At 72.2% G+C, this 57671-nt stretch carries 49 protein-coding genes, 5 tRNA genes and 2 pseudogenes (1 of these 56 running past the window's edge); 35 read left to right on the top strand and 21 right to left on the bottom strand.

Annotation, left to right across the window (positions count from 1 at the left end):
• Window positions 1–132: 132 nt before the first annotated feature.
• The 8 genes and pseudogenes from VKA29_RS28260 to VKA29_RS28295 all read right to left on the bottom strand — a co-directional run bounded on the left by VKA29_RS28260 (window position 133) and on the right by VKA29_RS28295 (window position 10888).
• Window positions 133–714, bottom strand: a complete 582-nt coding sequence (locus VKA29_RS28260; RefSeq protein WP_029183992.1) for a GTP-binding protein — start codon at window positions 712–714, stop codon at window positions 133–135.
• Window positions 695–1258: a DUF742 domain-containing protein gene (locus VKA29_RS28265; protein ID WP_324788832.1), complete on the bottom strand. Its 564-nt coding sequence runs from the start codon at window positions 1256–1258 to the stop codon at window positions 695–697. Before VKA29_RS28265 ends, VKA29_RS28260 begins: the two co-directional genes overlap by 20 nt.
• A 94-nt stretch (window positions 1259–1352) precedes the next feature.
• Window positions 1353–1766 (bottom strand): roadblock/LC7 domain-containing protein, encoded by a 414-nt coding sequence (locus VKA29_RS28270; RefSeq protein WP_004983065.1) that lies wholly within the window; start codon window positions 1764–1766, stop codon window positions 1353–1355.
• 10 nt (window positions 1767–1776) lie between these two features.
• Window positions 1777–5076 carry a nitrate- and nitrite sensing domain-containing protein gene (locus VKA29_RS28275; RefSeq protein WP_324788833.1) on the bottom strand — a complete coding sequence of 1100 codons (3300 nt, stop codon included), beginning with the start codon at window positions 5074–5076 and terminating at the stop codon, window positions 1777–1779.
• A gap of 377 nt (window positions 5077–5453) precedes the next feature.
• A complete protein-coding gene (locus VKA29_RS28280; protein ID WP_115905688.1) occupies window positions 5454–6029 on the bottom strand; it encodes a GTP-binding protein in 576 nt (191 codons plus the stop codon).
• Window positions 6010–6405 (bottom strand): DUF742 domain-containing protein, encoded by a 396-nt coding sequence (locus tag VKA29_RS28285; RefSeq protein WP_108015325.1) that lies wholly within the window; start codon window positions 6403–6405, stop codon window positions 6010–6012. The genes VKA29_RS28280 and VKA29_RS28285 overlap by 20 nt, the downstream gene beginning before the upstream one ends.
• 110 nt (window positions 6406–6515) lie before the next feature.
• A complete protein-coding gene (locus VKA29_RS28290) occupies window positions 6516–6929 on the bottom strand; it encodes a roadblock/LC7 domain-containing protein (RefSeq protein WP_003973453.1) in 414 nt (137 codons plus the stop codon).
• Window positions 6930–6938: 9 nt separating this feature from the next.
• Window positions 6939–10888, bottom strand: a pseudogene (locus tag VKA29_RS28295) (nitrate- and nitrite sensing domain-containing protein).
• A 603-nt stretch (window positions 10889–11491) separates the two neighbouring features.
• Here VKA29_RS28295 and VKA29_RS28300 point away from each other — a divergent pair.
• The 9 genes and pseudogenes from VKA29_RS28300 to VKA29_RS28340 all read left to right on the top strand — a co-directional run bounded on the left by VKA29_RS28300 (window position 11492) and on the right by VKA29_RS28340 (window position 15597).
• Window positions 11492–11677 (top strand): hypothetical protein, encoded by a 186-nt coding sequence (locus VKA29_RS28300; RefSeq protein WP_324788834.1) that lies wholly within the window; start codon window positions 11492–11494, stop codon window positions 11675–11677.
• 185 nt (window positions 11678–11862) lie between these two features.
• Window positions 11863–12639 carry a fumarylacetoacetate hydrolase family protein gene (locus VKA29_RS28305; RefSeq protein WP_324788835.1) on the top strand — a complete coding sequence of 259 codons (777 nt, stop codon included), beginning with the start codon at window positions 11863–11865 and terminating at the stop codon, window positions 12637–12639.
• A complete protein-coding gene (gene gltX / locus VKA29_RS28310; protein WP_324788836.1) occupies window positions 12632–14155 on the top strand; it encodes a glutamate--tRNA ligase in 1524 nt (507 codons plus the stop codon). The genes VKA29_RS28305 and gltX overlap by 8 nt, the downstream gene beginning before the upstream one ends.
• Before the next feature lie 142 nt (window positions 14156–14297).
• Window positions 14298–15028, top strand: a pseudogene (locus VKA29_RS28315) (HAD family hydrolase).
• 91 nt (window positions 15029–15119) lie between these two features.
• A tRNA-Gln gene (locus tag VKA29_RS28320) sits at window positions 15120–15191 on the top strand.
• A 39-nt stretch (window positions 15192–15230) separates the two neighbouring features.
• A tRNA-Glu gene (locus VKA29_RS28325) sits at window positions 15231–15303 on the top strand.
• 28 nt (window positions 15304–15331) lie between these two features.
• Window positions 15332–15404, top strand: a tRNA-Glu gene (locus VKA29_RS28330).
• Window positions 15405–15424: 20 nt separating this feature from the next.
• Window positions 15425–15496 (top strand) — tRNA-Gln (locus tag VKA29_RS28335).
• A gap of 28 nt (window positions 15497–15524) precedes the next feature.
• Window positions 15525–15597: transfer RNA gene (locus VKA29_RS28340), tRNA-Glu, on the top strand.
• Window positions 15598–15655: 58 nt separating this feature from the next.
• Here the strand turns inward: VKA29_RS28340 and VKA29_RS28345 are convergent.
• A complete protein-coding gene (locus tag VKA29_RS28345) occupies window positions 15656–16300 on the bottom strand; it encodes a MerR family transcriptional regulator (RefSeq protein ID WP_324788837.1) in 645 nt (214 codons plus the stop codon).
• 90 nt (window positions 16301–16390) lie between these two features.
• Between VKA29_RS28345 and VKA29_RS28350 the strand changes: the two genes are divergently transcribed.
• Entirely contained in the window at window positions 16391–16903 is a 513-nt protein-coding gene (locus tag VKA29_RS28350; protein WP_324788838.1) for a DUF4188 domain-containing protein, read from the top strand.
• A gap of 128 nt (window positions 16904–17031) precedes the next feature.
• On the opposite strand, the gene ndgR is transcribed toward VKA29_RS28350, so the two are convergent.
• Window positions 17032–17748: an IclR family transcriptional regulator NdgR gene (gene ndgR / locus VKA29_RS28355; RefSeq protein WP_015036427.1), complete on the bottom strand. Its 717-nt coding sequence runs from the start codon at window positions 17746–17748 to the stop codon at window positions 17032–17034.
• Between the two features lie 188 nt (window positions 17749–17936).
• On the opposite strand from ndgR, the gene leuC reads away from it, so the two are divergent.
• The 4 genes from leuC (at window position 17937) to VKA29_RS28375 (ending at window position 21211) form a co-directional block, all read left to right on the top strand.
• Window positions 17937–19370 (top strand): 3-isopropylmalate dehydratase large subunit, encoded by a 1434-nt coding sequence (gene leuC, locus VKA29_RS28360; RefSeq protein ID WP_324788839.1) that lies wholly within the window; start codon window positions 17937–17939, stop codon window positions 19368–19370.
• A 6-nt stretch (window positions 19371–19376) separates the two neighbouring features.
• Complete coding sequence (gene leuD / locus VKA29_RS28365; protein WP_324788840.1) at window positions 19377–19970, top strand: 3-isopropylmalate dehydratase small subunit; 594 nt, start codon at window positions 19377–19379, stop codon at window positions 19968–19970.
• Window positions 19971–20233: 263 nt separating this feature from the next.
• On the top strand, window positions 20234–20464 hold the full coding sequence (locus tag VKA29_RS28370) for a hypothetical protein (protein ID WP_324788841.1): 231 nt from the start codon (window positions 20234–20236) through the stop codon (window positions 20462–20464).
• A gap of 138 nt (window positions 20465–20602) precedes the next feature.
• Entirely contained in the window at window positions 20603–21211 is a 609-nt protein-coding gene (locus tag VKA29_RS28375; protein ID WP_324788842.1) for an HU family DNA-binding protein, read from the top strand.
• A gap of 81 nt (window positions 21212–21292) precedes the next feature.
• On the opposite strand, the gene VKA29_RS28380 is transcribed toward VKA29_RS28375, so the two are convergent.
• Complete coding sequence (locus tag VKA29_RS28380; RefSeq protein WP_324788843.1) at window positions 21293–21496, bottom strand: hypothetical protein; 204 nt, start codon at window positions 21494–21496, stop codon at window positions 21293–21295.
• Between the two features lie 9 nt (window positions 21497–21505).
• Window positions 21506–22144: a 2-phospho-L-lactate guanylyltransferase gene (cofC, locus tag VKA29_RS28385; RefSeq protein WP_324788844.1), complete on the bottom strand. Its 639-nt coding sequence runs from the start codon at window positions 22142–22144 to the stop codon at window positions 21506–21508.
• A 221-nt stretch (window positions 22145–22365) separates the two neighbouring features.
• Here cofC and VKA29_RS28390 point away from each other — a divergent pair, with 221 nt between their 5' ends.
• The 3 genes from VKA29_RS28390 (at window position 22366) to VKA29_RS28400 (ending at window position 25447) form a co-directional block, all read left to right on the top strand.
• Window positions 22366–23145: a lysophospholipid acyltransferase family protein gene (locus VKA29_RS28390; protein ID WP_324788845.1), complete on the top strand. Its 780-nt coding sequence runs from the start codon at window positions 22366–22368 to the stop codon at window positions 23143–23145.
• Window positions 23142–24152, top strand: a complete 1011-nt coding sequence (locus VKA29_RS28395; RefSeq protein ID WP_324788846.1) for an NAD(P)H-dependent glycerol-3-phosphate dehydrogenase — start codon at window positions 23142–23144, stop codon at window positions 24150–24152. The genes VKA29_RS28390 and VKA29_RS28395 overlap by 4 nt, the downstream gene beginning before the upstream one ends.
• 137 nt (window positions 24153–24289) lie before the next feature.
• Window positions 24290–25447 (top strand): D-alanine--D-alanine ligase family protein, encoded by a 1158-nt coding sequence (locus VKA29_RS28400; protein WP_324788847.1) that lies wholly within the window; start codon window positions 24290–24292, stop codon window positions 25445–25447.
• A gap of 135 nt (window positions 25448–25582) precedes the next feature.
• On the opposite strand, the gene VKA29_RS28405 is transcribed toward VKA29_RS28400, so the two are convergent.
• Window positions 25583–26065, bottom strand: coding sequence for a DUF3515 domain-containing protein (locus VKA29_RS28405; protein ID WP_324788848.1), 483 nt, complete (start codon window positions 26063–26065; stop codon window positions 25583–25585).
• A 20-nt stretch (window positions 26066–26085) separates the two neighbouring features.
• A complete protein-coding gene (locus VKA29_RS28410) occupies window positions 26086–26319 on the bottom strand; it encodes an Lrp/AsnC family transcriptional regulator (protein ID WP_324788849.1) in 234 nt (77 codons plus the stop codon).
• A gap of 206 nt (window positions 26320–26525) precedes the next feature.
• Between VKA29_RS28410 and VKA29_RS28415 the strand changes: the two genes are divergently transcribed.
• Together VKA29_RS28415 and thiD are read left to right on the top strand one after the other, a co-directional pair.
• On the top strand, window positions 26526–27491 hold the full coding sequence (locus VKA29_RS28415; protein ID WP_324788850.1) for a thiamine-phosphate kinase: 966 nt from the start codon (window positions 26526–26528) through the stop codon (window positions 27489–27491).
• Window positions 27488–28288: a bifunctional hydroxymethylpyrimidine kinase/phosphomethylpyrimidine kinase gene (thiD, locus tag VKA29_RS28420; RefSeq protein WP_324788851.1), complete on the top strand. Its 801-nt coding sequence runs from the start codon at window positions 27488–27490 to the stop codon at window positions 28286–28288. The genes VKA29_RS28415 and thiD overlap by 4 nt, the downstream gene beginning before the upstream one ends.
• 101 nt (window positions 28289–28389) lie before the next feature.
• Here thiD and rpmB read toward each other — a convergent pair whose 3' ends face one another.
• The gene (gene rpmB / locus VKA29_RS28425) at window positions 28390–28575 is read right to left on the bottom strand and encodes a 50S ribosomal protein L28 (RefSeq protein ID WP_003993230.1); all 186 of its coding nucleotides are present in this window, start codon (window positions 28573–28575) and stop codon (window positions 28390–28392) included.
• A gap of 266 nt (window positions 28576–28841) precedes the next feature.
• On the opposite strand from rpmB, the gene VKA29_RS28430 reads away from it, so the two are divergent.
• Window positions 28842–30569, top strand: a complete 1728-nt coding sequence (locus VKA29_RS28430) for a DAK2 domain-containing protein (protein WP_324788944.1) — start codon at window positions 28842–28844, stop codon at window positions 30567–30569.
• A gap of 108 nt (window positions 30570–30677) precedes the next feature.
• On the opposite strand, the gene VKA29_RS28435 is transcribed toward VKA29_RS28430, so the two are convergent.
• Both VKA29_RS28435 and VKA29_RS28440 read right to left on the bottom strand, forming a co-directional pair.
• Entirely contained in the window at window positions 30678–33734 is a 3057-nt protein-coding gene (locus VKA29_RS28435; RefSeq protein WP_324788852.1) for a tetratricopeptide repeat protein, read from the bottom strand.
• Entirely contained in the window at window positions 33731–35581 is a 1851-nt protein-coding gene (locus VKA29_RS28440; RefSeq protein ID WP_324788945.1) for an HSP90 family protein, read from the bottom strand. The genes VKA29_RS28435 and VKA29_RS28440 overlap by 4 nt, the downstream gene beginning before the upstream one ends.
• A 164-nt stretch (window positions 35582–35745) precedes the next feature.
• Between VKA29_RS28440 and recG the strand changes: the two genes are divergently transcribed.
• The 8 genes from recG (at window position 35746) to mutM (ending at window position 43174) form a co-directional block, all read left to right on the top strand.
• Complete coding sequence (gene recG, locus VKA29_RS28445) at window positions 35746–37974, top strand: ATP-dependent DNA helicase RecG (protein WP_324788853.1); 2229 nt, start codon at window positions 35746–35748, stop codon at window positions 37972–37974.
• Between the two features lie 144 nt (window positions 37975–38118).
• Window positions 38119–38706, top strand: a complete 588-nt coding sequence (gene rsmD, locus VKA29_RS28450) for a 16S rRNA (guanine(966)-N(2))-methyltransferase RsmD (RefSeq protein ID WP_324788854.1) — start codon at window positions 38119–38121, stop codon at window positions 38704–38706.
• A 26-nt stretch (window positions 38707–38732) separates the two neighbouring features.
• On the top strand, window positions 38733–39212 hold the full coding sequence (coaD, locus tag VKA29_RS28455) for a pantetheine-phosphate adenylyltransferase (RefSeq protein ID WP_324788946.1): 480 nt from the start codon (window positions 38733–38735) through the stop codon (window positions 39210–39212).
• Window positions 39213–39270: 58 nt separating this feature from the next.
• Window positions 39271–40386, top strand: coding sequence for an ATP synthase F0 subunit B (locus VKA29_RS28460; protein ID WP_324788855.1), 1116 nt, complete (start codon window positions 39271–39273; stop codon window positions 40384–40386).
• A 129-nt stretch (window positions 40387–40515) separates the two neighbouring features.
• The gene (locus tag VKA29_RS28465) at window positions 40516–41172 is read left to right on the top strand and encodes a YceD family protein (protein WP_324788856.1); all 657 of its coding nucleotides are present in this window, start codon (window positions 40516–40518) and stop codon (window positions 41170–41172) included.
• 2 nt (window positions 41173–41174) lie between these two features.
• Window positions 41175–41348 (top strand): 50S ribosomal protein L32, encoded by a 174-nt coding sequence (gene rpmF, locus VKA29_RS28470; RefSeq protein ID WP_007493396.1) that lies wholly within the window; start codon window positions 41175–41177, stop codon window positions 41346–41348.
• A gap of 7 nt (window positions 41349–41355) precedes the next feature.
• On the top strand, window positions 41356–42225 hold the full coding sequence (rnc, locus tag VKA29_RS28475) for a ribonuclease III (protein WP_324788857.1): 870 nt from the start codon (window positions 41356–41358) through the stop codon (window positions 42223–42225).
• Window positions 42226–42313: 88 nt separating this feature from the next.
• The gene (gene mutM, locus VKA29_RS28480) at window positions 42314–43174 is read left to right on the top strand and encodes a bifunctional DNA-formamidopyrimidine glycosylase/DNA-(apurinic or apyrimidinic site) lyase (protein WP_324788858.1); all 861 of its coding nucleotides are present in this window, start codon (window positions 42314–42316) and stop codon (window positions 43172–43174) included.
• Here the strand turns inward: mutM and VKA29_RS28485 are convergent.
• Window positions 43147–43548: a helix-turn-helix domain-containing protein gene (locus VKA29_RS28485; RefSeq protein ID WP_324788859.1), complete on the bottom strand. Its 402-nt coding sequence runs from the start codon at window positions 43546–43548 to the stop codon at window positions 43147–43149. The two genes, mutM and VKA29_RS28485, sit on opposite strands and share 28 nt — an antisense overlap.
• A gap of 191 nt (window positions 43549–43739) precedes the next feature.
• Complete coding sequence (locus tag VKA29_RS28490; RefSeq protein WP_324788860.1) at window positions 43740–44897, bottom strand: CAP domain-containing protein; 1158 nt, start codon at window positions 44895–44897, stop codon at window positions 43740–43742.
• Between the two features lie 169 nt (window positions 44898–45066).
• On the opposite strand from VKA29_RS28490, the gene VKA29_RS28495 reads away from it, so the two are divergent.
• From VKA29_RS28495 to VKA29_RS28510, 4 genes are all read left to right on the top strand, one after another.
• Window positions 45067–45348, top strand: coding sequence for an acylphosphatase (locus VKA29_RS28495; RefSeq protein WP_324788861.1), 282 nt, complete (start codon window positions 45067–45069; stop codon window positions 45346–45348).
• A gap of 380 nt (window positions 45349–45728) precedes the next feature.
• Window positions 45729–45932 (top strand): hypothetical protein, encoded by a 204-nt coding sequence (locus VKA29_RS28500; protein ID WP_055623302.1) that lies wholly within the window; start codon window positions 45729–45731, stop codon window positions 45930–45932.
• A 236-nt stretch (window positions 45933–46168) separates the two neighbouring features.
• Window positions 46169–49735 carry a chromosome segregation protein SMC gene (gene smc, locus VKA29_RS28505; RefSeq protein WP_324788862.1) on the top strand — a complete coding sequence of 1189 codons (3567 nt, stop codon included), beginning with the start codon at window positions 46169–46171 and terminating at the stop codon, window positions 49733–49735.
• Between the two features lie 225 nt (window positions 49736–49960).
• Window positions 49961–51379, top strand: a complete 1419-nt coding sequence (locus tag VKA29_RS28510; protein WP_324788863.1) for a sugar porter family MFS transporter — start codon at window positions 49961–49963, stop codon at window positions 51377–51379.
• A 97-nt stretch (window positions 51380–51476) separates the two neighbouring features.
• Here VKA29_RS28510 and VKA29_RS28515 read toward each other — a convergent pair whose 3' ends face one another.
• Window positions 51477–52448: an LLM class flavin-dependent oxidoreductase gene (locus VKA29_RS28515; RefSeq protein ID WP_324788864.1), complete on the bottom strand. Its 972-nt coding sequence runs from the start codon at window positions 52446–52448 to the stop codon at window positions 51477–51479.
• A 144-nt stretch (window positions 52449–52592) separates the two neighbouring features.
• On the opposite strand from VKA29_RS28515, the gene ftsY reads away from it, so the two are divergent.
• A complete protein-coding gene (gene ftsY, locus VKA29_RS28520) occupies window positions 52593–53798 on the top strand; it encodes a signal recognition particle-docking protein FtsY (protein ID WP_324788865.1) in 1206 nt (401 codons plus the stop codon).
• A gap of 96 nt (window positions 53799–53894) precedes the next feature.
• Here the strand turns inward: ftsY and VKA29_RS28525 are convergent, their stop codons facing one another.
• A complete protein-coding gene (locus tag VKA29_RS28525) occupies window positions 53895–54551 on the bottom strand; it encodes a bifunctional DNA primase/polymerase (protein ID WP_324788866.1) in 657 nt (218 codons plus the stop codon).
• Between the two features lie 445 nt (window positions 54552–54996).
• On the opposite strand from VKA29_RS28525, the gene VKA29_RS28530 reads away from it, so the two are divergent.
• Window positions 54997–56499 carry a hypothetical protein gene (locus tag VKA29_RS28530; protein WP_324788867.1) on the top strand — a complete coding sequence of 501 codons (1503 nt, stop codon included), beginning with the start codon at window positions 54997–54999 and terminating at the stop codon, window positions 56497–56499.
• Between the two features lie 313 nt (window positions 56500–56812).
• Window positions 56813–57671, top strand: the 5' portion of a protein-coding gene (locus VKA29_RS28535; RefSeq protein ID WP_324788868.1) for an ammonium transporter. The gene runs 473 nt beyond the window's last position; only the first 859 of its 1332 coding nucleotides appear in the window; the start codon lies at window positions 56813–56815; its stop codon lies beyond the right edge, outside the window.

Below are 57671 nucleotides of genomic sequence, written 5' to 3' on the forward strand. Positions count from 1 at the left end.
CGGGGGCGAGTAGGCCTCCGGGTCGAAGACGCGGCCGCGTCCGCCGCGTCGGGCGGGGTCGACGAACACGGCGTCCCTGCCGCGGACGGCTCCCGGCCGTCCGCGGCAGCCCGGTGGCCGCACGGTCCGCCGCTACCGCAGGCGGGCCATCAGCGCGTGCTCCACGAGAGTGATCAGCGCCGACTTGGCGTCCGCGCGGTGGCGGGCGTCGGTGGTGATGATCGGGGTGTCGGGGCCGATCTGCAGGGCCTCCCGGACCTCGTCCGGCGAGTACGGCTGGTTGCCGTCGAAGCCGTTGAGCGCGATGACGAAGGGGAGACCCGAGTTCTCGAAGTAGTCGACGGCCGGGAAGCAGTCGGCGAGACGGCGGGTGTCCACCAGGACGATCGCGCCGATCGCGCCGCGCACCAGGTCGTCCCACATGAACCAGAAGCGGTCCTGGCCGGGCGTGCCGAACAGGTACAGGATCAGGTCCTGGTCCAGGGTGATGCGTCCGAAGTCCATGGCGACCGTCGTGGTCGTCTTGTCCCCGGTGTGGGTGAGGTCGTCGATGCCCGCCGAAGCGGACGTCATGACGGCCTCTGTGCGCAGCGGGTTGATCTCCGAGACGGCGCCGACGAACGTGGTCTTGCCCACGCCGAAGCCGCCCGCCACCACGATCTTCGCGGAGGTGGTGGAGCGGGAAGGACCGCCGCTAGAGCTTGCGAAGTCCACTGAGCACCCTTTCGAGCAGTGTCACGTCTGGCTGGCCGCCGGCGCTCTCGTCGCCGCCGGGCTGATGGATGGCGACCAGGCCCGCCTCCGCCAAGTCGGCGACGAGGATCCTGGCCACGCCGAGAGGGATCGTCAGGAGCGCCGAGATCTCGGCGACCGACTTGATCTCCCGGCAGAGGTTGCAGATCCGCTGATGCTCGGGCAACTGGCCCTGCATCTGGTGCGGCTGCGCGGTGGTGTGCACCAGCGCCTCGATGGCGAGCTGGTAGCGCGGGCGCGTCCGGCCGCCGGTCATGGCGTACGGACGCACCAACGGGTTGGAGGCCCCGCCGGCCGGAGCGGGCTCGGGGGAGCGCCGATGCGGCTGCACGGGCTGGATGCGCGGCGCGGGCGGCTGGTCGTACGGAGACGGGCCGGGACCCTGCGGGGCGTACGGCGCGGAGGGGAAGTCGTAACGGTTCGGGTTCTGGGAACCGTCGTTCTGGCCCTGGGCAGGACCGTACGACCAGTTGCCCGCATGCGAACCGCCTGGGGGTGTTGCCACTTTCTCCTCCTCCGACTGTGCCGGGCACCCGTCCGTGTGGAGCCGCGTCCCGAAACCTTACGGCCACGGGACGCCAAAACGCACGGTCTGTCTGTTAGTTGAGCAGGCTCCCCTGGAGCTCCGCACGGAGATCCGGCGTCAGAACCGTTCCTGCACGGTCCACCAGGAGGGCCATCTCGTACCCGATGAGACCGATGTCCGCCTCCGGATGCGCGAGAACGGCGAGCGACGAACCGTCGGAAATGGACATGATGAAGAGGAATCCCCGCTCCATCTCCACAACCGTCTGGTTCACGCTGCCGCCCTCGAAGATCCGGGAGGCGCCTGCCGTCAGAGACGTCAGACCGGAGGCGACGGCCGCGAGCTGGTCGGCGCGGTCGCGGGGGAAGCCTTCGGACATCGCCAGAAGGAGTCCGTCGGCGGAGACCACCACCGTGTGGGACACCCCCGGGGTGTTGTCCACGAAGTTGGTGATCAACCAGTTCAGGTTCTGTGCCGCCTGGCTCATCGGGCTCACACTAACGCTCCTGGTTGTAGGTGCTGTCAGGACCGAAGCCCTGGCCGTTCGTTTCACTGCCTGCCCCGGCGTTGCGTCCGCGCTGGACGCCCCGACGCAGGTTGCTCAGCCTGCCCCGGACGTCTTCCGGGGCACGGGAGACCTGTGGGCCTCCCTGGGGGGTGCTCTCGGCGGCTCCCTCGACCAGGTTGGCCTTGGGTACCCGCCGCGGCAGGCCGGAGGAGGTGACCCCGCCCGCCTTGGGCTTCTTCAGCTGCGCCGCCTGCTGCCAGCGCTCGTCGTTCGCCGAGCGCCAGAAGCCGCCGTCGCCGTCGCTCCGGGAAGCCGGGTCGGAAGCCGGCGCATCCGTGTTCACGGGCCGCGCGCCGTTCGAACCTGCCGCGGTGGATCCGCGGCGGGGAAGCCCGGCGTCGGTCAGCTCGTGGACGGCGGAGGGGGCCGGTCCCGGACGGTCGAAGCCTACGCGGTCGGCCTCGCTCACGTCAGCGGCCTGCGCAGATTCCGTTTCCGGAGCGTACTGGTCCGGGTAGCCGTTCCGGTAGTCGTCCTGCTGCGGCCAGTCATCCTGGTGGCGCCGCTCTTCGAACGCCGGGAAGGACCCGGGGGCGGCCGGGTGGGCGGTGGCGTGCTCGTCCCGGCGGGGCTCCGCATAAGCGGCGTCGGGGTAGCCGCCGTTCACCGGGAAGCCGTCGGAGAAGCTCTCGTTCTGCGGCAGTTGGCCGTTCGGCGCGTAGTACTGCTCGCCGTACGGCGCCTGGCGCTGCTCCTCGTACGCCATCGGCTGCTCGTACGTCGCCTGCTGCGGCTGCTCGTACGGTGCCTGCTGCGGCTGTTCGTACGTCGCCTGCTGCTCCGCGTAGCCCTGGCCGTTGCCGTAGGCGGGCTGCGCGTCGAAGGCGTCGGCGTACGCCTGGGCCCGGTCGGCCTCCTGGTCGCCCGGCTGGCCCTGCGTCTGGGCCTCCAGCGCCGCCCGGCGCTCCTCGCGCATCAGCGAGCGGCCGACCGGGTCCAGCTCCCGGATGTCGTCCGGGACCTCCGCGTAGCGGCTGTCGTCGAAGCCGAGTTCGGCGGCCGTGCGCAGCGGCTGCTGGCTGAAGTCCTCGCCGCCCTGGAAGTTCTGCTCCGGGATGATCTGCGAGACGGTGAACTCGTTCACGGCCGGCTGCTGTTCGCCGCCGCCGCCGTGGGTGATCGCGTCGGGCAGCATGACCAGCGAGGTGGTGCCGGCCTGCTCGCCGGAGGGGCGCAGCTGGACGCGGATGCCGTGCCGGTCGGAGAGCCGGCCGACCACGAACAGGCCCATGCGCTGGGAGATCGCGGCGTCCACGGTCGGCGGGTTGGCCAGCTTGTGGTTGATGTCCGCGAAGTCCTCGGCGGTCAGGCCGATGCCCTTGTCGTGGATCTCGATCATGACGCGGCCGTCGGGCAGCCGGGTCGCGGTGACGCGGACCTTGGTCTGCGGCGAGGAGAACGTGGTGGCGTTCTCCAGCAGCTCGGCCAGCAGGTGCACGAGGTCGGTGACGGCGCGGCCGTGGATCTCGGCCTCCGGGACGCCGGACAGCTCGATGCGCTCGTACTGCTCCACCTCCGAGGACGCGGCGCGCAGCACGTCGACCAGCGGCACCGGCTGGTCCCAGCGGCGGCCGGGCTCCTCGCCCGCGAGGACCAGGAGGTTCTCGCCGTTGCGGCGCATGCGGGTGGCCAGGTGGTCCAGCTTGAAGAGGTTCTCCAGCTGGTCGGGGTCGGCCTCGTTGTTCTCCAGGTCGGTGATCAGGGTCAGCTGGCCCTCGATCAGCGACTGGTTGCGGCGCGAGAGGTTGGTGAAGATCGCGTTGATGTTGCCCCGCAGCAGGGCCTGCTCGGCGGCGAGCCGGACGGCCTCGCGGTGGACCTGGTCGAAGGCGCGGGCGACCTCGCCGATCTCGTCGCGGGTGGTGATCGGGATCGGCTGGACGCGGGTGTCCACCCGGCCCGGGTCGGTGCGCGAGAGCTGGTCGACCAGCATCGGCAGCCGCTGCTCGGCGATGCCGAACGCGGCGTTGCGCAGCTGGCGCATCGAGCGGCTCATCTGGCGGGCGACCGCGCCGGCCAGGATGAACGCCAGCAGCAGGGCCACCACGACGACGGCACCGGTGATGAGGGCGTCCCGGTTGGCGGTGGCGGCGATGTCCGAGGCCTCGTTCACGGCCTTGTCGGCCATGTCCGCCTCGATCTGGCGGTACCCGTTGAACTTGAGTGTGTTGACCGCCCACCAGTTCTCCGCCGTGATGCCCTGCCGGGCGAGCGCGGCACGCTCGGTGGCGTCGGTGCTCTGCAGCGTGGCCAGGGCGGTGACCATGGCCGTGGACCCGGAGGGCGGCGGCACATAGGTCTTGCCCTGGGCCTTCGCCTGCTCGGCGGCCTGCTTGGCCATCGCCGCGCCGTCCGCCTTCATCCTGGCCTGGGCGTCGACGAGGTTCTGGGCGTCCCGCGCGGTACCGCCGCCCTTGTACTCCTCGATGGCGATGCGCTCGAGGTAGGCGTACGAGGACAGCGCGACGCGCTGCTTGGCCAGGTCCTGCGGCTGGGGGCCGGGGTTGATCAGCAGGTGCATGCCGATCGCGCGCTCCAGCGACAGCGCGGACTTGGTGAGCGAGATCGCGTAGACGGTACGGCCGTAGGAGGTGATGTTGCCGGTGCCCAGGCCCAGCTCGTTGGCGAACTCCAACAGCGGGTGCGCGACCTTGAGGTAGCCCTCCTCGGTCTGCACGCCCCTGAGCTTGGAGGTGTACGCCACGGCGCGCAGCGACTGCAGGCCGGGCTCCTCGGCACGGAACAGCCTCAGACGGCGCTGCAGGCCCGCCTTCTGCGGCATGTTCTGGGCGGCCTCGTCGAAGGCGTCGGCGGCCTTGTCGGTGGCGGCGCGGGCCTCGGTGACGGTCGCCTTGTCCTTGGGGGTCTGCGCCTTGCCCTTCAGCAGGGGGGCCGCGGTGATGTCGCGCTCGTTGTAGAGGGCGTCGGCGTAGGAGAGGGAGGCGCGTACCAGGCGGGCGGTGGCCTGGGCGTCCTCGGCGTCCTGCCAGGTGTCGATCGAGCTCTTGACCTGGAAGCCGCCCATGACGAGGCCGACCAGCACGGGTATGAGCAGGATGGCGTTCAGCCGGGTCGGCACCCGCCAGTTGCGGGGAGCGAGGCGGCCGCCGTTCGCGGTGGGCGTGGCCGCCGGTTCCGAACCGGGCACAGGGGCGGGCGCCGCTCCGCGCGGCGGCGGGGTGAAGTTGCCCCGCGCCGACGGCTCGGGACCGTTCTTGCTTCGCCTCACTCGACCAACAACCTCTCGGCGGTCGGCACCTACGTTGTGCCGCAGTTTCTCAGAGCCCGTTCCTCATCGACTGATGAGTACGTCATTGACTATTGGGCAGTTCAGGCATTCCAGCATGTCGACCTGCGGTCTTCCAAACAGTGGAACGAACCGGTTCGCTCCGATGTAAGTCACAGATAAAACGGTCATAAAGAGCGAGCCCCGTCAAATGACGGGGCCGAGGTGGACACAGCGGCACCGATCGACCGCGACGCGTGGCCGCATCTCCCGATTCCTCTGTCAAACCGTTATGAACACCGGGGCCGACCGTGTCAAAGGCCACAGCCGGCTCCGGTGTTCCTACGACAACTGCGGTAAGCGGCTGCCATTTTGAGGTACTACCGCAGGCGAGCCATCAGGGCGTGCTCGACCAGTGTGATCAGCGCGCTCTTTGCATCCGCACGGTGTCGCGCGTCGGTCGTGATGATCGGGGTGTCCGGCCCGATCTGCAGCGCCTCGCGCACCTCCTCCGGGGCGTAGGGCTGGTGTCCGTCGAAGCCGTTGAGCGCGACGACGAACGGCAGCCCGCTGTTCTCGAAGTAGTCGACGGCCGGGAAGCAGTCGGCCAGACGCCGGGTGTCCACGAGCACCACCGCGCCGATCGCGCCGCGCACCAGGTCGTCCCACATGAACCAGAAGCGGTCCTGGCCGGGCGTGCCGAACAGGTACAGGATCAGGTCCTGGTCGAGCGTGATGCGGCCGAAGTCCATGGCCACCGTGGTGGTGGTCTTGTCCCCGGTGTGCGTCAGGTCGTCGATGCCCGCCGAAGCGGACGTCATGACGGCCTCCGTGCGCAGCGGGTTGATCTCCGAGACGGCGCCGACGAAGGTCGTCTTGCCGACGCCGAAGCCACCCGCCACCACGATCTTGGCGGACGTGGTGGCCCGGCTCGGTTCAGAGCTTGCGAAGTCCACTGAGCACCCTTTCGAGCAGTGTCACGTCGGGCGCACCGGTCGTCTCGTCGCCACCAGGCTGGTGAACGGCGACGAGACCGGCCTCGGCCAGATCAGCGACGAGAATCCGTGCCACGCCCAGCGGCATGGCCAGCAACGCCGACACCTCGGCGACCGACTTCACCTCACGGCACAGGTGGCAGATGCGCTGGTGCTCCGGGAGCAGCCCCATGAGCGCTGCCGGGTCGGCCGTGGTGCTGATCAGCGCCTCGATGGCGAGCTGATAACGCGGCCGGGTCCGGCCGCCGGTCATCGCATAGGGACGTACCAGCGGCTGGTCGCCCTCATCCTCGTACGGCTCCGCGTACGGATCATGAGAGGCGGTGGGCGGGGTCATGAATCCTCCGGGCGGGACAGCAAGTCGGTCGGGCTAGCCGTCTGACGGGGCCGGTGGGGGGATCGTGGCGGCCGGACGGTGATCTGGTGAACGGGGTGGTTCTGGGCCGATCAGTGCAGCAGACTGCCCTGTAGTTCGGCGCGCAGGTCCGGCGTCAGGACCGCACCTGCACGGTCGACGAGCAGGGCCATCTCATAGCCGACCAGGCCGATGTCGCACTCGGGGTGTGCGAGCACGGCCAGGGACGAACCGTCCGAGACGGACATCAGGAACAGGAACCCGCGTTCCATCTCGACGACCGTCTGTGCCACGTTGCCGCCCTCGAAGATCCGGGACGCCCCGGCGGTCAGCGAGGTGAGCCCGGACGCGACGGCCGCGAGCTGGTCGGCGCGGTCGCGGGGGAAGCCTTCGGACATCGCCAGAAGGAGTCCGTCGGCGGACACGACGACGGTGTGGGACACCCCGGGGGTGTTGTCCACGAAGTTGGTGATCAACCAGTTGAGGTTCTGTGCCGCCTGGCTCATCTGGCTCAACTAACGCTCCTGCTGGTGAGTGGGGCTCGGGAAACTGCCGGTCTGGCCGGTGCCGGCCTGGCGACCCTGCGCGATGCCCCGACGGAGGTTGGTCAGCCGGCCGCGTACGTCGTCAGGCGAACGCGAGACCTGCGGACCGCTTTGGTGCTGTTGCTGCTGAGCCGTGCCCGGGACGAGGTTCGCCCGGGGTACCCGGCGGGGCAGGCCTGAGGTGGTGACGCCGCCCGCGGCCGGCTGCCGTACCCGCTCGGCCTGCCGGACGAGGTCGTCGTTCGGCGAGGTGCGCCAGGCCGCGGTTCCGGGACGCTGGGGGGCCGCCGGGGCCTGCGGCTGCTGCGCGGGCTGGGCGGGCTCGCCCTGTGCCTGCCGGCCGCCGCGGAACCAGTTGGTCTCCAGCGTGTCGTAGAGCGGGGTGCGGCCGTCGCCCGGTCCGGCCGGCGGGAGCGCCTCGGGCTGCTGCGGACGCGAAGGCACCGGCGTGCGCGGGGCACCGAAGTCGGCGCCGCCACGGCCCCCGCCCACCTGCGGCCGCTCGAACTGCCCGGTGCCGCCCTGCTCGGGCCGGCCGGGCAGCGCGTGCTGTCCGGTGGAGGAGCCGTCGTAGCCCGGCCGCTGGAACTGGCCGGTGGAGCCGTCGTCGTAGCCCTGCGGTATCGCGAACTGGCCCGTGTTGGCGGGGTTGTTCGGGTTGTGCTGGTTGTTCTGGCCGTGCTGGGCGGCCGGGGTGCCGAAGACGTCCGAGCGGACGAACTGGCCTGTGTTCTGCTGCGAGTTCACCGCGGGTGCCGGAGGAGTGAAGTCCTGGCGGGGGAACTGGCCGGTGTCCTGCGGGCCGTCGAGTGCGGGGGCGCCGAAGTCCTGGCGGGGGAACTGGCCGGTGTCCTGCGGGCCGTCTGGCCGGTGTCCTGCGGGCCGTCGAGTGCGGGGGCGCCGAAGTCCTGGCGGGGGAACTGGCCGGTGTCCTGCGGGCCGTCGAGTGCGGGGGCGCCGAAGTCCTGGCGGGGGAACTGGCCGGTGTCCTGCGGGCCACTGGGCGCCGGGGCGCCGAAGTCAGGGCGGGGAAACTCGGAAGTGGAGCCGGGGCCCTGCCGGTCGTCGATCCGCGGCATGCGGGAGGTCTGGGCAGGGTCCTGCTCGTCGTGTCCGCGCGGGGCGTCGAGCGAGGCGCGCTCCACCGGAGGCTGCGCGTTCTCGTCGCTCCAGCTGGGCACCCGGGGCTGCTGCTGGTCGCCGCCGGGCAGCTCGGCGCGCGGGCTGGCGCCGCGGCCGGGCAGCTGGGCCCGGCGCCCGTGGCGCCGTCCGCCCTGCCGCTCGGGGCCGCCCCGGCCCGCGTCCCCGGCGTCCGGCAACTGCGGAGGCACGGGGCCGCGACCGCCGCCGAAGGCGTCCTGGCCGCTGCCCGCCGCCTGCAGGCCCTGCGGCGCACCCGGCGCCTGGCCGCCGAACCCGGCGCCCGCGCCGGCGGCCGGAGCCGGCCGGCCCTGCGGGGGAACCCCGGGGCCCTGCGGTCCACGCGGTCCGCCCGGCGCACCGGGACGACCGCCCGCACCCGGCAGCGCGGCCCGCGGTCCCTGGCCGGCGCCGAGGCGGCCGCCACCGGCCGCACCGGCACCCAGGGCACCGCCACCGGCCGGACCGGCGCCCAGCGCACCGCCGCCGAAACCGCCACCGTTCTGCGCGGCGGCCTGCCGGCGTGCCGCGGCGGCACCCGCGGCCGCCTGCGCGGCGGCCGGACCGCCGCTCGGCGCGGGGGCGCCGGGCTTGCCGCCGGGAGCGGGCTTCTTGGCGCCCTGCGCCACGTCGACCGGCAGCATGACCAGCGCGGTCGTACCGCCGGAGTCGGACGGGCGCAGCTGGATGCGGATGCCGTGGCGCTGCGAGAGGCGGCCGACCACGAACAGGCCCATGCGGCGGGAGACGGAGACGTCCACGGTGGGCGGCGAGGCGAGCCGCTCGTTGATCGCCGCCAGGTCCTCGGGGGAGAGGCCGATGCCGGTGTCGTGGATCTCGATCAGCACGCGGCCGTCGGGCAGCGCGTGACCGGTGACCTTGACCTTGGTCTGCGGGGAGGAGAAGGAGGTCGCGTTCTCCAGCAGCTCGGCGAGCAGGTGCACGAGGTCGTTGACGACCCGGCCGGCCACTTCGGTGGTGGGCACGGAGGCGAGCTCGATGCGCTCGTACTGCTCCACCTCGGACGCGGCGGCGCGGAGCACGTCGACCAGCGGGACCGGGCGGGTCCAGCGGCGGCCGGGCTCCTCACCGGCGAGGACGAGGAGGTTCTCACCGTTACGGCGCATGCGCGTCGCGAGGTGGTCGAGCTTGAACAGCGAGGACAGCTGGTCCGGGTCGGCCTCGCGGGACTCCAGTTCGGAGATCAGCGACAGCTGGCGCTGGATCAGACCCTGGGAGCGGCGCGAGAGGTTGGTGAACATCGCGTTGACGTTGCCCCGCAGCAGGGCCTGCTCGGCGGCGAGGCGGACCGCCTCGCGGTGCACGTCGTCGAAGGCCGCGGCCACCTGGCCGATCTCGTCCCGGGAGTGCACACCGACCGACTCGACGGAGGTGTCGACGTCCTGCGGGTCGGCCTCGGACAGCTGCTTGACCAGCTCGGGCAGGCGTTCCTGGGCGACCTTGGTGGCGGTCTCCTGCAGCCGGCGCAGCGAGCGGATCATGGACCGGGCCACGACGAAGGCACCGACCAGCGAGACACCGAGCACCAGCAGGATCAGCGCACCGGAGATGATCGCTTCCTGCTCGGAGGCGCTGCGCAGCTCGCGCGCCTTCTGCTCCATGTCCTCGAGCAGCGTGTGCTCGATCTTCGACATCTGCTCGATCTTGGTCGAGCTGTCGTCCACCCAGTCCTGGTAGGACCGCTTCTGCAGGTCGGACAGGCCGTCCTTGCTCGCCAGCGCCCGGCTGGCGTAGGTGTCGGTGGCCTTGATCGACGCGTTGTTCTCCTCGATGGGCTTGAGGAGCGCGGCCGCCCTCTCGGTGCCGTAGAGGCTCTTGAAGGTGCGCAGTTCGGAGGTCTGGCTGGCCAGCGCGGACTGCGCGTAGAGGCGGTCGTTCTCCGACAGGTCGCCGACGGTGTTGTTGTTGGCCGGCAGTGCCGCGGCGAGGACCGCGCGCTGCACCGACGCGTACTCCTTGGCGGAGGAGAAGGCCGCCAGGGCGCGGGTGCGCTGGATCATCTCGGGGTTGCTGGTGGCCTCCGCCATGTCCTGGGAGAGGTCCAGCAGGTTGGTGATGAGGCGGTGGTAGGACTCGACGGTCTGCGTCGAGTTGTCCTGGGCCCCGTAGGCGGAGTTGCGTATCTTCGCCAGGTCGCCCAGGTCGCGGACGAGGCCGACCAGGGTCTCGCGGACGCCGAGCAGCTGGCCGTTCGCCGTGCTGGAGGTGTCGATCTCCTCCGCGGCGTCCTTGAAGTTGGTCACGGACCGGTCCGTCTTGTCCCGGTAGCCCTTGACCGTGTACGCACTGGCCTTGGAGCCGTGCGCGAGGGGGCCGGCTGACTGGTCGCGCTCGTCCTGGAGCGCGGCGGCCAGTTCGGTGGCCTGCTTGGTCATGTCCGTCAGCAGCTTCATGTTGTCGAGCTGCTGGATGTCGTCCATGTTGTCGCTGATGCGCAGGGCGCCCAGCGAGGTGGCCGCCACCACCGGGAGCGCGAGCAGCGAGACCAGACGCGTGGAGATGCGCCAGTTGCGCAGGGCCACACGCGACCCCGGGCCGCTCGGGCCCGTGGGCGTCCTGGCCGGCGCGGCGGTGGGGCCGGCGGACCCGGAAGACGCCGTCGGGCCGGGGCGCCCGGCACGGTCGCCGCCGTCGCCGGACGGGGCCGGGCCCGGGTTCTGGGCGTGCTGGGGCGAGGAGCTGCCGGCCATGGGGCCAGTCCCGCCGTGCGGCTCCGGCTGAGCCGAAGCGCCGTTATCCCTCTTGAAACGTCCCTGCACTAGCGTCGCAACCTCTGGACCAGGCGCCCCTCCGGGTGAACGGAGGGACACGGTGTCGGCGTTGTGGGGAACGCCCTGAAAACGCCCCCCGGGTGGTCGTGAGTGACCGGCGCTGGCTCCCCCTGTCTCGCCGCCACTCGGCGCTGCGTTGCGCCCCCTGCGCGCCGGCTCGACCCTGCGGCGGTCCGTGGAATTCCAGCACAGTGCAGGATCTCCAACAAGGCCCGTGGGCCATGCCGTGACGCACGTGACAGGTTGTGAGTGCCGGGTCACCGGACGTAGAAGGAGATCCGGTTAATATCGGACGTATGCCCGCGAGTCGTCCGGTGGTGACTCGTGTCCCAGTCGCCATGATCAGGAGCGGAAAGGTGGCTTCAGGGGGTCAATGTCCGTTTCGGGCCGGTGGGTTGCAGGCCGGAATTGACCGGTTTGCCGCGGGTGCAGTGAGCAAACTCACACGGTGATCACGGCTTCCCCGGGGCTTCCGAAGGGAATTGCATGTTTAGCCTGACGGTTTACAGGACGTAACACTTTGACAACCGTGCCCGGGATGGGGCTTTCGCCGCACGCGGGTGCCCGTACACGACAAGGTCGACTACAACCGTGAAGACGACGATGATGTTCCGCACGACAGCCAACCCGCGGCGCACGACGCTGGCGCACCTCGAGGACGCCGACGAGCTGCAGACCCCGGAGCAGCCGGAGCACCCCGTCGAACTCCCCGCCCAGACCGCCAACCCCAGGCGCACCGTCCTCATGGACGTGCCCGTCGCGGCCGCCGCCGAGTAGGCGGAGCAGGCCCGCGATTCAGCACGCGCCGGCCGCCGATCACCCTATCCGGCCGGTCACCGCGAGCCCCGGAGGCCATGCCGCCTCCGGGGCTCGCGCCGTGACGCGCGAGGTCCCCGCCTTGTTGCCGCGTTAGCCTGGAGCGTCAGACTCCAGTCGGTTCAGTTAAGGGGCGCAGGCATCCCGTGCGCATCGCCAGATTCTCCATCGACGGGAACGTCGCCTTCGGCGCGGTCGAGGGCGACAGGCCGGACGAGCTCGTCCTCGACATCATCAAGGGCATCCCGTTCGCGGACTTCGAGCTCTCCGGCACGAAGGTCCCGCTGAACAAGGTCCGCCTGCTGCCCCCGGTGCTCCCCAACAAGGTCGTCGCCTTCGGCCGCAACTACGCCGAGCACGCGCGCGAACTGGGCAACGAGGTACCGGACGCGCCCTTCGCCTTCTTCAAGCCGTCCACCTCGGTGATCGGCTCCGGCGACGAGATCGCGTACCCGTCCTTCTCCGAGGAACTGCACCACGAGGCCGAGCTGGCCGTGGTCATCGGCCGCATGTGCCGAGAGGTCCCCCGCGAGCGCGTCAAGGACGTGATCCTCGGCTACACCTGCGCCAACGACGTCACCGCCCGCGACGTCCAGCGCCGCGAGAAGCAGTGGGCCCGGGCCAAGGGCTTCGACACCTCCTGCCCCCTCGGTCCCTGGGTGGAGACGGACCTGGACCCGAGCGACCTGACGATCCAGCTCACGGTCAACGGCCAGCAGCGCCAGCTCGGCCGCACCAGCGAGATGATCCACCCCATCGAGGATCTGATCGTCAACATCTCCGAGGCCATGACGCTGCTCCCCGGCGACGTGATCCTCACGGGCACCCCCGCGGGGGTCGGCCCCCTCAACGTCGGCGACGAGGTCGCCGTCACCATCGAAGGCATCGGCACTCTCACCAACAAGGTTGTCAAGCGTGGCTAGCGCATCCGGCTCCTCCTCCCCCAAGTCCTCGACCCCGCTCGACCAGGGGGTACCCCCACGCGTCCGTTTCTGTCCCTCGCCCACCGGTAACCCGCACGTGGGCCTGGTGCGCACCGCCCTGTTCAACTGGGCGTTCGCCCGGCACCACCAGGGCACCCTCGTCTTCCGCATCGAGGACACCGACGCGGCCCGCGACTCCGAGGAGTCCTACGACCAGCTCCTCGACGCGATGCGCTGGCTCGGCTTCGACTGGGACGAGGGCCCCGAGGTCGGCGGCCCGCACGCGCCGTACCGCCAGTCGCAGCGCATGGACCTCTACAAGGACGTCGCCGCCAAGCTGATCGAGGCCGGCCACGCCTACCACTGCTACTGCTCGCAGGAAGAGCTCGACACCCGCCGCGAGGCCGCCCGCGCCGCCGGCAAGCCGTCCGGCTACGACGGCCACTGCCGTGACCTCACCGACGACCGGGTCGAGGAGTACCGGGCCCAGGGCCGCGAGCCCATCGTCCGTTTCCGGATGCCCGACGAGACGATCACCTTCACCGACCTGGTGCGCGGCGAGATCACCTACCTCCCGGAGAACGTCCCGGACTACGGCATCGTGCGCGCCAACGGCGCCCCGCTGTACACGCTGGTCAACCCCGTCGACGACGCCCTGATGGAGATCACCCACGTCCTGCGCGGCGAGGACCTGCTCTCCTCCACCCCGCGCCAGATCGCCCTCTACAAGGCGCTGATCGAGCTGGGCATCGCCAAGGGCGTCCCCGAGTTCGGCCACCTCCCCTACGTCATGGGCGAGGGCAACAAGAAGCTGTCGAAGCGGGACCCGCAGTCCTCGCTCAACCTCTACCGCGAGCGCGGCTTCCTCCCCGAGGGCCTGCTCAACTACCTCTCGCTGCTGGGCTGGTCGCTCTCGGCCGACCGGGACATCTTCACGATCGGGGAGATGGTCGCGGCCTTCGACATCGCGGACGTCAACCCCAACCCGGCCCGCTTCGACCTCAAGAAGTGCGAGGCGATCAACGCCGACCACATCCGCCTGCTGGACGTGAAGGACTTCACGGAGCGCTGCGCGCCGTGGCTGCGGGCCCCGTTCGCCCCCTGGGCGCCGGAGGACTTCGACGAGGCCAAGTGGCAGGCCATCGCGCCGCACGCGCAGACCCGCCTGAAGGTCCTGTCGGAGATCACCGACAACGTCGACTTCCTGTTCCTGTCCGAGCCGGTCTTCGACGAGGCGAGCTGGACGAAGGCGATGAAGGAGGGCTCGGACGCCCTGCTGCGCACGGCGCGGGAGAAGCTCCAGGCCGCGGACTGGACCTCCGCCGAGTCCCTGAAGGACGCCGTGCTGGCCGCCGGCGAGGCCCACGGCCTCAAGCTCGGCAAGGCCCAGGCCCCGGTCCGGGTGGCCGTCACCGGCCGCACGGTCGGCCTGCCGTTGTTCGAGTCGCTGGAGGTCCTGGGCAAGGACGCGACGCTGGCCCGCATCGACGCCGCCCTGGAGAAGCTCGCGGCGTGACGCACGCGCGTGTGAAGGGCGGCGGCCGACACGGCCGCCGCCCTTCCGCTTCCGCACGCGCGCGCGGGCGGGCGCGCGTCGGGGCGCCCACGACCGAGCCGTTTCCCGGACGCCTCCGCCCCGGCCGGGTTACCGTCGGAGCATGAGCATTCGGGCCGTGGTCTGGGACGTCGACGACACCCTCTTCGACTACACGACAGCGGACCGTGTCGGCATGCGCGACCACCTGGCGGCCGAGGGCCGGCTCGACCGGTACGGCACCGCCGAGCAGGCCCTCGCCCACTGGCGGCGGGTGACCGACCAGCAGTGGGCCAGGTTCTCGGCCGGCGAGACCACCTTCGAGGGCCAGCGCCGCGAGCGCGTGCGGGTCTTCCTGGACGAGCCGCTGACCGACGCCGAGGCCGACGCCTGGTTCCAGCGTTACGTACGCCACTACGAGGCCGCCTGGGCCCTCTTCCCGGACGTCCTGCCCGTGCTCGACGCCCTCTCCGCCAGTCACCGGCACGCCGTGCTGTCCAACTCGAGCCTCGCCGTCCAGGACCACAAGCTGCGCGTGCTCGGTGTGCACGACCGCTTCGAGACCATCCTGTGCGCCGCGGAACTCGGCGTCTCCAAGCCGGCGGCGGCCGCCTTCCTGGCCGCCTGCGACGCCCTGGGCCTGGCCCCCCACGAGGTCGCGTACGTCGGCGACCACCCCGAGATCGACGGGCGCGGCGCCGCCGACGCCGGACTGCTGTCGGTGTGGATCGACCGCGGCGGCGTGTACGCGGACGCCGGCACGTTCCGCGGTCCCCGCCGGATCGCCTCCCTCGCGGAACTCCCGGCGATCCTCGGCGCGGAACTCGTTTTGGAGCCCCGTCCACCTTCGGGTAATGTTCTTCCTGCGCCGCCGGGGAGCGGGCCGAAAGGCCGGAAACCGGGGGAGTGAACTAGAACGAGAACCCCGTAGGGGCTTGCGTTCCAGTGGCCTATGGTGTAATTGGCAGCACGACTGATTCTGGTTCAGTTAGTCTTGGTTCGAGTCCAGGTAGGCCAGCTCGCAGAGCTCATCTGCACGCGCGGATCACATCCGCAAGCCCCCGTTGTGTAGCGGCCTAGCACGCTGCCCTCTCAAGGCAGTAGCGCCGGTTCGAATCCGGTCGGGGGTACTGATCTCGATCACTCGGGATCGCTAGGGCCCCCGTTGTGTAGCGGCCTAGCACGCCGCCCTCTCAAGGCGGTAGCGCCGGTTCGAATCCGGTCGGGGGTACTGACTGGTCTAAACCACATTGGTCTATGGTGTAATTGGCAGCACGACTGATTCTGGTTCAGTTAGTCTTGGTTCGAGTCCAGGTAGACCAGCTCGGGCCTGCGGAAACGCAGCGTCCACGCCCCCGTTGTGTAGCGGCCTAGCACGCCGCCCTCTCAAGGCGGTAGCGCCGGTTCGAATCCGGTCGGGGGTACGCGTCACGAAGGCCCTCCACTCAGGTGGAGGGCCTTCGTCGTGTCCCGGCCCGCCGCTCACTCGAAGCCGTAACGGCGGGCCGACTCCTCCTCCTGCGCGACCCGCCGCAGGGCGCTCAGCACCGGTTCGAGCAGCACCGTCCCCAGTACCGCGACCTCCACCCGCTCCGCCTCCGACGCGTGCGTCTCCACGAAGTCCAGGTCGAGGACGGCCACCTGGTGCATCAACCGCGCGTACGGCACCGTCAGTTCGATGTCCCAGTCGTAGCCGAGCCGCCGGAACGCGGCCAGCCCCGTCACCAGCGAGCGGTAGGCGGGGGAGATGGTGCTGAGCGCCTGCGCGTTCGACCAGCCGAGCCGCTCCAGCATCCGCTCCACCTCGGCGCGCGCTCGCTCCACGAACTCGTCCTCACCGTCCGGATCGGGCACCTGGGGCAGCGCCCACAGGGCCGCGCCCATCCGGACCGTCCGGCCCAGGGAGTCGTCGTCGATGTGCCCCAGCACCTCGCGGACCGTCGCCACCGGAAGCCGCCCGATCTGGACGAGCGCCCGCACCACGCGCAGCCGGCGCAGATGCTCCTCGTCGTACTCGGCGGTCCTGGCGTTGATCTGGCGGCCCGGCGCCAACAGCCCTTCGCGCAGGTAGTACTTGATCGTCGCGATGGGCACACCGCTGCGCTTGCTCAGTTCCGCCAGCCGCACCTCTTGCGCCTCTCCTTGGGGAGTGTCACTATCCAATCACCGCACAGAAGGATAGTTCCGGTATCCAATCAGGGACCACGGGGGTGCCCCATGTTCGCAAAGCCGATTCCGGGCCGTACGACCGCGGCCGCCGAAGGCGATGTGGTGGTCCTGCTGATCGGGATGCGTGTCAATCACTTCTGGGCGGTGCACCAGTGGCTCCCGGTGATGCTGTCGATGTTCCGCATGCTGGGGGAGCTTGCCCGGGACAGCAGCCGGGGGCTGCTGGGGCGCGTCCTGCTGACCGCCTCGCCGCGCACCTACTACGTCGTCCAGTACTGGGAGTCCAAGGAGAAGCTCTACGCCTACGCGTCGTCGCCGGAGATGTTCCACCACCGGGTGTGGGGGATCGTCAACCGCAAGGAGCGGGCGGGGAAGGTCCGCGGGCACGTGGGGCTGTGGCACGAGGCGTACGTCGTGCCCGAGGGCTCCTACGAGTCGATCTACTTCGACATGCCGGCGTTCGGCCTCGCGGCGGCCACGGGGGTGCTGCCGATCGAGCGCCGGGGACGGACGGCCGCGGCGCGGTTCGCCCGGGGGGAGGCACGCGGCGGGGACGCCTAGCGGCGCCCCCGCCGCGAGGCCGGTCGTCCGGGCGGTCGTCCGGGGGCCGGCCGTCGCGCTGTCGGGGCAGGGCTGCCGCGGCGTTGAGGCCGCCCTGTCCCGTCGGCGCGGAAGCCGGCGTGTGCGGATCAGCCCGTGCGGCGCAGGGCTTCCGAGAGACGGGCCGCGGCGTCGATGACCGCCTGGGCGTGCATCCGGCCCGGGTGGCGCGTCAGGCGCTCGATGGGGCCGGAGACCGACACGGCGGCCACCACGCGGTTGGAGGGGCCGCGCACGGGCGCGGACACGGAGGCGACACCCGGCTCGCGCTCGCCGATCGACTGGGCCCAGCCGCGGCGGCGCACGCCCGACAGGGCCGTCGCCGTGAAGCGGGCGCCCTGCAGGCCGCGGTGCAGGCGCTCCGGCTCCTCCCAGGCCATCAGGATCTGCGCGGACGATCCGGCCTTCATCGTGAGCGTCGAGCCGACCGGGACCGTGTCCCGCAGCCCGGACAGGCGCTCCGCCGCGGCGACACATATGCGCATGTCGCCCTGGCGGCGGTAGAGCTGGGCGCTCTCGCCCGTGACGTCCCGCAGGTGGGTCAGCACCGGGCCCGCGGTGGCCAGCAGGCGGTCCTCGCCCGCCGCTGCGGCCAGTTCCGCCAGGCGCGGGCCGAGAATGAAACGGCCCTGCATGTCACGTGCCACCATGCGGTGGTGCTCCAGGGCGACCGCGAGTCTGTGGGCCGTCGGTCGTGCCAGTCCGGTCGCCGCCACCAGACCCGCGAGGGTGGCCGGGCCGGACTCCAGGGCGCTCAGGACAAGGGCCGCCTTGTCCAGAACGCCCACGCCGCTACTGTTGTCCATGCAACGATACTCGCGTCTCACTCTGTGAAACGCAAGTTCAATTTTCCGTGGAACGCGCCACTCTTGGATGACACAGCGGCCCGTGAACGTGAGGGCCCGGCGGCGGACGCCCGGAACAGGGGCGCGGGTGCCGCCTCCTCAAGATCTCTAGTTGGGCCGGTGGACTCTTGCCGGCCGGAGGGAAAGCGATGGGTAGGACACTCGCGGAGAAGGTCTGGGACGACCATGTCGTCCGGCGCGCCGAGGGCGAGCCCGACCTCCTCTACATCGATCTGCACCTGCTGCACGAGGTGACCAGCCCGCAGGCCTTCGACGGGCTCCGCAAGAGCGGGCGCGGCGTGCGCAGGCTCGACCTGACCATCGCCACCGAGGACCACAACACCCCCACCCTCGACATCGACAAGCCCATCGCGGACCCGGTCTCCCGGGCCCAGCTGGAGACGCTGCGCAAGAACTGCGCCGAGTTCGGCGTCCGGCTGCACCCGCTGGGCGACGTCGAGCAGGGCGTCGTGCACGTCGTCGGCCCGCAGCTGGGCCTGACCCAGCCCGGCACCACGGTCGTCTGCGGCGACTCGCACACCTCCACGCACGGCGCCTTCGGCGCGCTGGCGTTCGGCATCGGCACCTCGCAGGTCGAGCACGTGCTGGCGACCCAGACGCTGCCGCTGGCCCGCCCGAAGACCATGGCGATCACGGTCGACGGCGAACTGCCCGAGGGCGTCACCGCCAAGGACCTGATCCTGGCGATCATCGCGAAGATCGGCACCGGCGGCGGCCAGGGCTACATCCTGGAGTACCGCGGCTCCGCCATCGAGAAGCTCTCGATGGAGGCCCGGATGACCATCTGCAACATGTCGATCGAGGCCGGCGCCCGCGCGGGCATGATCGCCCCCGACGAGACCACCTTCGCGTACCTCCAGGGCCGCCCGCACGCCCCCGAGGGCGCCGACTGGGACGCGGCCGTCGAGTACTGGAAGACGCTGCGGACGGACGACGACGCCGAGTTCGACGCCGAGGTCGTGATCGACGCCGCGTCGCTGTCGCCGTTCGTCACCTGGGGCACCAACCCCGGTCAGGGCGCGCCGCTTTCGGCGTCCGTCCCCGACCCCGCTTCGTACGAAGACGCTTCGGAGCGCCTCGCCGCCGAAAAGGCCCTGGAGTACATGGGGTTGGAGGCCGGGCAGCCGCTGCGCTCCATCGAGGTGGACACCGTCTTCGTAGGCTCGTGCACCAACGGCCGCATCGAGGACCTGCGCGCCGCCGCCGAGATCCTGCGGAGCCGCAAAGTCGCCGACGGCGTACGGATGCTGGTCGTCCCGGGCTCGGCGCGGGTGGGCCTGCAGGCCGTCTCCGAGGGCCTGGACGTCGTGTTCAAGGAAGCCGGCGCCGAGTGGCGGCACGCGGGCTGCTCGATGTGCCTGGGCATGAACCCCGACCAGCTGGCCCCCGGCGAGCGCTCCGCCTCCACCTCCAACCGCAACTTCGAGGGCCGGCAGGGCAAGGGCGGTCGTACGCACCTGGTGTCGCCGCAGGTCGCCGCCGCGACGGCGGTCCTGGGCCACCTGGCCTCCCCGGCCGACCTGACCGACACAACCGCCGCATCTGTGCCCGCTGGAGTCTGATCAGTCATGGAAGCTTTCACCACGCACACCGGCCGGGCCGTCCCGCTGCGCCGCTCCAACGTCGACACCGACCAGATCATCCCTGCTCACTGGCTCAAGAAGGTGACCCGGGACGGTTTCGAGGACGGGCTGTTCGAGGCCTGGCGCAAGGACGAGAGCTTCGTCCTCAACCGCCCCGAGCGGCAGGGCGCCACGGTCCTGGTCGCCGGCCCCGACTTCGGCACCGGCTCCTCCCGCGAGCACGCCGTCTGGGCGCTGCAGAACTACGGCTTCAAGGCCGTGATCTCCTCCCGCTTCGCGGACATCTTCCGCGGCAACTCGCTCAAGAACGGCCTGCTCACGGTGGTTCTGGAGCAGAAGATCGTGGACGCCCTGTGGGAGCTCACGGAGGCGGACCCCCAGGCCGAGATCACCGTCGACCTGGAGAACCGCGAGGTGCGCGCCGAGGGCATCACCGCCTCCTTCGACCTGGACGAGAACTCGCGCTGGCGGCTGCTGAACGGCCTGGACGACATCTCGATCACGCTGCAGAACGAGGCCGACATCGCGGCCTACGAGCAGAAGCGGCCCTCGTACAAGCCGCGCACGCTGCAGGTCTGACCTCCGGCTCCGCAAGAGCTGGTTTCGGCCACCTCCGACTCCCCGCTGTACCCCCGATCGCCACGATCGGGGGTACAGCCGTTTCCGGTCCCGGACGGCGCTGCGCCTGCCTCCGGGAACCCTCAACTCCCCAGGTTAGGACGCTTGTTGCCGGGGTAACCGGGTGCTGCGACAGCGGCTCGTGCCGGTGCCGAAAGGGCCGTCCGGGGCGGGAGTTGCCCCCTGCGCAGGCGACAACTTGCCCCAGATGGCACAATCTGTGCATGGAACACGACGGCCAACTCGAGCTCTATGCGGCAGTCGCGGACCAGCTGAAAGAAGCGCACTCGACGGTGCGCGCACTGCAAGTCCCGGAGGGCGTACGGATGGCGCTGACCCGGAAGCTGTTGGCCATTACGGCCGCGGCCAAGCACGATCTCGCCGACGCGGCAAGGCGGCTGGAGGGGTTCCGCGCGGACCTCGACGAGGGTCGATTCCCCGGAGAGGAACGCTGATCAACTCCCAGGCAGTCGAGTTCCGCTGCGGCACAAGGGTGATAAGCCCGTTTCGTGTTTGATTTGCGGTATATATCTGCCTAACGTGCGAAAAAGCTTGAACACTTTCGTTCTGGCGATGTCTCCGAAGGGGAAGACGTGAACAAGGCGCAGCTCGTAGAAGCGATTGCCGACAAGATGGGCGGCCGCCAGCAGGCCGCCGATGCTGTCGACGCCGTCCTGGACGCCATCGTCCGTGCGGTGGTCGCGGGTGACCGGGTCTCGGTCACCGGCTTCGGTTCGTTCGAGAAGGTCGACCGCCCGGCCCGTTACGCCCGCAACCCTCAGACGGGCGAGCGGGTTCGGGTCAAGAAGACCTCTGTGCCGCGCTTCCGCGCGGGGCAGGGATTCAAGGACCTGGTGAGCGGCTCGAAGAAGCTCCCGAAGGGCGACATCGCCGTCAAGAAGGCCCCCAAGGGCAGCCTGAGCGGCGGGGCTGCCGCCACGGTCAAGAAGGCGGCGGCGAAGAAGGCCACCACCAAGACCGCCGCCGCGAAGAAGGCCGCCGCGAAGAAGGCGCCGGCCACGAAGACCACGGCCGCCGCGAAGAAGACCGCCGCGAAGAAGGCGCCCGCCAAGAAGACCACGGCCGCCGCCAAGACGACCGCCGCGAAGACCGCCGCCAAGAAGACGACGGCCAAGAAGGCCCCGGCCAAGAAGTCGCCGGCCCGTACCACCGCCAAGAAGGCCACCGCCCGCAAGAGGTAATGACGCAGGGGCACTCACGCGCCGGGCCGGACTCCGTACGGAGTCCGGCCCGCGGCGCGTTACGGGAGTTTCCCGAGGGGCTCAGAAGGTCTGGAGGGTCACCAGCGTGATGCGGCGCCCGGCGCCCTCGCCCTCGGTCTCGATGCGCACCCGCTGCCCGGGCCGCAGCAGCCTCAGCCCGCCCGCGTCGAACGCCGACGCCTCGAAGGGCACCGGCGTCCCGTCGTCGAGCAGCACCTGCCCGCTGCGGGTTTCGGGGTCGTACGTGTATGCGGTCGCCTGCATGTCGGCAGCCTACTGCCCAGGGATCAGCAGCCGTGCGGCCGCCGCGGCCGTCCGCGGCCCGACTCCCAGGCTCAGGGCCGCCCGCAGATCGTCGCCGGTGTCCACGTCCTGGCGCACCGAATCGACCGCGTCGAGGGAGAGTTCCGCGGCGCCGGACGCGCGGTGCCGGGCCCGGGAATCGGCGCCGAATGCCGGGCGCAATTCCCGGCCGGGGGCGGCGGCCAGCACGGTCGTCCCGATCGCCGCAGCATCCGGGAGAAAAGCGCGGGGGAATTCCGCGGCCGCGTCCAGAACCCGGGACAATTCCGCCGGACGCAGCGCCGGCAGGTCCGCGTTCAGGGCCGCCACCGCGCCGCCGGGGCGCGCGGCGCGCACCGCCGCCGCCGCGTGCGCCAGCGCCGGGTTCAGGCCGCCGCCGGGTTCGCCGGCGACGATCCGGGCGCCCAGTGCGGCCAGTTCACGGCCGGCCAGGGCGTCGTCGGTGACGACGGCCACATGCCCGACCGCCGGGCAGGCCAGCGCGGCGGCCACCGTGTCCTGGGCGAAGGCGAGAGCGAGGCCCGGGCGCAGTCCGTCGTCGGCGGTGTCCGAGAGCCTGCTCTTGGCACGCGCCAGAGGTTTCACGGGGATGACCAAGGTCCACTGCACTAGCGTTCCCTCCCTCCGGTCCGCGGCCATTGTCACTCAGCCGTCACCCCGGCCGTCCGGCGGGCGGGGCGGAGGGCAGGGGCATAGGGCGCGAAGCTCCTTGGAAGGGTGGGGGTGGGCGACGGGCGGGCGTACGGTGTTCTCGACAGACCGGCGGCCTGGGGCGACACTTGTCCGGCCCCCCGGCCCGACGTCCTTGATCCCTAGAGGAAGGTGTCCGCGTGCCCCGCCGCAGAATCGGCTTCTGGTACCGCTTCGCCGCGGTGCTCTGCAAACCGCCGCTGGTGGTTCTGATCAAGCGGGACTGGCGTGGAATGGAGCACATTCCGGCCGAGGGCGGATTTATCACCGTGGTGAACCACAATTCCCACGCGGATCCCTTCGCATACGCGCACTTTCAGTACAACACCGGACGGGTCCCCCGATTCCTGGCGAAGAGTGGCCTTTTCCGGAAGGGAATCGTCGGCGCCGCGATGCGCGGCACCGGGCAGATCCCCGTCTACCGGGAGAGCACGGACGCCCTGAGCGCCTTCCGGGCGGCGATCGACGCCGTGGAACGCGGCGAGTGCGTCGCCTTCTACCCCGAGGGCACCCTCACCCGCGACCCGGACGGCTGGCCGATGACCGGCAAGACCGGCGCCGCCCGCGTCGCCCTGCAGACCAAGTGCCCGGTGATCCCGGTCGCCCAGTGGGGCGCCAACGAACTGCTGCCGCCGTACGCGAGGAAGCCGGACCTCTTCCCGCGCAAGACCCACCACGTGCTCGCCGGCCCGCCCGTGGACCTCTCGCGCTTCTACGACAAGGAGATGACTCCCGAGCTGCTGAAGGAGGCGACCGAGACCATCATGGCCGCCATCACCCGCCAGCTGGAGGAGATCCGCGGCGAGAAGGCGCCCACGACGCCTTACGACCCGCGTCGTGAGCGGATCGAGCAGCGCCGCAGGACCGAGGCACAGACCGGCCGGACGCGGGTCGGCCGGGAAGGGGGCGGCAGCAAGTGAGCGAACCTGTCAAGGCGGCGGTCTTCGGCGCCGGTTCGTGGGGCACGGCGTTCGGCACGGTGCTGGCCGACGCGGGCTGCCGGGTCAGCCTGTGGGCGCGCCGCGCGGAGGTCGCCGAGGCGATCAACTCCGGCCGCACGAACCCCGACTACCTGCCCGGCGTGGAGCTCCCGGAGAACCTGCGGGCCACCACCGACCCCGCCGAGGCCGCCGCGGGCGCCGACTTCACGGTCCTGTCGGTGCCCTCCCAGACGCTGCGCGCCAACCTCGCCGGGTGGGTGCCGCTGCTGGCCCCGGACACGGTCCTGGTCTCGCTGATGAAGGGCGTCGAACTCGGTTCCGCCATGCGGATGAGCGAGGTGATCGAGGACGTCGCCAAGGTCGGCGCGGACCGGATCGCCGTGGTCACCGGGCCCAACCTGGCCCGGGAGATCGCCGCCCGGATGCCGGCCGCCTCGGTGGTCGCGTGCACCGACGAGGCCGTCGCCCGGCGGTTGCAGGCCGCCTGCCACACGCCGTACTTCCGGCCGTACACCAACACCGACGTGGTCGGCTGCGAACTGGGCGGCGCGGTCAAGAACGTCATCGGTCTCGCGGTCGGCATCGCGGACGGCATGGGCCTCGGCGACAACGCCAAGGGCTCCCTCATCACGCGCGGACTCGCCGAGACCACCCGGCTCGGGGCCGCGCTGGGCGCCGACCCGCTGACGTTCTCCGGGCTGGCCGGGCTGGGTGACCTGGTGGCGACCTGCTCCTCGCCGCTGTCGCGCAACCACACCTTCGGCACCAACTTGGGCAAGGGCATGACCCTGCAGGAGACCATCGCGGTCACCAAGCAGACCGCCGAGGGCGTCAAGTCCTGCGAGTCCGTGCTGGATCTGGCGCGTCGGCACGGCGTCGACATGCCCATCACCGAGACGGTCGTCGCCATCGTGCACGAGGGCAAGTCCCCGGTGGTCGCCGTCAAGGAGCTGATGTCGCGCAGCGCGAAGCCGGAACGGCGCTGAGCGCCCCGGCGCCCGGCGCCGGGCGCCGGGTGGTGCGGGCCCGCGCGGGTCCCCGCCACCGACGCCGACGCGCCCTCCGGCTCACCGGGGGGCGCACGCTGTCTCCGGGCACCACCACCGGGTACGCTCATCGCGATATGAGCACCGAGAACCTTCCCCAGAGCCCTGAGCAGCCGCCTCGCAAGCCGCGCGTGGCCGTCGTGTTCGGGGGGCGCAGCTCCGAACACGGGATCTCCACGGTCACCGCCGGCGCCGTCCTGAGGGCCATCGACCGGACGAAGTACGACGTCCTGCCGATCGGCATCACCCGGGAAGGCCGCTGGGTGCTCACCGCCGACGAACCGGACCGCATGGCGATCACCGACCGCCGCACGCCGGAGGTCGAGGAGCTGGCCGAGTCCGGCGAGGGCGGCGTGGTGCTCCCCGTCGACCCCGCCAACCGCGAAGTCGTCTACAGCGAGCCCGGATCGGTGCCCAAGGCGCTCGGCGAGGTCGACGTCGTCTTCCCCGTCCTGCACGGCCCGTACGGGGAGGACGGCACCCTGCAGGGACTGCTGGACCTGGCCGGTGTGCCGTACGTCGGCTCGGGCGTGCTCTCCTCGGCCGTCGGCCAGGACAAGGAGTACATGAAGCGGGTGTTCGCCTCCTTCGGGCTCAAGGTCGGCCCGTACGTGGTGATCCGTCCGCGCGAGTGGCAGCGGGACGAGCCGGCCGCCCGCAAGAGGATCGTCGACTTCGCCGGCGAGCACGGCTGGCCGCTGTTCGTGAAGCCCGCGCGCGCGGGCTCGTCCATCGGCATCACCAAGGTCGACGACCTCTCGGGCCTGGACGAGGCGATCGCGGAGGCCCAGCGGCACGACCCGAAGATCCTCGTGGAGGCGGCCGTGCGCGGCCGTGAGATCGAGTGCGGCGTGCTGGAGTTCGAGGACGGTCCGCGCGCCTCGGTGCCCGCGGAGATCCCGCCGCCGGACGCGCACGCCTACTACGACTTCGAGGCGAAGTACATCGACTCCACCCCGGGCATCGTGCCGGCGCCGCTGACGCCGGAGCAGACCGCCGAGGTGCGGGCGCTCGCCGTGGAGGCGTTCGAGGCGGCCTCCTGCGAGGGGCTGGTGCGCGCGGACTTCTTCCTCACCGAGGACGGGGAGTTCGTGATCAACGAGATCAACACGATGCCCGGCTTCACGCCCATCTCGATGTACCCGCAGATGTGGCAGGCCAGTGGGATCGGCTACCCGGAGCTGGTGGACCGGCTGCTGCAGGCGGCGCTGCGCAGGTCCACGGGCCTGCGCTGAGCCGCCGGCCCGCGCGGGCCTGAGCCGAGGGCCCGCGTCGAGCCGGCCCACGGCGAGTCGGTCGGCGCCCCGGTCGTCGGCGCCTCGGTCGGTGACGCGCCTCGGTCGGTGACGCGCCTCAGCCGGTGACGCGCCTCAGTCGGCGATCCCCTCGGGGATCGCCTTCGCGACGGCCGGGGCCAGGTCCACCAGCGGCGCCAGGCCGTTGCCGGTGCGCGCCTTCGGGACCGTCACCTCCACGTACGCCAGGCGCAGCGTCGTGGTGAAACGGAACGAGCCGTCGTCCCGCTTCTGCAGCAGCCAGCCCACCCCGTTCGCCTCCACGCCGTCCGCTTCCGGGTCGTTCATCTCCGCGGGCCGCGGCACACCGCACCGCAGTATGATCGCCGGGCTCCCCCAGCCCGCGGTCAGCGCGGACTCGGGCTCGGGATCCCGGCGGCTCTGACCGTCCACCTTCGCGGGCAGCGCCTCGTCGAGGTTCCGGCACAGTTTCGCGGCCTTCGGGGAGGGGCTGGGAACCGCCGCCGTCGCATGCTCGTCCGGAGAGGAGCACGCGGCGACGGTGACCAGCAGGGCGAACGCGGACAGGCCGATGAGCCGGTGACGGAAGAACTTCACCGGCCAAGGGTAGACGGGGGCTACAGATGCACGACCGGGCAGGTCAGGGTGCGCGTGATGCCGTCCACTTGCTGGACCTTCGCGACCACCATGCGACCGAGGTCGTCCACGGTGTCGGACTGGGCGCGCACGATCACGTCGTACGGTCCGGTCACGTCCTCGGCCTGGATGACTCCAGGGAGTTTGCTGATCGTCTCGGCGACGGTCGACGCCTTGCCGACCTCCGTCTGGATCAGAATGTACGCCTGTACCACGGAACCTCCAGGGCGGCCACGAGGATCATGTGGGGAAAAGGAACGCCACCGTATCGCGTCGCCGCGTGCCACGGGGAGACCCGCGGTAGCCGGGGCCTGCGCGCCGCGGTGCGGGCACGACCGAAGCCGACGGCCACCCCGACCGTATCGGGGACACTGGTGACGCGCGACCGGGCACGGCACGGGACGGAAGGGGAGCAAGGGAAATGAAGGGCACTGTTGGTGAGCTCGGGGAGTTCGGGCTCATCAGGGAGCTCACCTCCCGTCTCACCACCACCCCGGCGGTCCGGGTCGGCCCCGGCGACGACGCCGCGGTCGTCGCCGCGCCCGACCGGCGGGTCGTGGCCAGCACCGACATCCTCCTGGAGGGACGGCACTTCCGCCGCGACTGGTCCACCGCCTACGACGTGGGACGCAAGGCGGCCGCGCAGAACCTCGCGGACATCGCCGCCATGGGCGCCGTGCCGACCGCGCTGCTGCTCGGCCTGGTCGTGCCGGCCGAGCTGCCGGTGACCTGGCCGAGCGAGCTGATGGACGGCCTGCGCGACGAGTGCCAGGTCGCGGGCGCCTCCGTGGTCGGCGGCGACGTCGTACGCGGCGACACGATCATGGTGTCGATCACCGCGCTCGGCGACCTGCGCAACCAGGAGCCCGTCACCCGGGGCGGCGCGCAGCCCGGCGACCGGGTCGCGGTCACCGGCTGGCTGGGCTGGTCCGCGGCCGGGCACGCGGTGCTGTCCCGCGGCTTCCGCTCCCCGCGGGCGTTCGTGGAGGCGCACCGGCGCCCCGAGCCGCCCTACCACGCCGGGCCGGCCGCCGCGGCGCTCGGCGCGACCGCGATGTGCGACGTCAGCGACGGGCTGATCGCCGACCTCGGGCACATCGCCGAGGCCAGCAAGGTCCGTATCGACATCCGCTCCGGAGCCATAGACATCCCCTCCCAGATGAACGACATCGGGCAGGCCGTCGGTGTCGACCCCATGCAGTGGGTGCTGACCGGGGGAGAGGACCACGCGATCGTGGCGACCTTCCCGCCGGACGTGAAGCTGCCCGCCCGCTGGAAGGTGATCGGCGAGGTGCTCAACCCCTCCGCGCTGCCCCAGGTGACGGTCGACGGGGCGCCGTGGACCAGCAAGGGCGGCTGGGACCACTTCGGGGACATCGAGGCGTGATCCCGCGCGTGCTGACGGTGGCGGGCTCCGACTCCGGCGGGGGCGCCGGGATCCAGGCCGACCTGAAGACCATGCTGGCGCTCGGGGTGCACGGGATGAGCGTCGTCACCGCGGTCACCGCGCAGAACTCCCTGGGCGTGCAGGGCGCCTGGGAGCTGCCGGTGGAGGCGGTGCGGGCCCAGTACCGCAGCGTGGTCGACGACATCGGCGTACAGGCCGTGAAGACCGGGATGCTCGCCTCGGCCGAACTCGTCGAGACGGTGGCCGAGTTGATCGGCGCGACGGACGCACCGGCGGTCGTCGACCCGGTGGGCGTCTCCAAGCACGGGGATCCGCTGCTCGCGGCCTCCGCGCTGGACGCCGTACGCACGAAGCTGCTCCCGGTCGCGACCGTCGCGACGCCGAACCTCGACGAGGTGGCCCGGCTCACGGGGGTGCGGGTGGAGTCGGAGGCGCAGCTGCGCCGGGCCGCGGCGGCCGTGCTGGCGTACGGTCCGGCCTGGGTGCTGATCAAGGGCGGTCACCTGCCCGGCGACGCCGTGGACCTGCTCACCGACGGCTCCGCGGAGCACTGGCTGCGCGCGCCCCGGCTCGGCAACCGGCACACGCACGGCACCGGCTGCACCCTCGCCTCGGCGATCGCCGCGCAGCTCGCGCGGGGGCGGTCCGTGCCCGAGGCGGTGGCCGCGGCCAAGGAGTACGTCACCGGGGCGATCGCCGCCGGCTTCCCGCTCGGCGCCGGCATCGGACCCGTCGACCACGGGTGGGCCCTCGGGCGGCGGACTCCCTCGCCCTGACCGGCCTCCGGGCCGCGGGCGCAGCAAGAAGCCGGCCCACCTGGTGGTGGACCGGCTCCGTGCAGCGAACCAGCGGTGGCCGCGCGCTCAACAGCAGAGCGTCAGCGCGAGACCTTGCCGGCCTTGATGCACGAGGTGCAAGCGTTCACGCGCTTCGGCGTCCCGCCCACCACGGTACGCACACGCTGGATGTTCGGGTTCCAGCGGCGGGACGTACGGCGGTGCGAGTGCGAGATGTTGTTGCCGAAGCCCGGCCCCTTGCCGCAGACGTCGCAGTTGGCAGCCACGGGTCACTCCAAAGACTTCAGATGCACTTACGGTTGATCCCGGCATGCCGGGATCAAGATCGAGGATCAGAGATCTGGATGGCGCTGCCAGGGGAATGGCCCGATCAGGATCGGGCAACCGGAGCAGCATACAACGACCGCGCCGGTGCAACGAAACTACCATGGCTGCTCAGACCCCCGCTCCCGGCCCCCGCCCGGCCCGCCGCCGGGTCCGCACCGGCCCGGGGTCTACGCTGCGTGCAGTCCAGCAGCTCAAGGAGGCGCAGGTGGCGCACGTGCCGCAGACATTCTTCGATGCTCTCGCGGTGCGCACCTGGTGCGGCCTCGCGCTGGAGGCGCTCGGACGCGCGCGCGAGGAGATCGACGCGATCAACGTCTTCCCGGTCGCCGACGGGGACACCGGCACGAACCTGTACCTGACCGTGGAGTCCGCCGTCGCGGCGGTCGAGGCGGTGTTCACGGCCCACGAGGCCGGCTCCCGGGCGCCGGCCAGACCCGACGGGCCCCTGCTGGCCGACGCGGTGCACGCGATGGCGCACGGGGCGCTGATCGGCGCGCAGGGCAACTCCGGGACGATCCTCGCGCAGTTGCTGCGCGGCATGGCCCAGGTCCTCGCCGACGGTGAGACGCCGCACACCGACGGCCCCGGTCTGCGGCGCGCCCTGCACAACGCCGCCGCCTCCGCCCGCCGGGCCGTCGAGCACCCCGTCGAGGGCACGGTCCTGTCGGTCGCCGCCGCCGCCGCGGAGGCGGCCGTCGCGGCGGACGGGGACTGCGGGGCGGTCGCGCGGGCCGCCTACGAGGGCGCGCGCGCGGCACTCGCCGCGACGCCCGGCCAGTTGGGGGTGCTGGGCCGCGCCGGGGTGGTCGACGCCGGCGGCCGGGGGCTGGTGGCGGTGCTGGCCGCGCTGGTGGAGACGTTCACGGGGGAGACGCCGAGGGCGGTGCCGGTACGGGTCGTCCCGGTCCACGCGCGCGTGGCGGACCCGGCCGGCGGGCCCGAAGCGGACGCAGCGGACCACGCGACCGCCGGCGTCGGCGACGAGTGCGCCGACGGCCCGGAGGACGGCGGCCCCGCCTTCGAGGTGATCTACCTCCTGGAGGCCGGGGACGCGGCCGTGGCGCGGCTGCGCGAACGCCTCGACGGCCTCGGGGACTCCCTGGTCGTGGTCGGCGGCGACGGGCTGTGGAACGTGCACGTGCACGTGGACGACGCGGGTGCCGCCGTGGAGGCGGGCATCGAGGCCGGACGCCCGTACCGGATCAGGATCACCCACTTCGGGGCCGGCGCCGTGCACACGCGCGCCGGTGAGCGCCTGCCGCAGGAGCCCGCCCAGCGCGCGGTGGTGGCCGTCGTGCCCGGCGAGGGACTGGCCGGGCTGTACGCCGAGGCCGGCGCGACCAGCGTGCTCGCGCGCCCGGGGGAGCCGCCCGCCAGCGGGGAGCTCGTGGACGCCGTACGGCGGGCCCACGCGCGCGAGGTCGTGCTGCTGCCCAACGACGCCGAGTTGCGCCACACCGCCGCCGCGGCGGCCGAGCAGGCGCGCGCCGAGGGCGTCCGGGTGGCCCTGATCCCGACCCGCTCCCCGGTCCAGGGGATCGCGGCGCTGGCCGTGCACGAGCCCGGGCGCCGCTTCGACGAGGACGTCGTGTCGATGACCTCGGCGGCGGGTGCGACCCGGTACGCCGAGGTGGCCGTCGCCGAACGCGAGTCCTGGACCACGGCCGGCATCTGCCAGGCCGGCGACGTGCTCGGCCTGATCGAGGGCGACGTGGCCGTGATCGGCTCCGACGTGACCGCCGTCGCCGAGACGGTCCTCGACCGCATGCTCGCGGCCGGCGGCGAACTCGTCACGCTCGTCCTCGGCGACGAGGCGCCCGAGTCCATCGCCGGGCACCTCGAAGCACGCGTGCGTGAGTCGTACCTCGCCGTCGACACGGTCGTCCACCACGGCGGACGGCAGGGCGCGCCGCTGCTGATCGGCGTCGAGTAGCGCGCCGCCGTCGCCCTGCGCCCCTGCCGCCCTGTACCCCTGCCGCCCTGCCGTCCTGCCGTCCTTCGGGGGCTGTCGCCCCGTGTGGCCCGGCGGCTCGCGGGCCGTTCAGCCCGCCTGCTGTTCCCGGACGACCCGCAGCAACCGCTCCGCCTCCGCCCGCCGCCCCGCGACCGTCCCGTCGGACCGGTGCATCCCGTCGGTCCCGTCGGCCCCGTCGATCCCGCCGGGCTCCCCGGCCCCGTCGGTCCCGTCGGCCCCGTCGGGCTCGCCGGTCGCCTCCGCCTCGTCGCGGCCGTCGTACGCCGCCAGCACCGCACGCGCGTGTGCCGACGCCCGCTCCGGCCGGCCGAGGTCGGCCTCCAGCCACCCGGCGGCCAGTTCGGCGCCGGTGCGGCTGTGCAGGGCCTCGCCGCCGAGCGAGGCGAACACCGCGGCCGCCTCGGAGACCTGGGACAGGGCCGCCTCCAGCGTGGCCCGGACGGCGTCGTCGTCGGCCTCCTCGGCGGCGGAACGGGCCAGCAGCTCGCCGAACTGGCGGTGCGTGTGGCCGAGTTCGGCGAGCAGTTGCGGCCGCGCCGGCTCGTCGGGCGGGCCGGCGTCCAGCGCCGCCCGGCACTCCCGGACCGCGTCCGCCATCAACTCCCCTGCCGCCTCGGCCCCGTCGTCCGTCCGCAGCGCGAGCCACGCGCGGGCGCGCAGGGAGCGCACCAGGCCGTGGACGTCGCCGAGGGAGCGCCACAGCTCGCCCGCGCGCGCATAGGCCCGGTCGGCCTCGGCCGGCAGGCCAGCGTGCCCGAGGGACTCGGCGGCGAGGTGGGCGAGCGTGGCGTGGTCGTGCTGCTCCGGCCAGTGCCGGGCGATCTCGGCCGCCCGCAGCCGCCGTTCCGCGGACGCGCGGTGCTCGCCGAGTTCGCTCAGGCAGTCGCCGAGCCACCACAGCGTCTGCACGACCGCGCCGTCGCCGTGGGTCCGGGCGGTCAGGTCGGGCAGCGCGGACTCCAGCACCTCCGCGGCCTCCGCCCAGCGGCCCTGGCGCAGCAGGAGACCGCCGAGCTGGTGCCGGGCCCAGGCGCCCAGCGCGGGCCCCTGGTCGGCCTCGTCGGCCCAGTGCGCGGCCTCCAGGGCGTGCGCGGCGGCCTCCCCGGCCAGGTCCCGCCCGCCGAGCACCTCGGCGAGCTGGAGGTGGAGCTGGGCCCGTCCGACCGCCTCCAGGTACGGTCCGCCGTGCTCCAGGGCCGCCCGCAGCGCCCGCTCCGTCTCCGCGACGTCGCCCAGGTGGTGCGCCAGTCCGGCCAGCCGCGCCTCGTACTCCACCGCGAACCACGGCAGCCCCGCGTCGACGAACTGAGCGGCGGCCCGCCCGAAGAGCTCCGCCGCCTCCGCCACGTTCCCCGCACGGGCCGCGAGGTCCGCCAGCATCGCCCGCGCCTCGGCCGCCCGTGAGGCGAGCCGTACGTCGCCCCCGGCGTGCCCGTCGACGAGGGTGAGCACCTCGCGCACCGCGGCCCCGGCCCCGGCGGTGATCTCCTCCGCGACGCCGCCGCCCCCGGCGGCCTCGCCCGCCTCCTGCACCCGCCGCATCCAGATCCGCGCCCGCCCCATCAGCACGGACGCCGTCTGCCGCAGGCCGGTGGCCCCCTCGGCGTACAGCGCCAGGACCCCCTCGCAGGGCTCGGCGACCGCGGCGAGGGCCTCCTCGACCCGGCCCGCCAGGGCGCGTACGTAGGCCGCACGCGTGCGTGCCGCCAGCGCCTCCCCGGGGTCGCCCGCCTCCGCGTACAGCTCGGCGGCCCGCTCGAACAGCTCGGCGCCCTCCGGTCCCAGCCCCATCGCCTCGTGGTCGACGACCTCGGCCCGGTCGCGGGCGTCCAGCCGGTCGCCCCCGGCCGCCTCCGCGGCCCGTGCGACCGCCGCCCACGCCTCGACGGCGTGCGGTCGCAGACCCGCCGACAGCCGCCGCGCCTCGGCCAGCAGGGCGTCCAGGCCGGGCTCGCCCGCGCCCGCGGCGGCCGGCGCCGCCGCGGGGGGCGGCGGCGCGGAGACCGGCCGGGCGGTGCGCACACCGAGCGGCAGCCGTTCCACCAGCGGCTCCTGCGCCATACGCGCGCGTGCCCGGTCACTGACGTACGGGGTGCCGTTGCGCTCGTCGAACCGCGCCGCCAGGGCGAGGGCCTCCGCGCGCGCGTGCGCGCCCAGTTCCCGCGCCGTCCACGCCCGGCCCGCCGGACCCGGCACCCGCTCCTCGCCCAGCCCCCGCCGCTGAAGCCGGTCCATGAGCAGCGCCACGACCGTCATGAAGTCCAGCTTGCTGCGCGGATGCCCGGTGTCCGTGAAGTACGCCGGCCGCTCCGCCAGCAGTTCGAGACCGCGCGCCTCGTTGCCGGTCAGCGCGCAGAACTCCACATGGTCCGCGTACGCGCCGCGCATGCTCTCCATGGACCGCACCAGCCGGAAGCCCCGCAGGTGGTTGGCGCGCGCCTCGTCGGGCCGGTCCAGCCGCAGCAGCGGGACCAGGGAGGACGCCAGCACCGTGTGCGGTTCGTGCGCGCAGGTGAACTCGCCGTCCAGGACCGGCCGCCACAGCAGCAGCGCCTCCGCGTCCCGGCCCCGCTCCGCCTGCCACCAGCCCTGTCCGTGCAGCTCGCACGCGTGGCAGTCGGCCATCGCGTCCCGGTCCGCGGCCAGCCACGCGGCGTACGCCCGCTCCGCCCGCGCCACGTCCCCGACATGCGCGGCCACGCTCAACTCGGCGCTGCGCACCGCCCGTTCGGAGTGACCCGCGAGCCGGTAACGGTGCTCCATCTCGGCGAGCCACTTCTCGACCGAGGCGAGCGGGATGTGCGGCTGGTCGAGCATGCCGGCCGACATCCACTTGAAGACCCAGTGCAGCGAGTGCGTCTCGTACTCGTCGAAGTCCTCCGGACGCTCGTCCCACATGCGCAGCAGACGCGCGAAGGGGACGAACATCTTGTCCTTCTCGGAGCTGTAGTTGTAGACCTTCAGCTGGTGCCCGAGCGCCTCGATCACGGCCAGCGGGACGTCCAGCCTCTCGGCCTCGGCGAGCAGCTGCTCCGCGCGCGCGTTGCGGGCCGGCCCCTCCGGCTGTTCGGAGTTGTCCGCCATCGCCCGGCGGAGGGAGTCGAGGTCCGTGATGCCGCTCACCGGTGACCGTCCTCGCCGTGCGTGGCCCACTCCAGCAGGCCGATGAACGCCCTGTTCAGCAACGCCGAGTCGGCCGGCCGCAGCGGTCGCTGGGACATCAGCAGGGCCTGCCCGTACAGGGACTCCGTCGCGGTGCCGATCAGCTCCGGATCACCCAGCGAACTGATCCGCCGCACCAGCGGATTGAGGTGGTTGAGCACCAGACGCGCGCGCGGGGCGCTGCCGCGCAGCGAGCCGAGGATGCCGGCCCACAGGTCGTCGGCCCGCTCCTCCGCCTCGGCGCGGGCCTGCTCGTGACGGGCGGCGCGGTCGTCGAGGTGGAGGGCGGGGACGGACAGCGGGTGGAAGGCGCGCAGCACGATGTCGCACCCCACCGGGTCCAGCCTGGCCCGCGCCGCCGCCAGGAACCCGGCCAGCGCCAGCTCCTCCGACGGGTCGACGGCGTCCAGGTGCGCGGTCACCGTGTCCGCGTCCAGCTCGGCGACCACCGTCCCCGGCCGCACCGACGGCAGCGCCTCGACCAGCTCGCTGTCGTACGTGTAGCCGCCGTTGATCACCCCGACGCCCTGCGCGGACGCGATCGGCGCGACCTGCCGGTACTCCTCGACGGTCCGCGTGAAGTGCACCACCGGGTGCCGTTGCGCGAACTCCTCCAGCGACAGCCGCCCGTCCGTGGTCTCGAAGGGCAGCCACGGCAGCATCGTGCGCAGCATCTCCCGGTCGTGCCGCGCGAGCGACTTCACGCCCAGGTGGTGCACGGCCAGGAAGGCGGCCAGCCGCTCCGGGTCCCCGGCCGCGAGCCCCGTCAGCCACGACCGGATCCGCTCGCCGAGCGCCTCCCGGACGGCCGCCAGCGTCTCGTCCTCGTAGAGCGACTCCCGCGAGGCGGTCGGCCGCAGGCTGTCCGTGTCCAGGACGCAGCGCACGAAGAACGCCCAGTCCGGCAGCAGCTGTTCGGCCCGCTCGGTCAGCAGCATGCCCTTGAGGTGGACGCGGTGCGTCGCCCGCTGGGCGGGGCTGACGGCCGACGGCAGGACGTAGGCCACACCGCGGATCCCGGCGAGCGGCACGTCCAGCGCGATCGAGTCCAGCGGGGTGAAGCCGAACAGCTCGTGGCAGTGGCGCGCCAGGGCCGCCCGGCGGGCGGCGGGGGAGGGGTAGGGACGGTCCCAGGGCGCGGGCAGTTCGGTGACCGTCTCGTCGCCGGCCCGGACGTCGTAGGGCAGCAGGGAGCCGAAGTGGCGCGCGAGGGTGCGCACCCGCTCCGGCGACAGCCACTCCGCGGCCCCGGCCCGCGCCACCAGGTGCACGGTGGTGCCCGGTTCGGGCCGCGCCGCCCGGGGCAGCGTCCGCACGGTGTACGAGCCGTCGTCGCTCGCCGTCCACTCCACGGGCGCCGCGTCCGGCGTCCGGGCGCTGCGGCTGACCACCCGGATCCGCTCGGCGACCACGAAGCAGGCCAGCAGGCCGATGCCGAACTGCCCGAGGAAGTCCGAGCGGACCTCCTGGATGCCGTCGGCGCGCTTGGAGCTGCGTCCGATGGTGGCCAGCAGGTCGTGCACGTCCGACTCCGTCAGCCCGACGCCGGTGTCCTCGATCCGCAGGGCGGCGCGGCCGGCCGAGGAGTCCGCGTGCAGCCGCACCCGCGCGGGGGCGCCGGGCTCTTCCGCGCGCCGGGCCGTGATGGCGTCGACGGCGTTCTGCAGCAGCTCCCGCAGGTAGACCTTGGGGCTCGAATAGAGGTGATGGGACAGCAGGTCCACCAGGCCGCGCAGGTCGACCTGGAACATGTGAGGTGGGTGGGGTGAACGGGACGGGTGGGACGACTGTGAGGTCTGGGAGTCCATCATCGCTGCGCCGGTGGGGGGACGGGGGAGGCGCGGGGTCGGGCGGTCCCTGGTGGGGCGGTGACCGCGGGATGGCCGGAGGCGCGTCATCCTAGGGCCGGAACGAACCGCCTGACCATGGGTTTCGGGGTACGCATAAGGGAATGTCAGTGCCGTGGTGTGCAATGGATCCCGTGCCCGCACTGCAAGGACCACTGCAACAGCCGCTGAAGTCGGTGCTCGGCCCCGCCACCGCGAAGGTGATGGCCGAGCACCTCGGCCTGCACACCGTCGGCGACCTCCTCCACCACTATCCGCGCAGATACGAGGAGCGCGGCCAGCTCACCCACCTCGCCGACCTCCCCATGGACGAGCACGTCACGGTGGTCGCGATGGTCGCCGACGCCCGCCTGCACGCCTTCGCCTCCTCCAGGGCCCCCCGGGGCAAGGGCCAGCGCCTGGAGGTCACGATCACGGACGGCAGCGGCAGGCTCCAGCTGGTCTTCTTCGGCAACGGCGTGCACAAGCCCCACAAGGAACTCCTGCCGGGCACCCGCGCGATGTTCTCGGGCAAGGTCTCCGTCTTCAACCGCCGCCTCCAACTGGCTCACCCCGCCTACGAGTTGCTGCGCGGCGCGGAGGACGACCCGGGGGAGACGGCGGAGACCTGGGCCGGTGCCCTGATCCCCATCTACCCCGCCACCGCCAAGCTGGAGTCCTGGAAGATCGGCAAGGCGATCCAGACGGTGCTGCCCGCCGCCCGGGAGGCGGTCGACCCCCTTCCGCCCTCCCTGCGCGGGGGCCGCGGCCTGGTCCCGCTGCCCGAGGCCCTGCTGAAGATCCACCGCCCGCACGCCAAGGCCGACGTCGCCGACGCCCGCGCCCGCCTGAAGTGGGACGAGGCCTTCGTCCTCCAGGTGGCCCTGGCCCGTCGCCGCCACGCCGACACGCTGCTCCCCGCCGTACCCCGCAGACCGTCCTCCGACGGCCTCCTCGCGGCCTTCGACGCCCGCCTCCCCTTCACCCTCACCGAGGGCCAGCGGAAGGTCTCCGAGGAGATCTTCGCCGACCTGGCGACCGAGCACCCGATGCACCGGCTGCTTCAGGGGGAGGTCGGTTCGGGCAAGACCCTGGTCGCCCTGCGCGCCATGCTCGCCGTCGTCGACGCCGGCGGTCAGGCCGCGATGCTCGCGCCCACCGAGGTGCTCGCCCAGCAGCACCACCGGTCGGTGGTGGAGATGATGGGCGAGCTGGCTGAGGGGGGCATGCTCGGCGGGGCCGAGCACGCCACCAAGGTGGTCCTGCTCACCGGCTCCACCGGCGCGGCCGCCCGGCGGCAGGCCCTGCTCGACCTCGTCACCGGCGAGGCCGGCCTCGTCATCGGCACGCACGCGCTGATCGAGGACAAGGTGCAGTTCCACGACCTCGGGCTGGTCGTGGTCGACGAGCAGCACCGCTTCGGCGTCGAACAGCGCGACGCCCTGCGCGGGAAGGGCAAGCAGCCGCCGCACCTGCTCGTCATGACCGCCACCCCCATTCCGCGCACCGTCGCCATGACCGTCTTCGGCGACCTGGAGACCTCCGTCCTCGACCAGCTCCCGGCCGGCCGCTCGCCCATCGCCAGCCATGTCGTGCCGGCCGCCGACAAGCCCCACTTCCTCGCCCGCGCCTGGGAGCGGGTGCGCGAGGAGGTGGCGGGCGGCCACCAGGCGTACGTCGTCTGCCCGCGCATCGGCGACGAGGAGGACGAGGGCGCGGACCCGAAGAGGCGGAAGTCGCCGGAGGACGAGGCCGAGAAGCGGCCCCCGCTCGCCGTCCTCGACGTGGCCGCCCAGCTCGCGAAGGGCCCGCTCCAGGGGCTCCGCATCGAGGTCCTGCACGGCCGTATGGCGCCGGACGACAAGGACGCCGTCATGCGCCGCTTCACCGCCGGCGAGACCGACGTGCTGGTCGCCACCACCGTCATCGAGGTCGGCGTCAACGTCCCGAACGCCACCGCGATGGTGATCATGGACGCCGACCGCTTCGGCGTGTCCCAGCTCCACCAGCTGCGCGGCCGCGTCGGCCGGGGCTCCGCGGCCGGACTGTGCCTGCTGGTCACCGAGATGCCGGAGGCCGCCCCGGCGCGTCAGCGCCTGAGCGCGGTCGCCGCCACCCTCGACGGCTTCGAGCTCTCCCGCATCGACCTCGAACAGCGCCGCGAGGGCGACGTCCTCGGCCAGGCCCAGTCCGGCGCCCGCACCAGCCTGCGCATGCTCACGGTCATCGAGGACGAGGAGATCATCGCCGAGGCGAGACAGGAGGCGACCGCCGTGGTGGCGGCCGACCCGGAGCTGACCGGCCTGCCGGGCCTGCGCACGGCCCTGGACGCCCTGCTGGACGAGGAGCGGGAGCAGTACCTGGAGAAGGGGTGAGTCCGAGTGCCGACAGCGCGTGAGCATCCCCTTGCCCCCGGCTGCGAGACTGGACCCGCGGCCGTCCGGCCGGCCTTCCGGCGACCCGTCGGACGACCCGTCCGGCGACCCGTCCATGACCCATCCGACGAACGAGGACCCGCGATGACCCGCGTGATCGCCGGCGCGGCCGGCGGACGCCGCCTGGCCGTCCCTCCCGGTACCGGCACCCGCCCGACCTCCGACCGCGCGCGCGAGGGCCTGTTCTCCACCTGGCAGTCCCTGCTCGGCGGCCCCCTCGACGGCGAGCGGGTCCTCGACCTGTACGCCGGCTCCGGCGCCGTCGGCCTGGAGGCGCTCTCCCGCGGCGCGGCCCACGTCCTCCTCGTCGAGGCCGACGCCCGCGCGGCCCGCGTCGTGCGGGAGAACGTCGGCCGCCTCGGCCTGCCGGGCGCCGAGGTCAGGGCGGGCCGCGCCGAACAGGTCGTCCGGTCGCCGGCTCCCGAGGAGCCGTACGACATCGTCTTCCTCGATCCGCCCTACGCCGTCCCGGACGACGATCTTCGGGAGATTCTCCTCACACTCCGCTCGCAGGGCTGGCTCGCGGCGCGGGCCCTCGTCACCGTGGAGCGCAGCACCAGAGGCGGCGAGTTCAGGTGGCCGGACGGTTTCGCCGCGATCCGGGCCCGTCGCTACGGCGAGGGAACGTTTTGGTACGGTCGCGCCGCCTCTACGTGCGAAGACGCACGATGACCGGACCGGAGAGCGAGGGATCACAAGTGCGCCGCGCCGTATGTCCCGGGTCGTTCGACCCGATCACCAACGGACACCTCGACATCATCTCCCGCGCCTCCCGCCTCTACGACGAGGTGTACGTCGCGGTGATGATCAACAAGTCCAAGAAGGGCCTGTTCGAGATCGACGAGCGGATGGACCTGATCCGCCAGGTCACCGCCGAGTACGGCAACGTGACCGTGGAGGCCTTCCACGGCCTCCTCGTCGACTACTGCAAGGAACGCGACATCCCGGCCATCGTCAAGGGCCTGCGCGCGGTCAGCGACTTCGACTACGAGCTGCAGATGGCCCAGATGAACAACGGGCTCTCCGGCGTGGAGACCCTGTTCGTGCCGACCAACCCCACCTACAGCTTCCTGTCCTCCTCGCTCGTCAAGGAGGTGGCGACCTGGGGCGGCGACGTCTCCCACCTGGTGCCGCCGGTGGTCCTGGAGGCCCTGAACGAGCGCCTGCGCCAGGGCTGATGGGGCTACAGTCGTCCCGTCCGTCTCCAACACATCGGCAGGAAGTGGCGAGCACACGGTGGACGTGCAGAAGAAGCTCGACGAGATCGTCGCCGCGGTCTCCGGGGCCCGGTCCATGCCCATGTCGGCCTCGTGCGTGGTCAACCGCGCCGAACTGCTCGCGATGCTGGACGAGGTGCGCCAGGCCCTGCCCGGCTCGCTGGCGCAGGCACAGGAGCTGATCGGCGACCGCGAGCAGATGGTGGAGCAGGCCCGTCAGGAGGCCGAGCGGATCATCGGGCAGGCGCACGCCGAGCGCGGCTCCCTGGTCTCCGACACCGAGATCGCCCGCCGCTCCCAGGCCGAGGCGGACCGCATCCTCGCCGAGGCCCGCAAGGAGGCCGAGGAGGTCCGCGCCGAGGCCGACGACTACGTCGACTCCAAGCTCGCCAACTTCGAGGTCGTCCTGACCAAGACCCTCGGCTCGGTCGGCCGCGGCCGCGAGAAGCTGCTCGGCACCGGCCCCGGCCTCGACGAGCAGGGCTACGTGGACCCAGAGGAAGACGACGCCCCGGAACGCAGCCACGACCCGGAGACCCTGCGCCGCGACGCGGACGCCTACGTGGACAGCAAGCTGGGCGCCTTCGAAGCCGTCCTCGCCAAGACCCTGGAGGCCGTCGGCCGCGGCCGCCAGAAGCTGCACGGCCGCATCGCCACCGACGACCTCGGCGCCCTCGCCGACGACCAGGGCACCGTGCAGCACTCCAGTGACGCCGACTACCTGGCCGACCTGGCGGCCCTGGCGGAGCAGGACGCCCAGGCGGCGGCAGGCCGGTCCCAGCAGTACGACCAGCAGTCGGCGTACTCCACCGCCTCCGGCTACGCCCCGGCGGCAGGCGCCCCCGTCCAGCAGCAGGACGCCTACGGCGGCTACCAGCAGCAGTACGGCGGCCAGCCGGACCCGTACGGCTACCAGCAGGCCGACCCCTACTCCACCGCCTCCGGCTACGTTCCGGCCGACGCCCTCCAGGGCTACGACGCCCAGCAGTCCGCCTACGACCCGAATCAGGCCCCGCAGCCTCCGCAGGCCTCGCAGGCCCAGGCGGGATACGCCCTGGACGAGACCAGCCTGTTCGACACCGGCATGATCACCCCCGAGCAGCTGCGGGCGTACGAACAGGGCCGCGGCCAGTGAGCAACCCGCCGATTGGGCCGTAGCCGAATGGTCCAGTATCCTGGCTGTTCGGTCGCGCGTACTTCCGCGATCAACGCTGCCCGCACACCGTAGGGCGGCGTCCCCCGAGTTCACAGATCGAAAGCAGGAATGGCCTCCAACGCCCGCCTCGACCACCGCAACCCTCTCGTGTTCGACACGCACGAGCTGGGCCGGCGGCCCGGCGCGCTGCAGCGCCTGAACCGCACGATCGACGCTCCCAGGGACCTGGGTATCCAGGGAGTCATCGGAGTGCCGGAAGGCGCCCCGGTGGAACTCGAACTCCGGCTCGAGTCGGTCATGGAAGGGGTGCTCGTCACAGGCACCGCCCGTGCACAGGCCGAGGGGGAGTGCGTAAGGTGTCTGGAGCCGCTTCAGCTCGATGTCGAAGCGGACTTCCAGGAGATGTTCTCGTACCCTGACGCCGACGACCGGGGCCGCACGCACCACGCGGAACCGGGCGACGACGCCGAGGACGACGAGGACAGGCTCTTCATCGAGGACGGCCTGTTCGACCTCGAACCAGTGCTGCGTGATGCGGTGGTGCTCGCACTGCCGATGCAGCCGGTGTGCCAGGAAGACTGCCCGGGACTGTGCGCCGAGTGCGGCGCACGCCTCGCGGACGACCCGGACCACCACCATGACGCCGTCGACATCCGTTGGGCGGCACTGCAGGGACTCGCCGACACCGAGACGGACGGCGAGAAGGACGAGATGAGCGGCGACGCGACTCGATCAGCGCGCGTCGACGAGAAGCAGGAGAAGTAGCCGTGGCTGTTCCGAAGCGGAAGATGTCGCGCAGCAACACGCGCCACCGCCGGTCGCAGTGGAAGGCTGCGGTCCCCACCCTGGTTGCGTGCGAGCGCTGCCACGAGCCCAAGCTGCAGCACATCGCGTGCCCGTCTTGCGGCACCTACAACAAGCGCCAGGTCCTCGAGGTCTGAGCGGCTGGTGAGAGGCACCGTGTCCACTGCCAAGAAGGCGGATGACGCCAAGGCGGACCCGTCCGCCAAGAAGAAAGCGGACAGCACGGCCTCGTCCCACACGCTTCTGGAAGGGCGGCTCGGCTACAAGGTCGAGTCCGCCCTTCTGGTGCGAGCGCTGACCCACCGTTCCTACGCATACGAGAACGGCGGTCTGCCGACCAACGAGCGCCTGGAGTTCCTCGGGGACTCCGTGCTCGGCCTCGTGGTCACGGACACGCTGTACAACACCCACCCCGACCTGCCCGAGGGCCAGCTGGCCAAGTTGCGGGCCGCGGTGGTCAACTCGCGTGCGCTGGCGGAAGTCGGCCGCGGTCTCGACCTTGGCTCCTTCATCCGGCTCGGCCGCGGTGAGGAAGGCACGGGAGGCCGGGACAAGGCGTCCATCCTCGCCGACACCCTGGAAGCGGTGATCGGCGCGGTCTATCTCGACCAGGGCCTCGACGCGGCCTCCGAACTGGTGCACCGCCTGTTCGACCCGCTGATCGAGAAGTCCTCCAACCTCGGAGCCGGCCTGGACTGGAAGACGTCCCTGCAGGAGCTGACCGCGACCGAGGGGCTCGGCGTCCCCGAGTACCTGGTCACGGAGACCGGCCCCGACCACGAGAAGACCTTCACCGCTGCCGCCCGCGTCGGGGGCGTCTCGTACGGCACCGGCACCGGCCGCAGCAAGAAGGAGGCTGAGCAGCAGGCAGCCGAGTCCGCGTGGCGGTCCATCCGGGCCGCGGCGGACCAGCGAGCCGCGGCGGCGGCCGAGACGGCGGCCGAGGCGGTCGCCGGGGAAGCCGCCGGAGAGACCGCCGGAGACGGGGAGAGCCCGTCGTCGCTCTCCGCCTGACCGCACAGCCGACAGCACATCCCGAGCGCCCGTTCCCGTCCCGGGACGGGCGCTCGGCCCGTACACCGGTCTGCCCACGGGGGATCCCATGCCCGAGTTGCCCGAGGTCGAGGTCGTCCGGCGCGGCCTGGAACGGTGGGTCGCCCACCGGGTCGTCGCCGACGCCGAGGTGCTGCACCCGCGCGCCGTGCGCCGGCACGTGGCCGGCGCCGACGACTTCACGCACCGTCTCAAGGGTCACCGCGTCGGCGTGCCCAGCCGCCGCGGCAAGTACCTGTGGCTGCCCCTGGAGGACACCCGCCAGTCGGTGCTGGCGCACCTCGGCATGAGCGGACAGCTGCTGGTCCAGCCGCGGGAGGCGCCGGACGAGAAGCACCTCAGGGTCCGGGTCAGGTTCGCCGACGACCTCGATACCGAGCTCCGCTTCGTCGACCAGCGCACCTTCGGCGGGCTGTCGCTGCACGACACCACCGACGACGGCCTGCCCGACGTCATCGCGCACATCGCCCGCGACCCCCTGGACCCGCTGTTCGACGACGAGGCCTTCCACCGGGCCCTGCGCCGCAAGCGGACGACGATCAAACGGGCCCTGCTCGACCAGTCGCTGATCAGCGGGGTCGGCAACATCTACGCGGACGAGGCCCTGTGGCGCGCCCGCATCCACTTCGAACGCCCCACCGCGACCTTCACGCACCCGCGCACCGCAGAACTCCTCGGCCACATCCGGGACGTGATGAACGAGGCCCTGGCGGTCGGCGGCACCAGCTTCGACAGCCTCTACGTCAACGTCAACGGCGAGTCCGGCTACTTCGACCGCTCGCTCGACGCGTACGGCCGTGAGGGGCTGCCCTGCAGGCGCTGCGGTACGCCGATGCGCCGGCGCCCCTGGATGAACCGGTCCAGCTACTTCTGCCCGCGCTGTCAGCGGGCGCCGCGCGTCCCGTCGTAGCGGCGGCGGGCCTCGAGTACCTCGTCCATGCGGCCCTCCACGAAGTGGATGAGCCCCAGCAGGCGCTCGGCGACCTCGCCGCCGAGCGGGGTGAGTTCGTAGTCCACGCGGGGCGGGTTCGTCGGCTGGGCCTCGCGGTGCACCAGGCCGTCGCGCTCCAGCGCGTGCAGCGTCTGGGACAGCATCTTCTCGCTCACGCCGTCGACCCTGCGGCGCAGTTCGTTGAAGCGCAGGGAGCCGTCGTGCAGCGCGCCCAGGATGAGCGCGCCCCAACGGCCCGTGACGTGCTCCAGCGTGCCGCGCGACGGGCAGGCCCTGGCGAACACGTCGTAGGGGAGGTCCCGCGCCGGCGCGCGCTCCTCGGTGCTGTCCATGACGTCAGCGTACTCGGACGCAGCGCTGCCCCACGGGTTGCGCTGCACGGCGGTCAGCGCTCACCTTCCGTGACGGTGGCGTGCCCGCGGTCGCGCCGGGCCGCCCCGCCGGCCGGCCTGCGGCGAGCGGGTGCACACCGGTGACCCGGCGGACCGTGGACGGCCCGCCGGACCAGGCGACGCCGGTCCCCTCAGTAGCCGAAGTCCTGCGTCCACCAGGGGCCGCCGGACCCGAAGTGCACGCCGACGCCCAGCGTCTTGAAGTCGCAGTTCAGGATGTTCGCGCGGTGGCCGGGGCTGTTCATCCAGGCATCCATCACCGCGGCCGGGTCCGTCTGGCCGCGGGCGATGTTCTCGCCGCCGAGGTTGCCTATGCCGAGCTTCGCCGCCCGGTCCCACGGCGTCGCGCCGCTGGGGTCGGTGTGGTCGAAGAAGCCCTCCTCGGCCATGGCGTCGCTGAAGTCGCCGGCCAGCTCGCCCAGCGAGCTGTTGGCGGCCAGCGCGCTGCAGCCCACCTTGGCACGCTCGCCGTTGACCAGCCTGAGCACCTCGGCCTCGGCGGCCGTCGCCGCCGACACCGTCACCGCGGGGGCGGCGGTCTTCGCGGGCTTCGGGGTCTGCTTCTTCGAGGGCGTCGTCCTGGGCTTCCTGGTCCTGCCCGGCTCGGGCTCCGGCTTCGGCCGCTTCGTCGTCGGTGCCTCGCTGGGCGCGGCCGTCGACGTGGACGGCGCCGGGGACGAGGGCGAGGAGGTGTCGCCGGTGCCGCGGCTCGTCGAGGAGTCGGTGGCGCGGCTGTCCGCGCTGCCGGACGTGCCGCCCTGCTCGCTGGCCGAGTTGGTCGGCGAGCCCGCGGCCTGCACCTTGTCGCCGCTGCTGCTGCCGCCGAGTTTGTAGTTGTCGAGCCCCGGCACCGCGCCGGTGGTCACCGCGACGGTGCCCAGGGCGACCGCCGCCGAGACGCCGAGCAGACCGCTGCGCACCGGTGTCACGGCCCGCCTCCTGCGCCGGCGGTGGTTGCCGCCCCGCCGCGTGCCGCCGTCGGGCGTGAACCCGTGCTCCGGGAAGACCGTGGCGAAGTCGTCCTCGCTGGCGAAGAGGTACGCGGCGCTCCTGGCCGACGCCTCGGCGTACGCCTCGGTGTCCAGGAACGGCGCGGTGCCCATGCCGGGCGACCCGTCCGGGGCGGACGTCCGGAGCGGGTCGTCCGAGGCGGAGGTCCGGGGCGGGTCGTAGGTGTACGAGTACTGCGGGGGGTCGTAGCTGCCCGGGTAGGAGCCGCCCGTTTCTGTGACCCCCGTGGCGCGGCCCGTGGCGGCGCGGCCGGCGGCGGAGCGTCGGTGGCGTCCCATGTTCTGGCCTTCCTCGTCCTGGCGGTCAGCCCGGCTCGCACGAGGCGTGCGGGTGACGCCGCTCACTCGAAGGAGTGAGTTTCATATGAGATTCATTGGGTCGGGACGGTACCGCATGCCGTGCGGGGAGGAAGTGCCCGAGGAGACATCGGCCCGCTAGGTTGCAGCCATGAGCGAGGATGTGCGACTGGTCGCCTGGGTGCGGGGACGCGTCCAGGGTGTGGGTTTTCGCTGGTTCACGCGGGCCAAGGCCCTCGAGATCGGCGGCCTGAGTGGTTTTGCTCTCAATTTGGGCGACGGACGGGTCCAGGTGGTCGCGGAGGGCCCGCGGGAGCACTGCGAGGGGCTGCTCGACTGGCTCCAGGGCGACGACACGCCCGGACGCGTGGACGGCGTCACCGAGATCTGGGACACACCCCGCGGGGGCTACGACGGCTTCGCCGTCCGGTGAGCCGGCCCGGCGCCGTCCGGGTGCCGGAGCCCGGTACATGCCGCCGGCACCTGCCCGAACCGGGACTGACCTGGTGGTTGCCAAGAACCGCTCGTCGTGGCAGGCTCCGCACCTGAGGATGATCTCCCCGCCCCCGGGGCCCCGCAGGGATCGCGGCGCCGCCCCTTCCGGCCGCGCGACCCAGAGTCGCCCGCCGATACGGGGCGTGATCGTGTTGACCGTCAAACTTTTTGGTGAGACGCTGAAAGTACCCCGCGCACCCTGGCTGTTTGGCATGGTTGAACGGCAGTGTGAGCTCAACAGTGTCAAGCACCGCGGGTGCGAATCCCTCACGACCCACACCGCATCGGTCGGTCACTCATTGTGGAGGACCATCCATCATGGCAAAGGCGCTTCTCGGTTACGTCGGCGGCTCCGACCCTCGACTCCTCGCCGAGATGCGACGGCTCCAGCAGCGCGTACAGGACCTGGAATCCGAGCTGGTACGGATCCAGGCCGAGAACGAGGCGCTGACGGCTGCCGCTTCTCACGACAGGATCATGGAGAGCATCGACGCACACCAGGCGGAGCCTGCGCTCACCTGATCACTGCAGCACACGATGACAGCGGTGGTTGGGGGTGCTCGTACCAACCACTGGGTTGTCAGATTTGCAAGGGACGCCTCGGCGTCCCTTCTTTCTTCTCCCCCCGCGCCTTCTAGTCCCCCGCGCATCCTTTCAGCGTCTTAACTTCTGGTGTGCCCTGCGCCATCGTGGGTGAAACCGCAAGTGCGCCGTCGTTCACGGTGGGAGACGGACCCCGGAAGGTAGAGTCCAGCGGCGTGCACCTCAAGGCCCTGACCCTCCGCGGCTTCAAGTCGTTCGCCTCGGCGACCACGCTCCGGTTCGAACCGGGGATCACGTGCGTCGTCGGCCCGAACGGCTCGGGCAAGTCCAACGTGGTGGACGCCCTCAGCTGGGTCATGGGCGAACAGGGCGCCAAGTCGCTGCGCGGCGGCAAGATGGAGGACGTCATCTTCGCCGGCACCACCGGCCGCCCCCCGCTCGGCCGGGCCGAGGTCTCCCTGACCATCGACAATTCCGACGGCGCCCTCCCGATCGAGTACACCGAGGTCACCATCACGCGGATCATGTTCCGCAACGGCGGCAGCGAGTACCAGATCAACGGCGACACCTGCCGGCTGCTCGACATCCAGGAACTGCTCTCCGACTCCGGCATCGGCCGGGAGATGCACGTCATCGTCGGCCAGGGACAGCTCGACTCCGTCCTGCACGCCGACCCCATGGGCCGCCGCGCCTTCATCGAGGAGGCGGCCGGCGTCCTCAAGCACCGCAAGCGCAAGGAGAAGGCGCTGCGCAAGCTGGACGCGATGCGGGCCAACCTCGCGCGCGTGCAGGACCTGACCGACGAGCTCAGGCGGCAGCTCAAGCCGCTGGGCCGGCAGGCGGCGGTCGCGCGGCGGGCGGCCGTCATCCAGGCCGACCTGCGCGACGCCCGGCTGCGCCTGCTCGCCGACGACCTGGTACGGCTGCGGGAGGCGCTGAAGGCCGAGATCGCCGACGAGGCCGCCCTCAGGGAACGCAAGGAGACCGCCGAGCGGGAACTGCGCGAGGCCCTGCGGAACGAGGCGCTCCTGGAGGACGAGGTACGCAAGCTCACACCGCGCCTGCACAGCGCCCAGCAGACCTGGTACGAGCTCTCCCAGCTCGCCGAGCGGGTGCGCGGCACGGTCTCGCTGGCCGACGCGCGCGTCAAGAGCGCCACCTCCGCGCCCCCCGAGGAGCGGCGCGGCCGCGACCCCGAGGACATGGAGCGCGAGGCCGCCCGCATCCGTGAGCAGGAGGCCGAACTCGAAGCGGCCCTGGAGGCCGCCGAACGTGCCCTGGAGGACACCGTCGCGCACCGCGCCGACCTGGAGCGGGACCTCGCCCTGGAGGAGCGCCGCCTGAAGGACGTGGCCCGCGCCATCGCCGACCGGCGCGAGGGACTCGCCCGGCTCAGCGGGCAGGTGGGCGCGGCCCGCTCGCGGGCCGCCGCCGCGCAGGCCGAGATCGACCGGCTGGCCGCCGCCCGCGACGAGGCGCAGGAGCGGGCCGCCGCGGCCCAGGAGGAGTACGAGGCCCTGCAGGCCGAGGTCGACGGCCTCGACGCCGGGGACGCCGAGCTCGCCGAACGGCACGAGGCGGCGAAACGGCGGCTGGCGGAGGCCGAGGCCGCCCTGACCGCCGCCCGGGAGGCCGCCACCATGGCGGAACGCCGGCGCGCGGCGACCCAGGCCCGCCACGAGGCGCTCGCCACCGGCCTGCGCCGCAAGGACGGCACGGGGGCGCTGCTCGGTGCGAAGGACCGCCTCACCGGGCTCCTCGGCCCGGCGGCCGAGCTGCTGACGATGACCCCCGGATACGAGGTCCCGCTGGCCGCCGCCCTCGGCGCCGCCGCGGACGCCGTCGCGGTGACCACGACGTCCGCGGCCGCCGACGCCATCCGCCTGCTGCGCAAGCAGGACGCGGGCCGGGCGACGCTGCTGCTGGCGGGCGACCCGGAGGAACAGCGGGACGCCGAGCCGGCGCACCTCCGCGCCGGCGCCGCGCCCTTCGCCGCCGACCTCGTCCGCGGCCCCGCCGACCTCATGCCGGCGGTACGCCGCCTGCTGCGCGGCATCGTCGTCGTCGGCACCCTGGAGGACGCCGAGGACCTGGTCCACGCACGCCCCGCTCTGACCGCGGTGACCGCCGAGGGCGACCTGCTGGGCGCGCACCTGGCGCACGGCGGGTCCGCGGGGGCGCCCAGCCTGCTGGAGGTGCAGGCGTCGGTGGACGAGGCCGCCGCCGAGCTGGCCGAACTCGTCGTGCGCTGCGAGGAACTGGCCGAGGCGCAGCACACGGCGGCCGAGCGGCGCCGGGATTGTGCCGCGCTCGTCGAGGAACTGGGCGAGCGCCGACGGGCCGCCGACCGGGAGAAGTCGGCCGTGGCCCAGCAGCTCGGCCGGCTCGCCGGGCAGGCCAGGGGAGCGGCCGGGGAGGCCGAGCGGTCCGTGGCCGCCGCCGCCCGCGCCCAGGAGGCCCTCGACAAGGCCCTGCGAGAGGTCGAGGAACTCGCCGAGCGCCTTGCCGTCGCCGAGGAGATGCCGGCCGAGGAGGAGCCCGACACGTCGGTACGCGACCGTCTCGCCGCCGACGGCGCCAACGCCCGGCAGACCGAGATGGAGGCCCGTCTCCAGGTCCGCACGCACGAGGAACGCGTCAAGGGGCTCGCCGGACGCGCCGACTCCCTGGACCGGGCCGCCCGTGCCGAGCGCGAGGCCCGCGCCCGTGCCGAACAGCGCCGTGCCCGGCTGCGGCACGAGGCGGCCGTCGCCGGGGCCGTCGGCCACGGCGCCCGCCAGGTCCTCGCGCACGTGGAGGTGTCCCTCGCCCGCGCCGAACAGGAGCGGGCCGCCGCCGAGGCCGCCAAGGCCCGGCGCGAGCAGGAACTCGCCGCCGCCCGCACCACCGGCCGGGACCTCAAGGCCGAACTCGACAAGCTGACGGACTCGGTCCACCGGGGCGAGGTGCTCGGCGCCGAGAAACGGCTGCGCATCGAACAGCTGGAGACCAGGGCGCTGGAGGAACTCGGCGTGGAACCGGCGGGCCTCGTGTCCGAGTACGGCCCGCACCAGCCGGTCCCGCCCTCGCTCCCGGCCGACGGCGAGCAGCTGCCCGAGGACCCGGAGCACCCGCGCAACCGGCCGAGGCCGTTCGTCAGGGCCGAGCAGGAGAAGCGGCTCAAGGCCGCCGAACGCGCCTACCAGCAGCTCGGCAAGGTCAACCCGCTCGCCCTGGAGGAGTTCGCGGCCCTGGAGGAACGCCACCAGTTCCTCAGCGAACAGCTCGAGGACCTCAAGAAGACCCGCGCCGACCTGTTGCAGGTGGTCAGGGAGGTCGACGAACGCGTCGAGCAGGTCTTCACCGAGGCCTACCGGGACACGGCCCGGGAGTTCGAGGGCGTCTTCGGTCGGCTGTTCCCGGGCGGCGAGGGGCGACTGGTCCTGACCGATCCGGACAACATGCTCACCACCGGCGTGGACGTCGAGGCGCGCCCGCCGGGCAAGAAGGTCAAGCGGCTGAGCCTGCTCTCCGGCGGCGAACGGTCGCTGACGGCCGTCGCGATGCTCGTGTCGATCTTCAAGGCCCGCCCGAGCCCCTTCTACGTCATGGACGAGGTCGAGGCCGCCCTCGACGACACCAACCTGCAGCGGCTGATCCGCATCATGCAGGAGTTGCAGGAGACCTCGCAGCTGATCGTGATCACCCATCAGAAGCGCACCATGGAGGTCGCCGACGCGCTGTACGGCGTGTCCATGCAGGGCGACGGGGTGTCGAAGGTCATCAGCCAGCGGCTCCGCTGAGCGGGAGCACCCGGTCAGCAAGTTCACATCACGAACACATGACGCTCCAGATCCGTCGTCCATGCCACCTTCTGTGCGCTGCTTGACTTCGAAACCTGAAGGAACATCCTCGGCGGCGTGGTTTTTGTCTTCATGTCTCAGTGGCGTGTCACGGGTGCGCGACGGGGCATTCGTAAGGGGCCGACCCCCCACCCGGCGACCCGCCGGTGGCCCGAGGAGTGGAACGTGACCAGCACGACGCGGACGCAGCAGCCAAGAGCCGGGACGGCTCACCCCGATCATCTCGGGCACGTCGTATTCATCGCTGCGGCGGCCGCGATGGGCGGTTTCCTCTTCGGCTACGACAGCTCCGTGATCAACGGTGCCGTCGAGGCCGTCCGGGACCGCTACGACGTCGGCTCCGCGGCCCTGGCCCAGGTCATCGCCGTCGCCCTGATCGGCTGCGCCGTCGGCGCCGCGACCGCCGGCCGCATGGCCGACCGGATCGGCCGCATCCGCTGCATGCAGATCGCCGCCGTGCTGTTCACCGTCAGCGCCGTCGGCTCGGCGCTGCCGTTCGCCCTGTGGGACCTCGCCCTCTGGCGCGTCGTCGGCGGCTTCGCCATCGGCATGGCCTCCGTGATCGGCCCCGCCTACATCGCCGAGGTCGCCCCGCCCGCCTACCGCGGCCGGCTCGGCTCCTTCCAGCAGGCCGCGATCGTCGTCGGCATCGCCGTCTCCCAGCTGGTCAACTGGGGCCTGCTGAACGCCGCCGGCGGTGACCAGCGCGGCAGCCTGATGGGCCTGGAGGCCTGGCAGGTCATGCTCGGCGTCATGGTCGTCCCCGCCGCCCTCTACGGCCTGCTCTCCTTCGCCATCCCGGAGTCCCCGCGCTTCCTGGTCTCCGTCGGCAAGTACGACCGCGCCCGCGGGATCCTGACGGAGGTCGAGGGCGAGGACGTCGACCTCGACGCCCGTATCGCCGAGATCGAACTCGCCATGAGGAGGGAGGACAGGTCCACCTTCCGGGACCTGCTCGGCGGCTCCTTCTTCTTCAAGCCGATCGTCTGGATCGGCATCGGCCTGTCGGTCTTCCAGCAGTTCGTCGGCATCAACGTCGCGTTCTACTACTCCTCGACGCTCTGGCAGTCGGTCGGCGTCGACCCCACGGACTCGTTCTTCTACTCGTTCACGACGTCGATCATCAACATCGTCGGCACCGTCATCGCCATGATCTTCGTGGACCGCGTCGGCCGTAAGCCGCTGGCCCTGATCGGTTCCGTCGGCATGGCGGTCGGCCTCGGGCTGGAGGCCTGGGCCTTCTCCTACGACCTGGTCGACGGCAAGCTCCCGGCCGCCCAGGGCTGGACCGCCCTGATCGCCGCGCACGTCTTCGTCCTCTTCTTCGCCCTGTCCTGGGGGGTGGTCGTCTGGGTCTTCCTCGGCGAGATGTTCCCGAACAAGATCCGCGCCGCCGCCCTGGGCGTCGCCGCCTCCGCGCAGTGGCTCGCCAACTGGGCCGTCACCGCGAGCTTCCCGTCGCTGGCCGACTGGAACCTGTCCGCGACCTACATGATCTACACGGCCTTCGCCGCGCTCTCCGTCCCCTTCGTCCTCGAGTTCGTCAAGGAGACCAAGGGCAAGGCGCTGGAGGAGATGGGCTGATCCGGCCCCGCGCGAGCCCCCGGACCCGGGGAGAAGGGCCCAGTCCCCGCCGCCCCTCTCCTCGCCCCTCCTCGCCCCGTGGGCGCACCGCCCCGGCTCACGCACCGAGCCGGGGCAGTACGTCCTCGCAGAACAGCCGCAGGCCGCGCCACCCCTCGTCCACCGGCATCCCGCCCGCCAGCGGGTGCAGGACGAGGCTGTCCAGGCCCTGCGCCACGCACTCGTCCGGCGTGAGGACCCGGTACACGCCCTCGGCGCGCAGCCGGTCCACGGTCGTGGCCGCCGACCGCACCGCCGACCGGATGGAGCCGGACTGCCAGGAGGCGTAGGTCCGGGCCTCGTGCAGGAAGTGCTCGCCGTACGCCGCCCAGACCCGGTCGGGATCCTCCGCCACGTGCAGCAGCGGGGTCTCGGCCGCCGGCATCATGGTCCAGCCCTCGGTGCCGTACTCGGCCAGCCGCTCCTTGTAGTACGCCTCCAGCTCCGGCAGGTGCGCGCTCGGGAAGAACGGCAGGCCGAGCCGCGCGGCACGGCGGGCGGCGGCCTTCGAGGAGCCGCCGACCAGCAGCAGCGGGTGCGGCGCGGAGCAGGGGCGCGGGGTGACCCGCACCCTACGGCCCCGGTAGCTGAACTCCTCGCCGGTCCAGGCCTTCAGCAGGGTCTCCAGCAGTTCGTCCTGGAGCCTGCCGCGACGCTCCCAGTCGACGCCGAACTGCGCGTACTCCTCGGGCGGGTACCCGATCCCGGCGACCGTCACCAGCCGTCCGCCGCTCAGCAGGTCCAGCACCGCGATCTCCTCGGCCAGGCGCAGCGGGTCGTACAGCGGGCCGATGGCGGCCGACACCGTGACCGCGATCCGCCGGGTCGCCCCGAAGACCGCGCCCGCGAAGGCGAACGGCGACGGCAGCCAGTTGTCGGCGACGCCGTGGTGCTCCTCGGTCTGCACGGTGTCGACCCCGCGGGCGTCGGCGTACGCGGCCATCTCCAGGGCGGCCCGGTAACGGGCGGCGAGGGAGGCCGGGCCGGCGCCGGGTTCGACGAGGTTGAAGCGTACGACCGTGACGGGCATGGCGGTCCCCTCGGCCGGGGCGGACGGGTGTCGGTGCCGGGACCTTAACTGACGTACCGTCAGGTTGCCAGGGTCGCGGCACGCCTCCGTTCGGCCGCCGGGCGACGGTCCGCCGGGGGAGGGGTCGCGCATACTGGAGCCGTTATGGAATTCGTCATCCTTGCTGTAGTCATCGCCGTGGTCGTGTTCGGCGTGCTCGGCGGGCTCATCGTCGGCAGCCGGCGCAAGAAGTCGCTGCCTCCGCCGCCGCCCGCCGCGCCCGACATCACCGCCCCACCGGCCGAGCCGCACGTCGGCGAAGAGGCCGAGACGCCGCGCGAGGAACCTCGCCGGACCATAGAGGAGGTGGATCTTCCGGGCGGCCCGGCTCCGGTCGTCGTCGAGGAACCGATCGCCGCCGCCGAGGCGCCCGCGATCGAGATCCCGGAGCCCACCGCCGGGCGCCTGATCCGCCTGCGCGCCCGCCTCTCCCGCTCCCAGAACGCCCTCGGCAAGGGGCTGCTCACGCTGCTGTCGCGCGAGCACCTCGACGAGGAGACCTGGGAGGAGATCGAGGACACGCTGCTCACCGCCGACGTCGGCGTGGCCCCCACCCAGGAGCTGGTGGACGGCCTGCGCGGGCGCGTGAAGGTCCTCGGCACCCGCACCCCCGAGGAGCTGCGCGGCCTGCTGCGCGCGGAGCTGCTCAAGCTGGTCGGCACCGACCTCGACCGCACGGTCAGGACCGAGCCCGCGACCAGCAAGCCCGGCATCGTGATGGTCGTCGGCGTCAACGGCACCGGCAAGACCACCACCACCGGCAAGCTCGCCCGCGTCCTGGTGGCGGACGGCCGCAGCGTGGTGCTGGGCGCCGCCGACACCTTCCGCGCCGCCGCCGCCGACCAGCTGCAGACCTGGGGCGAGCGCGTCGGCGCCTACACCGTGCGCGGGCCGGAGGGCGGCGACCCCGCCTCCGTCGCCTTCGACGCGGTGAAGGAGGGCAAGGAGATGGGTGCCGACGTCGTGCTCATCGACACCGCCGGGCGGCTGCACACCAAGACCGGCCTCATGGACGAGCTCGGCAAGGTCAAGCGGGTGGTCGAGAAGCACGCGCCGCTGGACGAGGTGCTGCTCGTGCTGGACGCCACGACCGGGCAGAACGGTCTGGTGCAGGCCCGCGTGTTCGCCGAGGTCGTCGACATCACCGGCATCGTGCTCACCAAGCTCGACGGCACGGCCAAGGGCGGCATCGTGGTCGCGGTGCAGCGCGAGCTGGGCGTGCCGGTGAAGCTGGTCGGCCTGGGCGAGGGCGCGGACGACCTGGCGCCGTTCGAGCCGGAGGCGTTCGTGGATGCGCTCATCGGCGACTGAGCAGGAAGCACGCGCGAAGAAGCGCCCGCCCCCCGAGGTGCAGTCGGGGAGCGGGCGCTTCGCTGTGCGGGCCTGCCGGGGCCCCGGTCGCGGGCCCTACGCGCGTGACCGGTGGGCGACGTACGCCAGCGTCCCCAGCAGCAGGCGGGCCGGCGGTGGTTTCGAGGCCGCGTCCAGGGCGGGGGAGCGCAGCCAGCGGACCGGGCCCAGGCCCGCCCGGTCGGAGGGCGGGGCGGTGATGTACGCACCGGGGCCGAAGCCGCGCAGGTCGAGGGAGGCCGGGTCGTCCCAGCCCATGCGGTACAGCAGCCCGGGCAGCTCGGCGGCGCCGCCCGGCGCGACGAAGAAGTGGGCGCGGCCCTCGGGGGTCGCGGTGACCGGGCCGACGGGCAGGCCCATGCGCTCCAGCCGGACCAGGGCGTGGCGCGCGGCCGGCTCGGCCACCTCGATCACGTCGAACGCGCGGCCCACCGGCAGCATCACCGCGGCGCCGGGGAACTCCGCCCACGCCCTGGTCGCCTCGTCGAGCGTGGCGCCGGCCGGGACCGGAGGCGCGAACTCCAGCGGGTGGGCGCCCGGTGCGCGGCAGTCCGGCAGGCCGCACGAGCACGAGCCCGCCGCCGTCCGCGCGCCCGGCACCACGTCCCAGCCCCACAGTCCCGTGAACTCGGCGACGGCGGTGCACTCCGAGGAGCGGCCGCGCCGACGCACGCCGGAGCGGATCTCCCGGATCCCGCCGATCGTGAAGTCCATGCCCCCTCCAACGGTCCCGGCGCGCCGACGGTTACGGCACGGAAGCGGAACGTGACTCTCTGTTTCGGACTCCCCGGCTTCGCGCGATCCATGCGGCGCGTTGACGCGCCGTCGGTGGTGATCCCGGCGGTGCGCGCCCCCGAGTGCAACGCTCCGCCCGCGTTCGGTTGTCCTGTGTCAAGTGAATCGTGCGGAGGCTGCTGTGGATTCATTCGAAGGGGTGGCGAATGGTGGCGTTTCCGTGTTCGCCATGGCTGGACGGGTGATCGTAGGATTACGGTGAGTGCGCGAGTCCCTGGGGCACATGCGCTCATGGGTATGCCGGAGGCAAGGCGGCTCCCCGTTCGACGGGTGAGGACGGCCGGACGGGCGACCGTATCCACCGGCATTCTGGTAGGGCTTGGCGCACTCGGCGGCAAGTGGTCTCAGGAATGGGGGCGTTCCAGTGAGCGGCAACGGAGGAAGCGGGACGGCCGCGGCCGGCGCGGAGAAGCGCCCCAACGAGCTGCTCGTGTCGTGGTTCGTCCGCAGCGGCTGGTCGAAGGGCGAGCTCGCCCGTCAGGTCAACCGCAGGGCTCGGCAGCTGGGGGCCAACCACATCTCCACGGACACCTCGCGGGTGCGTCGCTGGCTGGACGGTGAGAACCCCCGCGAGCCCATCCCCAGGATCCTGTCCGAGCTGTTCTCCGAACGCTTCGGCCTCGTGGTCTCCGTCGAGGACCTCGGTCTGCGCGCCACCCGCCAGTCGGCGTCCGTGACCGGCGTCGACCTGCCCTGGACGGGACCGCAGACAGTGGCCCTGATCAGCGAGTTCTCGCGCAGCGACCTGATGCTGGCGCGGCGCGGCTTCCTCGGGAGCTCGCTGGCCCTGTCCGCGGGCCCCGCGCTCATCGAGCCCATGCAGCGCTGGCTCGTACCCACCCTCCAGGCCGCCCAGGCCTCCCGGATCCCGCAGCCCGAACCCGAGCCCACGCCCGCGAGCCGCCGCCCGGGCCGGCTGTCCGAACCGGAGCTGGACCTGCTGGAGTCCACCACGGTGATGTTCCGGCGGTGGGACGCCCAGTGCGGCGGCGGCCTGCGCCGCAAGGCGGTCGTCGGCCAGCTGCACGAGGTGACCGACCTGTTGCAGGAGGCTCATCCCGAGGCCACCACCCGCCGGTTGTTCAGGGTCGCCGCCGAGCTGGCCGAGCTGGCCGGATGGATGTCCTACGACGTCGGGCTCCAGCCCACCGCGCAGAAGTACTTCGTGCTCGCCCTGCACGCGGCCAAGGAGGCGGGCGACAAGCCGCTCGGCTCGTACATCCTCTCCAGCATGAGCCGCCAGATGATCCACGTCGGGCGGCCCGACGACGCCCTGGAACTGATCCACCTCGCACAGTACGGCAGCCGGGACTGCGCGAGCCCGCGCACCCAGTCGATGCTGTATGCGATGGAGGCCCGCGCGTACGCCAACATGGGCCAGCCGGGCAAGTGCAAGCGGGCGGTCCGGATGGCCGAGGAGACCTTCACCGAGGCCGGCGAGTGGGACGAGCCCGACCCGGACTGGATCCGCTTCTTCTCCGAGGCGGAGCTGTACGCCGAGAACAGCCACTCCTTCCGCGACCTCGCCTACGTCGCCGGCCGCAGCCCCGCGTACGCCTCCCTGGCCGAACCCCTGATGCGGCGGGCCGTCGAACTGTTCGCCGACGACCCCGAGCACCAGAGGTCGTACGCGCTGAACCTGGTCGGCCTGGCCACGGTGCACCTGCTGCGGCGCGAGCCCGAGCAGAGCACGCTCCTGGTCGAGCGGGCCCTGCGGACCGCCAGGAACGTCCGCTCCGAACGCGTCAACACCCGCATCCGCAAGACCGTCGACGCGGCCGTACGCGATTACGGTCACGTCGCCGAGGTCGTCGACCTCACCGAGAAGCTCGCGATCGCGCTGCCGGAGACCGCCGAGGCGGTCTGACCCCCCGACTCCGGCCGCGGCCGGCCCTCCCGAACCGCCCGACTCGGCTCCCCCCATGCCAGGTCATCGGAAGGCCGGCCGCGGCCGGATCCTTGCCTGCGCGGAAGGTTGCGCCACGATAACGATCGCGCGGCGGGACATCCGGGGGTTCATCGACGCGTAACACGCAAGGCGCCTTCGTCACTGCGGCGAAACAACGAGGGGCGTCCACGGAAACGGTGCTGCGCCAATCTCATGGCTCATAACCGGCCCACCCCTCACATCCGCTCAGGCTTCGCCCGCACGCGGCCGTACCAACGACGAGGAGACGCCGATGGCACCAGCCATCACGCTTGCCGCAGACAAGCTGTCTGCCGCCAACACGGGCTTCATGCTCATCTGTTCCGCCCTGGTGCTGATCATGACCCCGGGCCTCGCCTTCTTCTACGGAGGCATGGTCCGCGTCAAGAGCACCCTCAACATGCTGATGATGAGCTTCATCAGCATGGGCATCGTCACCATCCTGTGGGTGCTCTACGGCTTCTCCATGGCGTTCGGCACGGACCACGGCTCGCTCATCGGCTGGGAGTCCGACTTCGTCGGATGGACGGGCATCGACAAGGCCGACATCTGGTCCGGCTACACCATTCCGGTCTTCGTCTTCGCCGTCTTCCAGATGATGTTCGCGATCATCACCCCCGCGCTGATAAGCGGCGCCATCGCGGACCGCGTCAAGTTCACCGCCTGGTCGATCTTCCTCGTGCTGTGGGCGACGATCGTGTACTTCCCGGTCGCCCACTGGGTATGGGGCACCGGCGGCTGGGCCTTCGAACTCGGCGTGATCGACTTCGCCGGCGGTACGGCGGTCCACATCAACGCCGGTGCCGCGGCGCTCGGCGTGATCCTCGTCATCGGCAAGCGCGTCGGATTCAAGAAGGACCCGATGCGCCCGCACAGCCTCCCGCTGGTCATGCTCGGCGCCGGCCTGCTGTGGTTCGGCTGGTTCGGCTTCAACGCCGGCTCGTGGCTCGGCAACGACGACGGCGTCGGCCCGCTGATGTTCGTCAACACGCAGATCGCCACCGCCGCCGCCATGCTGGGCTGGCTGCTGTACGAGAAGATCCGCCACGGCGCGTTCACCACCCTGGGCGCCGCCTCCGGCGCGGTCGCCGGTCTGGTCGCCATCACCCCCT

Origin of the sequence: Streptomyces sp. H51 (assembly GCF_035656535.1) — a bacterium.
Taxonomy (GTDB): domain Bacteria; phylum Actinomycetota; class Actinomycetes; order Streptomycetales; family Streptomycetaceae; genus Streptomyces.

What these genes read in the sequence shown, in the direction of transcription:
- VKA29_RS28270 (WP_004983065.1), bottom strand. Translation starts at nt 1,766, where the DNA reads ATGAGCCAGGCGGCACAGAACCTGAACTGGTTGATCACCAACTTCGTG.
- VKA29_RS28285 (WP_108015325.1), bottom strand. Translation starts at nt 6,405, where the DNA reads ATGACCCCGCCCACCGCCTCTCATGATCCGTACGCGGAGCCGTACGAG.
- VKA29_RS28290 (WP_003973453.1), bottom strand. Translation starts at nt 6,929, where the DNA reads ATGAGCCAGGCGGCACAGAACCTCAACTGGTTGATCACCAACTTCGTG.
- VKA29_RS28350 (WP_324788838.1), top strand. Translation starts at nt 16,391, where the DNA reads ATGTTCGCAAAGCCGATTCCGGGCCGTACGACCGCGGCCGCCGAAGGC.
- ndgR (WP_015036427.1), bottom strand. Translation starts at nt 17,748, where the DNA reads ATGGACAACAGTAGCGGCGTGGGCGTTCTGGACAAGGCGGCCCTTGTC.
- leuC (WP_324788839.1), top strand. Translation starts at nt 17,937, where the DNA reads ATGGGTAGGACACTCGCGGAGAAGGTCTGGGACGACCATGTCGTCCGG.
- leuD (WP_324788840.1), top strand. Translation starts at nt 19,377, where the DNA reads ATGGAAGCTTTCACCACGCACACCGGCCGGGCCGTCCCGCTGCGCCGC.
- VKA29_RS28370 (WP_324788841.1), top strand. Translation starts at nt 20,234, where the DNA reads ATGGAACACGACGGCCAACTCGAGCTCTATGCGGCAGTCGCGGACCAG.
- VKA29_RS28380 (WP_324788843.1), bottom strand. Translation starts at nt 21,496, where the DNA reads ATGCAGGCGACCGCATACACGTACGACCCCGAAACCCGCAGCGGGCAG.
- VKA29_RS28400 (WP_324788847.1), top strand. Translation starts at nt 24,290, where the DNA reads ATGAGCACCGAGAACCTTCCCCAGAGCCCTGAGCAGCCGCCTCGCAAG.
- VKA29_RS28415 (WP_324788850.1), top strand. Translation starts at nt 26,526, where the DNA reads ATGAAGGGCACTGTTGGTGAGCTCGGGGAGTTCGGGCTCATCAGGGAG.
- VKA29_RS28440 (WP_324788945.1), bottom strand. Translation starts at nt 35,581, where the DNA reads ATGGACTCCCAGACCTCACAGTCGTCCCACCCGTCCCGTTCACCCCAC.
- recG (WP_324788853.1), top strand. Translation starts at nt 35,746, where the DNA reads ATGGATCCCGTGCCCGCACTGCAAGGACCACTGCAACAGCCGCTGAAG.
- rsmD (WP_324788854.1), top strand. Translation starts at nt 38,119, where the DNA reads ATGACCCGCGTGATCGCCGGCGCGGCCGGCGGACGCCGCCTGGCCGTC.
- VKA29_RS28465 (WP_324788856.1), top strand. Translation starts at nt 40,516, where the DNA reads ATGGCCTCCAACGCCCGCCTCGACCACCGCAACCCTCTCGTGTTCGAC.
- mutM (WP_324788858.1), top strand. Translation starts at nt 42,314, where the DNA reads ATGCCCGAGTTGCCCGAGGTCGAGGTCGTCCGGCGCGGCCTGGAACGG.
- VKA29_RS28485 (WP_324788859.1), bottom strand. Translation starts at nt 43,548, where the DNA reads ATGGACAGCACCGAGGAGCGCGCGCCGGCGCGGGACCTCCCCTACGAC.
- VKA29_RS28490 (WP_324788860.1), bottom strand. Translation starts at nt 44,897, where the DNA reads ATGGGACGCCACCGACGCTCCGCCGCCGGCCGCGCCGCCACGGGCCGC.
- VKA29_RS28495 (WP_324788861.1), top strand. Translation starts at nt 45,067, where the DNA reads ATGAGCGAGGATGTGCGACTGGTCGCCTGGGTGCGGGGACGCGTCCAG.
- VKA29_RS28500 (WP_055623302.1), top strand. Translation starts at nt 45,729, where the DNA reads ATGGCAAAGGCGCTTCTCGGTTACGTCGGCGGCTCCGACCCTCGACTC.
- VKA29_RS28515 (WP_324788864.1), bottom strand. Translation starts at nt 52,448, where the DNA reads ATGCCCGTCACGGTCGTACGCTTCAACCTCGTCGAACCCGGCGCCGGC.
- ftsY (WP_324788865.1), top strand. Translation starts at nt 52,593, where the DNA reads ATGGAATTCGTCATCCTTGCTGTAGTCATCGCCGTGGTCGTGTTCGGC.
- VKA29_RS28525 (WP_324788866.1), bottom strand. Translation starts at nt 54,551, where the DNA reads ATGGACTTCACGATCGGCGGGATCCGGGAGATCCGCTCCGGCGTGCGT.